The organism is Cupriavidus sp. FW306-1B-F12B (assembly GCF_058781795.1).
On record NZ_JBYSXC010000018.1, the window covers coordinates 55286 to 112096 of the forward strand.

Annotated in this window: 51 protein-coding genes, 1 tRNA gene and 1 pseudogene (2 of these 53 only partly in view); 19 read left to right on the forward strand and 34 right to left on the reverse strand. The window is 65.4% G+C overall.

Features of this window, described 5'->3' with window-relative positions; genetic code table 11:
• Positions 1-508: the 3' portion of a transcriptional repressor LexA gene (gene lexA / locus AC3WLE_RS25990; RefSeq protein ID WP_013957143.1), read on the forward strand. Its footprint begins 146 nt before the window's first position; 508 of the gene's 654 nt are visible here — the last part of the coding sequence; its start codon lies beyond the left edge, outside the window; it ends in the stop codon at positions 506-508.
• 110 nt (positions 509-618) lie between these two features.
• Positions 619-789 (forward strand): hypothetical protein, encoded by a 171-nt coding sequence (locus AC3WLE_RS25995; protein WP_010809510.1) that lies wholly within the window; start codon positions 619-621, stop codon positions 787-789.
• 39 nt (positions 790-828) lie between these two features.
• Here AC3WLE_RS25995 and AC3WLE_RS26000 read toward each other — a convergent pair whose 3' ends face one another.
• The gene (locus AC3WLE_RS26000; protein WP_492319939.1) at positions 829-1176 is read right to left on the reverse strand and encodes a hypothetical protein; all 348 of its coding nucleotides are present in this window, start codon (positions 1174-1176) and stop codon (positions 829-831) included.
• A gap of 613 nt (positions 1177-1789) precedes the next feature.
• Between AC3WLE_RS26000 and AC3WLE_RS26005 the strand changes: the two genes are divergently transcribed.
• From AC3WLE_RS26005 to AC3WLE_RS26015, 3 genes are all read left to right on the forward strand, one after another.
• Positions 1790-2086, forward strand: coding sequence for a hypothetical protein (locus tag AC3WLE_RS26005; RefSeq protein WP_492319938.1), 297 nt, complete (start codon positions 1790-1792; stop codon positions 2084-2086).
• Between the two features lie 283 nt (positions 2087-2369).
• Complete coding sequence (locus AC3WLE_RS26010) at positions 2370-2633, forward strand: DUF2188 domain-containing protein (RefSeq protein WP_492340334.1); 264 nt, start codon at positions 2370-2372, stop codon at positions 2631-2633.
• A 449-nt stretch (positions 2634-3082) separates the two neighbouring features.
• The gene (locus AC3WLE_RS26015) at positions 3083-3304 is read left to right on the forward strand and encodes a DUF2188 domain-containing protein (protein ID WP_492352287.1); all 222 of its coding nucleotides are present in this window, start codon (positions 3083-3085) and stop codon (positions 3302-3304) included.
• Between the two features lie 100 nt (positions 3305-3404).
• Here AC3WLE_RS26015 and AC3WLE_RS26020 read toward each other — a convergent pair.
• The 3 genes from AC3WLE_RS26020 to dusA all read right to left on the reverse strand — a co-directional run bounded on the left by AC3WLE_RS26020 (position 3405) and on the right by dusA (position 5915).
• A tRNA-His gene (locus AC3WLE_RS26020) sits at positions 3405-3480 on the reverse strand.
• Positions 3481-3586: 106 nt separating this feature from the next.
• Positions 3587-3895 (reverse strand): hypothetical protein, encoded by a 309-nt coding sequence (locus AC3WLE_RS26025; RefSeq protein ID WP_492356955.1) that lies wholly within the window; start codon positions 3893-3895, stop codon positions 3587-3589.
• A gap of 982 nt (positions 3896-4877) precedes the next feature.
• Positions 4878-5915, reverse strand: coding sequence for a tRNA dihydrouridine(20/20a) synthase DusA (gene dusA, locus AC3WLE_RS26030; protein ID WP_492319937.1), 1038 nt, complete (start codon positions 5913-5915; stop codon positions 4878-4880).
• 629 nt (positions 5916-6544) lie between these two features.
• Here dusA and AC3WLE_RS26035 point away from each other — a divergent pair.
• Positions 6545-6880 (forward strand): hypothetical protein, encoded by a 336-nt coding sequence (locus AC3WLE_RS26035; protein WP_492319936.1) that lies wholly within the window; start codon positions 6545-6547, stop codon positions 6878-6880.
• Positions 6881-6994: 114 nt separating this feature from the next.
• On the opposite strand, the gene AC3WLE_RS26040 is transcribed toward AC3WLE_RS26035, so the two are convergent.
• The 3 genes from AC3WLE_RS26040 to AC3WLE_RS26050 all read right to left on the reverse strand — a co-directional run bounded on the left by AC3WLE_RS26040 (position 6995) and on the right by AC3WLE_RS26050 (position 10450).
• Positions 6995-7555 carry an NADPH-dependent FMN reductase gene (locus tag AC3WLE_RS26040; protein WP_492319935.1) on the reverse strand — a complete coding sequence of 187 codons (561 nt, stop codon included), beginning with the start codon at positions 7553-7555 and terminating at the stop codon, positions 6995-6997.
• A 130-nt stretch (positions 7556-7685) separates the two neighbouring features.
• On the reverse strand, positions 7686-8774 hold the full coding sequence (locus AC3WLE_RS26045; RefSeq protein WP_492319934.1) for an enoyl-CoA hydratase/isomerase family protein: 1089 nt from the start codon (positions 8772-8774) through the stop codon (positions 7686-7688).
• Between the two features lie 110 nt (positions 8775-8884).
• Entirely contained in the window at positions 8885-10450 is a 1566-nt protein-coding gene (locus AC3WLE_RS26050) for a methyl-accepting chemotaxis protein (RefSeq protein ID WP_492319933.1), read from the reverse strand.
• A gap of 237 nt (positions 10451-10687) precedes the next feature.
• Here AC3WLE_RS26050 and AC3WLE_RS26055 point away from each other — a divergent pair, with 237 nt between their 5' ends.
• On the forward strand, positions 10688-11617 hold the full coding sequence (locus tag AC3WLE_RS26055; RefSeq protein WP_492356954.1) for a sterol desaturase family protein: 930 nt from the start codon (positions 10688-10690) through the stop codon (positions 11615-11617).
• A 365-nt stretch (positions 11618-11982) separates the two neighbouring features.
• Positions 11983-12761, forward strand: a pseudogene (locus AC3WLE_RS26060) (autotransporter outer membrane beta-barrel domain-containing protein).
• Between the two features lie 75 nt (positions 12762-12836).
• Here AC3WLE_RS26060 and typA read toward each other — a convergent pair.
• Complete coding sequence (gene typA, locus AC3WLE_RS26065; protein WP_492319931.1) at positions 12837-14657, reverse strand: translational GTPase TypA; 1821 nt, start codon at positions 14655-14657, stop codon at positions 12837-12839.
• Between the two features lie 188 nt (positions 14658-14845).
• On the opposite strand from typA, the gene AC3WLE_RS26070 reads away from it, so the two are divergent.
• From AC3WLE_RS26070 to AC3WLE_RS26110, 9 genes are all read left to right on the forward strand, one after another.
• Positions 14846-15334 (forward strand): MarR family winged helix-turn-helix transcriptional regulator, encoded by a 489-nt coding sequence (locus tag AC3WLE_RS26070; protein ID WP_492319930.1) that lies wholly within the window; start codon positions 14846-14848, stop codon positions 15332-15334.
• Positions 15335-15436: 102 nt separating this feature from the next.
• Positions 15437-16981: an efflux transporter outer membrane subunit gene (locus tag AC3WLE_RS26075; RefSeq protein WP_492356953.1), complete on the forward strand. Its 1545-nt coding sequence runs from the start codon at positions 15437-15439 to the stop codon at positions 16979-16981.
• A gap of 44 nt (positions 16982-17025) precedes the next feature.
• Positions 17026-18282, forward strand: a complete 1257-nt coding sequence (locus AC3WLE_RS26080) for an HlyD family secretion protein (RefSeq protein WP_492319928.1) — start codon at positions 17026-17028, stop codon at positions 18280-18282.
• A 2-nt stretch (positions 18283-18284) separates the two neighbouring features.
• The gene (locus AC3WLE_RS26085; RefSeq protein ID WP_492319927.1) at positions 18285-19898 is read left to right on the forward strand and encodes a DHA2 family efflux MFS transporter permease subunit; all 1614 of its coding nucleotides are present in this window, start codon (positions 18285-18287) and stop codon (positions 19896-19898) included.
• A gap of 200 nt (positions 19899-20098) precedes the next feature.
• Complete coding sequence (locus tag AC3WLE_RS26090) at positions 20099-20881, forward strand: IclR family transcriptional regulator (protein ID WP_492352282.1); 783 nt, start codon at positions 20099-20101, stop codon at positions 20879-20881.
• Positions 20882-20899: 18 nt separating this feature from the next.
• A complete protein-coding gene (pepE, locus tag AC3WLE_RS26095; RefSeq protein WP_492352281.1) occupies positions 20900-21604 on the forward strand; it encodes a dipeptidase PepE in 705 nt (234 codons plus the stop codon).
• Positions 21605-21665: 61 nt separating this feature from the next.
• Positions 21666-22589 (forward strand): DUF1177 domain-containing protein, encoded by a 924-nt coding sequence (locus tag AC3WLE_RS26100; protein ID WP_492356952.1) that lies wholly within the window; start codon positions 21666-21668, stop codon positions 22587-22589.
• The gene (locus AC3WLE_RS26105; RefSeq protein ID WP_492356951.1) at positions 22586-23284 is read left to right on the forward strand and encodes an AroM family protein; all 699 of its coding nucleotides are present in this window, start codon (positions 22586-22588) and stop codon (positions 23282-23284) included. The genes AC3WLE_RS26100 and AC3WLE_RS26105 overlap by 4 nt, the downstream gene beginning before the upstream one ends.
• Positions 23285-23368: 84 nt before the next feature.
• Entirely contained in the window at positions 23369-24361 is a 993-nt protein-coding gene (locus AC3WLE_RS26110) for a Bug family tripartite tricarboxylate transporter substrate binding protein (RefSeq protein WP_492319922.1), read from the forward strand.
• Between the two features lie 37 nt (positions 24362-24398).
• Here AC3WLE_RS26110 and truB read toward each other — a convergent pair whose 3' ends face one another.
• The 8 genes from truB to AC3WLE_RS26150 all read right to left on the reverse strand — a co-directional run bounded on the left by truB (position 24399) and on the right by AC3WLE_RS26150 (position 35182).
• Positions 24399-25346 carry a tRNA pseudouridine(55) synthase TruB gene (gene truB / locus AC3WLE_RS26115; protein WP_492319921.1) on the reverse strand — a complete coding sequence of 316 codons (948 nt, stop codon included), beginning with the start codon at positions 25344-25346 and terminating at the stop codon, positions 24399-24401.
• A gap of 99 nt (positions 25347-25445) precedes the next feature.
• Complete coding sequence (gene rbfA / locus AC3WLE_RS26120) at positions 25446-25814, reverse strand: 30S ribosome-binding factor RbfA (protein ID WP_010809484.1); 369 nt, start codon at positions 25812-25814, stop codon at positions 25446-25448.
• A gap of 60 nt (positions 25815-25874) precedes the next feature.
• Positions 25875-28763 (reverse strand): translation initiation factor IF-2, encoded by a 2889-nt coding sequence (gene infB / locus AC3WLE_RS26125; protein ID WP_492319920.1) that lies wholly within the window; start codon positions 28761-28763, stop codon positions 25875-25877.
• A gap of 90 nt (positions 28764-28853) precedes the next feature.
• The gene (nusA, locus tag AC3WLE_RS26130) at positions 28854-30329 is read right to left on the reverse strand and encodes a transcription termination factor NusA (RefSeq protein WP_010809482.1); all 1476 of its coding nucleotides are present in this window, start codon (positions 30327-30329) and stop codon (positions 28854-28856) included.
• Positions 30326-30814 (reverse strand): ribosome maturation factor RimP, encoded by a 489-nt coding sequence (gene rimP, locus AC3WLE_RS26135; protein ID WP_492319919.1) that lies wholly within the window; start codon positions 30812-30814, stop codon positions 30326-30328. The genes nusA and rimP overlap by 4 nt, the downstream gene beginning before the upstream one ends.
• Before the next feature lie 300 nt (positions 30815-31114).
• Positions 31115-32995 carry a 23S rRNA pseudouridine(2605) synthase RluB gene (gene rluB / locus AC3WLE_RS26140; protein ID WP_492319918.1) on the reverse strand — a complete coding sequence of 627 codons (1881 nt, stop codon included), beginning with the start codon at positions 32993-32995 and terminating at the stop codon, positions 31115-31117.
• 5 nt (positions 32996-33000) lie between these two features.
• A complete protein-coding gene (gene scpB / locus AC3WLE_RS26145; protein ID WP_492319917.1) occupies positions 33001-33855 on the reverse strand; it encodes an SMC-Scp complex subunit ScpB in 855 nt (284 codons plus the stop codon).
• Between the two features lie 568 nt (positions 33856-34423).
• The gene (locus AC3WLE_RS26150; protein ID WP_492319916.1) at positions 34424-35182 is read right to left on the reverse strand and encodes a sulfite exporter TauE/SafE family protein; all 759 of its coding nucleotides are present in this window, start codon (positions 35180-35182) and stop codon (positions 34424-34426) included.
• Between the two features lie 78 nt (positions 35183-35260).
• Here AC3WLE_RS26150 and fnr point away from each other — a divergent pair, with 78 nt between their 5' ends.
• The gene (fnr, locus tag AC3WLE_RS26155) at positions 35261-35986 is read left to right on the forward strand and encodes a fumarate/nitrate reduction transcriptional regulator Fnr (protein ID WP_010809477.1); all 726 of its coding nucleotides are present in this window, start codon (positions 35261-35263) and stop codon (positions 35984-35986) included.
• Positions 35987-36048: 62 nt separating this feature from the next.
• Here fnr and AC3WLE_RS26160 read toward each other — a convergent pair whose 3' ends face one another.
• The 18 genes from AC3WLE_RS26160 to ugpB form a co-directional block, all read right to left on the reverse strand.
• The gene (locus AC3WLE_RS26160) at positions 36049-36294 is read right to left on the reverse strand and encodes a hypothetical protein (protein WP_492356950.1); all 246 of its coding nucleotides are present in this window, start codon (positions 36292-36294) and stop codon (positions 36049-36051) included.
• Positions 36291-36500 carry a hypothetical protein gene (locus AC3WLE_RS26165; protein WP_492356949.1) on the reverse strand — a complete coding sequence of 70 codons (210 nt, stop codon included), beginning with the start codon at positions 36498-36500 and terminating at the stop codon, positions 36291-36293. The genes AC3WLE_RS26160 and AC3WLE_RS26165 overlap by 4 nt, the downstream gene beginning before the upstream one ends.
• A gap of 29 nt (positions 36501-36529) precedes the next feature.
• Entirely contained in the window at positions 36530-38002 is a 1473-nt protein-coding gene (ccoG, locus tag AC3WLE_RS26170; protein WP_492319914.1) for a cytochrome c oxidase accessory protein CcoG, read from the reverse strand.
• Between the two features lie 49 nt (positions 38003-38051).
• On the reverse strand, positions 38052-38969 hold the full coding sequence (ccoP, locus tag AC3WLE_RS26175; protein WP_492319913.1) for a cytochrome-c oxidase, cbb3-type subunit III: 918 nt from the start codon (positions 38967-38969) through the stop codon (positions 38052-38054).
• 2 nt (positions 38970-38971) lie between these two features.
• The gene (locus AC3WLE_RS26180) at positions 38972-39136 is read right to left on the reverse strand and encodes a cbb3-type cytochrome oxidase subunit 3 (protein WP_010809472.1); all 165 of its coding nucleotides are present in this window, start codon (positions 39134-39136) and stop codon (positions 38972-38974) included.
• 3 nt (positions 39137-39139) lie between these two features.
• Positions 39140-39802, reverse strand: coding sequence for a cytochrome-c oxidase, cbb3-type subunit II (gene ccoO / locus AC3WLE_RS26185; protein ID WP_492319912.1), 663 nt, complete (start codon positions 39800-39802; stop codon positions 39140-39142).
• A gap of 18 nt (positions 39803-39820) precedes the next feature.
• Entirely contained in the window at positions 39821-41269 is a 1449-nt protein-coding gene (gene ccoN, locus AC3WLE_RS26190) for a cytochrome-c oxidase, cbb3-type subunit I (protein WP_492319911.1), read from the reverse strand.
• A gap of 155 nt (positions 41270-41424) precedes the next feature.
• On the reverse strand, positions 41425-41571 hold the full coding sequence (gene ccoS / locus AC3WLE_RS26195; RefSeq protein ID WP_010809469.1) for a cbb3-type cytochrome oxidase assembly protein CcoS: 147 nt from the start codon (positions 41569-41571) through the stop codon (positions 41425-41427).
• 3 nt (positions 41572-41574) lie between these two features.
• The gene (locus AC3WLE_RS26200; protein WP_492356948.1) at positions 41575-44145 is read right to left on the reverse strand and encodes a heavy metal translocating P-type ATPase; all 2571 of its coding nucleotides are present in this window, start codon (positions 44143-44145) and stop codon (positions 41575-41577) included.
• A 105-nt stretch (positions 44146-44250) separates the two neighbouring features.
• A complete protein-coding gene (gene zapE, locus AC3WLE_RS26205) occupies positions 44251-45348 on the reverse strand; it encodes a cell division protein ZapE (protein ID WP_013957184.1) in 1098 nt (365 codons plus the stop codon).
• A gap of 90 nt (positions 45349-45438) precedes the next feature.
• Positions 45439-46863: a dihydrolipoyl dehydrogenase gene (gene lpdA, locus AC3WLE_RS26210; protein ID WP_010809466.1), complete on the reverse strand. Its 1425-nt coding sequence runs from the start codon at positions 46861-46863 to the stop codon at positions 45439-45441.
• Between the two features lie 102 nt (positions 46864-46965).
• Positions 46966-48225 (reverse strand): 2-oxoglutarate dehydrogenase complex dihydrolipoyllysine-residue succinyltransferase, encoded by a 1260-nt coding sequence (gene odhB, locus AC3WLE_RS26215; protein ID WP_013957186.1) that lies wholly within the window; start codon positions 48223-48225, stop codon positions 46966-46968.
• Between the two features lie 89 nt (positions 48226-48314).
• Positions 48315-51167: a 2-oxoglutarate dehydrogenase E1 component gene (locus tag AC3WLE_RS26220; protein ID WP_492319906.1), complete on the reverse strand. Its 2853-nt coding sequence runs from the start codon at positions 51165-51167 to the stop codon at positions 48315-48317.
• A 330-nt stretch (positions 51168-51497) separates the two neighbouring features.
• Positions 51498-52244, reverse strand: coding sequence for a glycerophosphodiester phosphodiesterase (gene ugpQ, locus AC3WLE_RS26225; protein WP_492356947.1), 747 nt, complete (start codon positions 52242-52244; stop codon positions 51498-51500).
• Between the two features lies 1 nt (position 52245).
• Entirely contained in the window at positions 52246-53346 is a 1101-nt protein-coding gene (locus AC3WLE_RS26230) for a sn-glycerol-3-phosphate import ATP-binding protein UgpC (protein WP_010809462.1), read from the reverse strand.
• Positions 53347-53383: 37 nt separating this feature from the next.
• Positions 53384-54232, reverse strand: a complete 849-nt coding sequence (gene ugpE, locus AC3WLE_RS26235; protein WP_492356946.1) for a sn-glycerol-3-phosphate ABC transporter permease UgpE — start codon at positions 54230-54232, stop codon at positions 53384-53386.
• Positions 54233-54244: 12 nt separating this feature from the next.
• Positions 54245-55126, reverse strand: coding sequence for a sn-glycerol-3-phosphate ABC transporter permease UgpA (ugpA, locus tag AC3WLE_RS26240; RefSeq protein ID WP_010809460.1), 882 nt, complete (start codon positions 55124-55126; stop codon positions 54245-54247).
• Between the two features lie 151 nt (positions 55127-55277).
• Positions 55278-56594, reverse strand: coding sequence for a sn-glycerol-3-phosphate ABC transporter substrate-binding protein UgpB (ugpB, locus tag AC3WLE_RS26245; protein WP_492356945.1), 1317 nt, complete (start codon positions 56592-56594; stop codon positions 55278-55280).
• A gap of 190 nt (positions 56595-56784) precedes the next feature.
• On the opposite strand from ugpB, the gene AC3WLE_RS26250 reads away from it, so the two are divergent.
• Positions 56785-56811, forward strand: partial view of an HAD-IIB family hydrolase gene (locus AC3WLE_RS26250; RefSeq protein ID WP_492319903.1) — the beginning only. 765 nt of this gene lie beyond the right edge of the window; only the first 27 of its 792 coding nucleotides appear in the window; it begins with the start codon at positions 56785-56787; its stop codon lies off the right edge, out of view.

The following is a 56811-nucleotide window of genomic DNA, read 5'->3' on the forward strand; positions in this document are numbered from 1 at the left end:
GCTGGCACGCAAGGGCGTGATCGAACTGACCCCGGGCGCTTCACGCGGCATCCGCCTGAAGGTGGCACGCAGCGATTCGGAAATGCCCGACCAGTTTTCGTTGCCGATGGCCGGCGTGATGCAGCTGACGCTGCCGCTGGTGGGCCGCGTTGCCGCCGGCAGCCCGATACTCGCCGCCGAGCATATCGACCGCCAGTACCAGGTCGACGCCTCGGTCTTCGACGAACGCCCCGATTACCTGCTGCGAGTGCGCGGCCTGAGCATGCGCGATGCCGGCATCCTCGACGGCGACCTGCTGGCCGTGCGCCGCGCCAGCGAAGCCGCCAACGGCAAGATCGTGGTGGCGCGCCTGGGTGATGACGTGACCGTCAAGCGCCTGCAGCGTCGCGGTGGCCATATCGAACTGATCGCAGAAAACCCGGACTTCACCAACATCATCGTGGAGCCTGGCGAGGAGTTCTCGCTGGAAGGCATCGCCGTCGGGCTGATCCGATCCTCCGGCTTCTAACCGGGCACCGCAGGCCAACCGCCTGCGCGGGCCCACCCGCTTCCATTGCTTTGCAGACGCCGCCCGGCTTGCCGGGTGTTGACCCCGCTTTGCCTAAAAGAGGTGCCACCATGCCGCAAATCCACCAAGTCGCCGCCCGTCGCCCGGTCAAGCCTGTGCCGTTCCGCCAGAGCAAGGGCGTACGCGTCTACCAGGGTACGCAGCGCCGCACCATGGTCGGCAGCATGGCGGCGATCTGCCGCATGCTTGAACTCGAAACCGCCGAAAAGCTGGCCGCCTGAAATCTGCCGACTGTCTCCGAGCAGCTGCGGGCGCCGCCCTCAGCTACGCGGCGCACACGCCTTGGCTTCGGCTTCCAGCTCCGTCGGCGTCAGCTGCGGGAACCAAGTATCGCTCTTGCGCAGCTCCAGCGCCGTACCATCCTGCTTCGCCGTCAGCGAAATCAGATAGGCGTATTGGTATTCACCGCCAGACGTGGTCTGGCCGATGCGGATCTCGGTCTGGCTCTTCGCCGGATAGTTGACGACCGCGGCGTCATCGCCCAGATTGTTGCGCAGGCATTTCGCAACCTCACCCATCTTGGCGGGCGTGAACAAGCGCATCGGCGCACGCGCGCGAATGTCCTTTTCAGAAGTGCCGGTGGCACACCCTGCCACCATGGCTGCCATCGCTACGCCAACCGCTGCCGCTCGAACAGACATACCACCCCCGGGAAATGCAGAACGGCGCCCTCGCGAGGCGCCGTTCTGGGAAATGCTTTGGGGTGGCTGATGGGACTCGAACCCACGACAACAGGAATCTCAATCTTAGCCACCAAGCTAATAACGACGCGGGGTTCCGGGTAGTTCGTGGGAATACTGGAAGCCCGCATACGGCTCTAGGTCGGGGATTATATATCGAGTATTCCCACGGGCACACGGCTAATTTGTGTCGCATACCCCACCCGACAGAAATTACCTCTGGTTGCTTTCGCAGCGACCCTACGAGTAGCTATACTGTATATCCATACAGTACTCATATATGCCCCGCCATGTCGCCCGAACCTGCAAACTGCCCCATCTGCGGCACTGCCGCCGAGCGCACTCGCGCCCCATCTCATGGCTACCTCTACCGTTGCCCAAGCTGCGGCACCTTCCGCATCACCAGCAGCGCCCTGGTGCGCAAGAAAGACATTCCGAGTTCCGCCCGGGAAAATGTCCGGCTGTTGCGGGCTTACGGCCACCAGCCTCAGATCGAGGTTTCTCGGGACGGCGTGCGCATCGTCCCCGGTCGGAGCTGAGCATGGGCAACAGCAAAAAACGCGCGGCAGGCTGCCATCTTCCGACCGCAACCGCCGAGCCGTTCCCGGCTCCCGGCGCAAACGGCATTCTCAGTCGAGTTCAGGGGCACTACATTGCCGCTGGCCTGCAGACGTTGCCTCGCGCCACGCACGACGGGCCAAGCCATCATGCGGTCCTGGTCGAGGCCGGGCACCTCGGCACCGTGCGACTTTTCATCGAGAAGAAGCTGGCCCGCCACAACCGACACAGCCACTACTACTGGTCGGCCTATCGGGCTGAGCCGGCTGAACGGCAATAGCGCAGCCAGGCAACTACACCCCCGGGAAGCTGGCTGCCGGTAGCGGCACTATATGCAGCATGCCAAAGATGTAGTTGGGCGCGGCCGATCAGGCTTGCTCGTTCATCCGACCGGACTCAGGATGCCTGACGGCCAACCGCTTTCACGCTCGGCGCCCCCTGGCGCCAATCTCAGGGCGTGACTCGAAGCCCGCCTCAGTGCGGGCTCCTCTTGTCAGACGGCGCCTGATACCGGAGGGCGAGTGGCATGCAGAAACTGGATCCAGCGACTTCAGGAGATGGTCATGCCAGGAAGAAACATACATGTCGTACGAGTCGAAGGTCTTCAATGGATAGTTGAAATTGAGGATGGGTCCACCGACCGTCAATTCTTCCCCTCCCGGGAGGCGGCCATTGATGCAGGTACAGCAATGGCTCGGCAGGAGAAGGCCGATTTGATCATCCATGGCCGTGACGGACTGATTCGCAGGCGAAAGTGCTTTGGCGACGCCGCATGCGGGAGGCGTGCCGTTGCCGGCCGGCTACCGCTTGCACCGACGCTGAGCTGAGTGGCAAGACCTGCCCGCGGAAACGGAGTCTCGCAGTCACTGAAATCAATCTCGTCTCGCCCCCCTGCGCCATGGATCATTAGAGCGGCATCGCGGTCCATTGCCAAATGAACGAGACGGATAGATTGCACGTGCGCGACTTGGATCATCGGTTTCTACGGCCCACTGCGATCCATCAGTCACTGGCACTTGGACAGTAGTGCTCGCCAAATCGTCAAGGTGAAGCGGCCGTAGCCACCATGTGATTTACGCCAAGTGCATGCGAAATCTCTCGTTGCAATGAGCCGGCAAAGTCGCGGTCTCGTGGGCTGTAGCTTATCTGACTGCGACAGGCGTGCGTGCCCCGCAGGAAATCCGCGACTCGTCCGCTATCACTTGTCGGACAGCGCCTGATACCGGCGCCTGCGGGTCGCGCGGAGACTGGCTCCATCAACTTCAAGGAGACAGCCATGCCAGGCCAGAACATCCATGTTGTACCTGCTGGTGACCGCTGGGCCGTTGAGGCGGAAGGCGGCCACGGACGGGAGACATTCGACACACAAGCGGAGGCCATCGCCGCCGGCACCAAGCGCGCCCAAGAAAAGAAGGTCGAACTGCTGATTCACGGCCTAGATGGCCAGATCCGGGAGAGAAACTCCTTCGGAAACGACCCGCGCGACATTAAGGGGTGACGCTGTGGCCAGCCGGCAGCCGCCGGCGCCTATGCGGCCGAGCGCGGTGACCGGAAAGCAAAACAGCGCCTGTATAAGGCGCTGTTTTGCAAGGATACTTTGGGGTGGCTGATGGGACTCGAACCCACGACGACAGGAATCACAATCCTGGACTCTACCAACTGAGCTACAGCCACCGTAGAGGTCATCAGCGCGTTTCGTTGCTGATCGACGAAAACCAAGATTATACAAACAGTTTCCCGGGATGGCTAGTATCCCGCACAATTTTTTTGAGAGAAAAACTCAGGTTCTGGACGGACTCCACTTTGCCTCAAGCAGCACTGCCTGCTTGATGGCTTCGACGGCCTCCGCTTCGGTATCGAACTGCCCCAACAGGCGGCGCGACTTGCCATTCAGCACGGCTTCCTGCAACGCCTTGCCAGCGGCTTCCGAAGTGCCGGGATGCCAGCAGTAGCGTGCCGTCCATTTGCCGTCCTGCAGTTGCTCGGCAACCCAGATCACCCTGAAGTCTTCATAGACAACGCCGAACGGCGCTTCGTTTTCCACGTTTTCTTTTTCCACGCTGCTCCCCCTGCCGGCATCGGTCCGCATGCCATGCCTTGTCTCGCCTGGGGCAATGCGAGGGATCGTATCACGGCCGCCGACCAGGGCGCCCGCCCGGCTGGCACCTTCGCGCCTGCCGCTGATTCGCTCGCGGAAATATGCTGTGCACAGCCCCTACCTCTGCAGGGTTCATGCCGCAAATGCGCGAAGCGATACTTGTGCCTGAGGGACATTGACCCCCCTCGACCTTCCCGTCAGGCGGCCCGCCCCATCGGGCCGCCTGCCTCTTTTTGGCCACTCTGCCTTCTCATTGTCGTGGCGCCAGCACCTGGCGAAGGAACCTCACGAGCATCTGAGAGCCCAACCGACGTCATCGACAAAATCGACACGTCTACGAACGGCAGGAAACGGGAATGCAAATCAAGTGTAGATGGCCTGCGCGGATTCTTGCGCTGACGGCATTGGCGGCCTTGCTCGGCGGATGCGCTGGCGGCGGGGTCGACGGCAGGGAATCGAGCATCACGACCTACGGCACGCTGGACGTAGGCATCAGTCATACGCGCTAGCCTGCTGGCGTGACCGATGGAACTCTTTACGAGGGCAACCGTCTAATCCCCTCGTCAGCGCATGCAAAGCGAGCGCGCAAAAAAAAGAGTCCGCAGCGCGGACTCTTAAATTTAGCGATCTCAAATGCCCTGAAGGCGGTTGCACTGTAACTGCCATCCCGGGAATGCACCATTCGGGTAAACGAAGAGCAACAAGCCTGGCGTAGCAACAAGAGAACGCCGACGAAAAAAAAGCCCGCCGAAGCGGGCTAATAATCAGTTGAAGAAAGCCCTGTATTCGAGGGCAGGCACAGTGTATGAAAGTGCCCTGCCTCAGCGAATTAGGGGAATCCCTTTCCTGGCGCCGGTTTCCGGGCGATCAGGCATTGCAAGTGCGGCGCGCGGTACCCCCGCGCAGCCATGCACATTTTCACGATTCGGAGTTAGAGCGCGCCCTCGGCAGAGCGCGCGCAGCCCACGCTCGCTTACGCGGCCAGAGGCTCTTGTGCCTGCGGCTGCAAGTGCGCGCGCGCCTCTTCGAACAGTGCATCCACATCGGCTCGCGTGCGTGTCGCATTCATGCGCTTGGCATCCGACAGCACGCGGCGCCAGCCTCGCCCGCCCGCGATGCCACGATGCAGGCCAAGCATGTGGCGCGTGACCGCGCCCATATAGCCACCCCGCTCCACCAGGTCGCCGATATAGCGCTGCATCGCCAGCTCGACATCGAGCCGCGACGGCGCCGGCGCACTCGCATCGCCATAGAAGCGCGCATCCATTTCGGCCAATACATAGGGCTGATGGTATGCCTCGCGACCGATCATCACGCCATCGACGTGCTCGAGGTGGGCCGCCATCTCGTCATAGCTGACGATGCCACCGTTGATCAGGATCTCCAGCTCAGGAAACTCCTGCTTCAGCTGGTACGCCACCTCATAGCGCAGCGGCGGAATCTCACGGTTTTCTTTCGGGCTCAGGCCCTTCAGGATCGCATTGCGCGCGTGGACGATAAACGTGCCGCAACCCGCCTCGGCCACCCGGCCGACGAAATCACGAACAAAATCGTAGTGCTCAATCTTGTCGATGCCGATGCGATGCTTGACGGTGACCGGGATATCCACCGCATCGCGCATCGCCTTGACGCAGTCGGCCACCAGTTGCGGCTCGGCCATCAGGCACGCGCCGAAGGCCCCGCGCTGCACGCGCTCGGACGGGCAGCCGCAGTTCAGGTTGACTTCCGCATAGCCCCATTGCTGGCCCAGCTTGGCCGCCATCGCAAGATCTGCCGGCTCGCTCCCGCCCAACTGCAGCGCGACCGGGTGTTCGGCCGCATCGAAATCCAGATGGCGCGGGACGTCGCCATGCAGCAGCGCGCCGGTGGTCACCATCTCGGTGTACAGCCAGGTGTGGCGGCTGAGCTGGCGGTGGAACATGCGGCAATGGCGGTCGGTCCAGTCCATCATCGGGGCCACGGACACCCGGCGCGGGCTTGCAGCAGCGATCTTCCCTTGATAATCAGTCATTTCACAACGATCCGCCTGGACCGATATTCCTACTATAGAAAAACTCAAAAACTGCCTCGTCAGCCTGCCGGGAAACGGCAAGTTCGCTGATGAGCGGAAGCGCTTGAGTTTACCATCGAGGGCAGATCGGGATCGATCGAAGCAACGCAGGTGCACTCGCGATGCTGAAACGCCCCCTTGGCATCATTCCGCGTGTACGGCTTAACTGGGGCTAGGTCAGCACGGCCATCCAATGTCACAAGAAATAGAAGACGTGCAGCACAGATAACATGCACATTCGGACTACGCTGATTGATTCCCGAAGCCCTCTGCGTGCAAATGGGAACGTGCGCGCCCGCCCCTGACAGGGGCCCCACACCACCGCGCGGCAGGATGATTTTCAACGCTGGGAAGTTACAAGCATCTTCAACAGAGCTGCCTGCATTCTCAGGCTCATCAACATCAAGGCCGGGCGATGGCCGGCTGTACGACAGCCTGGGGAACCCGGCGCATTGGGTTGCAGCCACGCCCGGGGACAAACGTGTTTGGCCGAGGCAATTTCACGATCCATGGCGGAAGCTACCCTGGCTCTGCAGGTTGCATCGACCTCACCAGTTCAATGAATTCCTTTGCCAAGGAGTTTTTGTACTATGCCAAAGACATGGAACTGGAAGTTCGCTATTAAGGCTGTCGGTTCCAGCATCCTCGGTCTCGTCGCCATGCTGATGCTGGTAGTGATATGGGGAGCCTGGACAGGCCCTGAGAACTATCCGTTCGGCGGCCAAGGACCATCTGCGGCGATGTTGGCATATCAATCACAGGCGAACTACCTGCTGTCGTGCTTCGCACTCCTGCTTGGTTGCTCACTTGCAATTTGGGCGTTGCTGGCAATGAACCGCAGCATTTGGCTGCGCTCGCTGGCCGGGATGCCGGTGCTTCTCCTCTGGGCATGGATGGCACTCGACGGTTCTCGACTCGACCTCTGACCGTTCGCTGACAGGAGCCGGGGCGGATGCGCACGCCTTCGTAACCTGACACGTCCCCCCAACCGCGGTTACAGGCTACCGCGTCGAGGTTCACAGCGCCCCGCCCCGGCAGTATCAGCGCGGCGCAGTCCGCTCGATCCAGCCTGCAAACGTCGTCAGAAATTTGCCGAGAAAGCCCTTGGTCGATTCGTTGGCGATCCCGCCCTGCTCATCAAGCAGCTTGTCGACCCCGCTGATATACGCCTCAGGCTGCTGCAGCATCGGGACATTGAGGAACACCATCGACTGGCGCAGGTGCTGGTTGGCACCGAAGCCACCGATGGCGCCGGGCGAAGCGCTGATGACGGCGCCAGGCTTGCCGTCCCAGACGCTGCTGCCATAGGGCCGCGAGCCCACGTCGATGGCGTTCTTCAGCGGCGCGGGCACGGAGCGGTTGTATTCCGGGGTCACGAACAACACGGCGTCGGCGCGGCGGACGCGGTCGCGGAACGTGGTCCAGGCCTGGGTAGGTTTGTCGTCCAGGTCCTGGTTGTACAGCTGCAGCTCGCCGATCTCGACAATCTCCAGCTTGAGTTGCTGCGGCGCCAGCGCGATCAGCGCCTTGGCCAGTTTGCGGTTGTATGACTCCTTGCGCAGGCTTCCCACCAGTACAACGACATCACGAGGATTACTCATTGCGGCTCCTTTGACTGTGTGGACGGAATGACGCGGACGGCGCACGCGGCCAGGGTTGGCCTGGCCGCGTGCGCCGGTCCAGCCGTCACTCTACCCCGAGTCGGCGCCGCCACGTCCTGCGCAGCGGATGTCAGGCAGTCTTGCCGAGCGACGCCAGCGGATGTTCCTCGGCGCGCCACGGGCTGTCGAAGAACGACAGCACCTTCTCGCGGCTGACATCATCAAGCCGCGCATGCTGCCAGCGCGGCTTGTGGTCCTTGTCGACAGCCAGTGCGCGGATGCCCTCGACACCGTCGCCGTTGCGGAACACGTAATGCATCATGTCCAGTTCCATGCGCAGTTCGTCTTCGAGCGACATGCTGCGCGCACGGCGGATCTGCTCCAGCGTCACGCACAGCATCAGCGGCGAGCGGCTGCGCAGCATGGCGGCGGTCTGCGCGGCCCAGTCGCCCGGGGCGTCGCTGACGGCGGCGAGGATGTCCGGCATGGTGTTGCCAGCGAACAGGCTGTCGATCTGTGCCGACAGCCCGGCCAGCGTGCTGTGCGCCGGCGCGCAGTCATCGCGGTGCGCAGCGGTAAAGCCTTCGATGTGCGCCAGCACGGCGTCGCCGCTGGCAAACTGCTGCGTGCGCAGCGAATCGACCAGCTCGGCCAGCCGGTTGCCCGGCAGATAGGCATCGGCCAGCCCGGCGTAGAGCGCGTCGGCGGCATGGATCACGGTGCCGGTCAGCCCCAGGTACTCGCCGATGCGGCCCGGCGTGCGCGCCAGGAACCAGCCGCCGCCCACATCCGGGAACAGGCCGATATTGGTTTCCGGCATCGCCATCTTGGTGCGATCGGTGACCAGGCGCAGCCGCGCCCCTTGCGAGATGCCCATGCCGCCGCCCATCACCACGCCGTCCATCAGTGCGATATAGGGCTTGGCATAGCGGTGGATCAGGAAGTTCAGCGCGTATTCCTCGACAAAGAACTGGTCGAGCAGCGGGTTGCCTTCGTGCGCAGCCTTGTGGAAATAGCGGATATCGCCCCCGGCGCAGAAGGCCTTGCCGCCGGCACCGGCGACCACCACGGCCGCCACCTCGGGTGCGGCGGCCCAAGTCTGCAGCGCCTGGGTGATGGCGCGGATCATGTCGAGCGACAGGGCGTTGAGCGCCTGCGGGCGGTTCAGCGTCAGGTATCCGATGCCACCGCGGACCTCGGTCGTGACGAATTCAGTCATGTCGTACTCCTCCAATGCAACTCGCGATTTTACGCCAGTCGCATCGGCGAGCGCACCCCTGTGGGCAGCTTGCTGCGCATGTGCAGTCACTGCGCATGCGCCCGGCACCGTCAGGCCAGCCGGAACGTCGCCACCAGCGAGGTCAGGCGCTGCGCCTGGTCTTCGAGCGATGCCGCCGCGGCGGCCGCCTGCTCCACCAGCGCCGCATTCTGCTGCGTCATGCTGTCCATCTGCGATACCGCCACGTTGACCTGCTCGATGCCGTTGGACTGCTCGTCCGAGGCCGCGCTGATATCGCCGATGATGGCGCTGACACGCTGCACCGCGTCGACGATGTCCTGCATCGCCCGGCCGGCGTCATCGACCAGCTCCGAGCCCTCACGCACATTGGCCACCGAGGCGCCGATCAGCGCGCGGATCTCCTTCGATGCGCCGGCGCAGCGCTGCGCCAGGTCGCGCACATCGCCGGCCACCACGGCAAACCCCCGGCCGTGCTCGCCGGCACGCGCGGCTTCCACGGCCGCGTTCAGCGCCAGGATATTGGTCTGGAACGCAACCTTCTCGATCACGTCGATGATGTCGACGATCTTGCCCGAGCTGGCATCGATCGATTGCATGACGTTGACCACGCGCAGCACGGCCTCGCTGCCGCGCTCGGCCAGGGTCGCGGCATCCGTTGCGAGCCCGCGGGCCTCGCGCGCGCTGTCGGCATTCTGGCGCACGGTACTGGTCAGTTCCTCCATGCTGGAGGCGGTCTCTTCCAGCGAGGCCGCCTGCTGCTCGGTACGCTGCGACAGGTCGGCGTTGCCGCTGGCGATCTGCTTGCTGGCCGAGGCAATCGAGTCCGCGCCGCCACGCACGTCGCCCACCATGGCCACCAGGCTGGCCTGCATCCGGCCCAGCATGCCGAGCATGCGCGCGGTCTCGTTGCGCGCCGACTCATCGGCCAGCACCTCGCCGCCGGAAGCGGCGACGCTCAGGTCGCCACCCGCGATCTTCTCGAAACGCCCGATCGCAGTATCCAGCGGCTGCACGATCGAACGGCGCAGGCGCCATGCCACCACGGTGCTGAATGCCAGGCCCACTGCCAGCACGCATGCCGACAGCGCGAACAGGTTGCGATAGCGTTGCTGCGATGCCTCGTAGACCTGCTTGGCGCTGGCCACCTGCAGCTTGTTCAGTTCGGCATTGACGGCGGTGAAGGCGATGTCGAGCTGCGGGATGGTTTCGAGCACGGCCTTCATCACGCCATCGCGGTCGCCGGCATGCAGCGCAGTGATCATCGGCGCGACACCCTGCTTGAAGAGCGCATCGCGCTTGGCGGTGACATCCTCCACCGCCCTGGCTTCGTCAGCCGAGCGCGGCAAGGCGAGATATGCCTGCCAGGCCTTCTCTGAATCGCGCGCAAAGCCTTCCGCGGTCGCGGCGCGCGCCTTGGCATCGGCGGGGTCCGTGGCGAAGGTCGCCTGGTCCAGCAGTACGCGCACCAGCAGCTGGTTCGAACGCGCTTCGGCCAGGTTGACCGCGGCCGACAGCTGCTGCCCATAGATCTGGTGCGTCGCCTCGTTGCTGCGCGACATGCCGAGCCAACCCACTGCGCCGACAATCAACAACAACAAGTTTGTGACGATGGTGAGGAACCACAATCTGGCTCCGATGGTAGTGTTCTTGAACATGAAGGCTCCGGGGGAAGAGGAATCGGGGAAATCGGGAGCGCGAGCCGCGCCGCCGCCCTGTTCAACTACGGCACGCTGGCTGCGTCCTTTACCGGCATTCACCACCTTCACACGCGTGACAGAATTGCGTGGCAGTACAGCAATCCACCATGTGGCGGATGCGCCGCGAAACCCCGCGCGGCGCCGTTTGGAGGAACCCCTCGTGGCAATTCCATGCGGAATATGCAAACTGGCGGCATGAACACTGAATCGCTCGATCCCGGACTGGTGCTGCTGGCCTTTGCGCCAGTGTTCCTGCTGACCATCGGCGCCGAGGCCTGGTACTGGGCCCGCCGCGACCCGACCGTCTACAGTCCGCGCGACACCGTATCCAACGCAGCGCTGGCGCTGATGCACCAGGCCTCGGATGCGTTCTTCCTCTGGCTGATGATCCGCACGGTCTATACCTGGTGCTACCAGCACGGCCTGCGCGCCATGCCCGAGACCCTGTGGTCATTCGCGCTGCTATTGCTGCTGCAGGACTTTCTCTATTACTGGTTCCACCGCGCCAGCCACCGCGTGCGCTGGCTGTGGGCTTCGCACGTGACGCACCATTCGTCGGAAGGCATGAATTTCTCGACGGCGTTCCGGCAGAGCCTGACGTATCCGCTCTCAGGCATGTGGCTGTTCTGGATTCCGCTGGCATGGATCGGCTTCACGCCAGACTGGGTGATCCTGGCGGTCGGCGTGAACCTGGCCTTCCAGTTCTTCGTGCATACGCGGCTGGGGCAACGCTGGCCGCTGATCGAGTCGCTACTGAATACGCCATCGGTCCATCGCGTCCACCATGCGAAGAACCCGCAGTACATCGACCGCAACTACGCCGGTGTGCTGACGACCTGGGATCGCCTGTTCGGCACCTTCGTCCCCGAGCATGAGGCCCCCGTGTACGGCATCACCCGCCAGGTGCGCACCCATAACCCGCTGACGCTGACCTTCCACGAATGGCGCGACATGTTCGCCGATGCCTGGCGCGACCGCGACCTGCGCTACCTGTGGAAGCCGCCCGAGTGGCGCAGCCCGCGCGCACCGGCGCTGGAGGTCGTGCCTGGCACGCAACAGCCATCGCCTCCACAAGTTTCCGAAGGAACCAGACTGTTGAATTCTGCGCAGAAAATACGAAATTGACCGGCCGCCGGCACCGGCATTTACTTCCATCCGGTGCCCGTGCCGATGCAGCGCGTTGCTGCGCATCGTAGCGATCCTCGACAGGGGCAGGCAAAGCACCCGATGTGGAGATCGCGGCAATGGCGTGCGCATGGTCGAGATTCACCGCCGTAACGATGGGCGCGCTCGCGGTGGCTGCCGCCCAGTTGCTGCCCTGCCTACGCGCAGAAGGCCATCTCGGGTGACGGCATCACCCAGATCGACCTGCGGCAGCCGGCATCGTTCAGCACCTATACCGTCACCGGCGGCACGGCGCCCGGCACCACCGGCCTGCGCATTGTCAATGCCGGCGGCGCGGCGCGCTGACCACGGCCAACGGCATAGTGGTGGTCGATACTGTCAACGCCGGCACCACCGCGCCCGCCGCGTTCGCGCTGGACGGCCGCGCCGTGGCCGGCGCTTACGAATACCGCCTGTTCCGCGGCGGCACGGACGGCAGCAATCCGCAGGCCTGGTACCTGCGTTCGGCAAAGCCGCCGCAACCGGCGTCACCGGGTCCCGGCCCCACGCCCTCGCCGCCCGAACCGCCTGCGCCACCTGCGCCGCCGCAGCCCCATACCGCCCTGAAGTCGCCGCCTACCTCGCCAACCAGCGGCTGGTCGGGCAGATGTTCGTGCATAGCCTGCATGACCGCCTCGGCGAGCCGCAATACGCCGAAGGCATGGCTGCCCGCAGCGTCCCTGACAGCGCCCGTGGCAGCATCCGTTCGGGCTGGCTGCGCGCGCTCGGCAATTGGGAAGGCAGCCGCAGCCGCGACGGCAATTTCAAGGTCGGCACTGAAGCATTCCTGCTGCAGGGCGGCGTCGAACTGGCGCGCTGGCGCGTGGCCACGGGCTCCGATCGCTTGCATGTGGGCGCAATGGGCAGCTACGACAACGCCGGCAGTGATGCCCACGCCGACGGCAATCCGGCGCGCGCCAAGGGCAGCGTGCAGGGTTGGAGCATCGGCGCCTACGGCACCTGGTACCAGAACGACGAGCACAAGCTCGGCGTCAATGCCGATATCGGCAAGCGCTGGAGCGGCTGGGCCAATGTGGCCGGCGCGTGGGGGGCGCAGAGTTTCTATCAGTACGCGCTGCGTGCCGGGGTGAAGTACGCATGGTAAGCAGGTGCCCCGTTGTCCCCCCGCCAACAAAAAACCGCGCTCACAGGCGCGGTTTCTTGTTGGCACAGCCAGCGCTTATGCGCCTTCGCGGGAAGCGCGCTTGCGCTCGTGCTCCTTCAGGTGGCGCTTGCGCAGGCGGATGCTCTTGGGCGTGAGTTCGACCAGCTCATCGTCGGCGATGAATTCCACCGCGTATTCGAGCGACATCTGGATCGGCGGCACCAGGCGCACGGCTTCGTCGGTACCCGAAGCACGCACGTTGGTCAGCTGCTTGCCCTTGATCGGGTTGACCACCAGGTCGTTGTCGCGGCTGTGGATGCCGATGATCATGCCTTCGTACAGCGCATCGCCCGGCTTGACGAACATGCGGCCGCGGTCCTGCAGCTTCCACAGCGCGTAGGCCACGGCGTCGCCATCGTCCTGCGAGATCAGCACGCCGTTGTGGCGCTCGCCCAGGCCGCCCTCGCGCACCGGTGCGTAGTCGTCGAAGATATGGCTGATCAGGCCGGTGCCGCGCGTCAGGGTCATGAACTCGCCCTGGAAACCGATCAGGCCACGGGCCGGGATGCGGTATTCCAGGCGGGTACGGCCCTTGCCGTCTGAAGCCATGTCGAGCAGTTCGCCCTTGCGGCGGCCCAGCTCTTCCATCACGCCGCCCTGGTGGCTGTCTTCGACGTCCACGGTCAGCAGTTCGTACGGCTCGCACTTGACGCCGTCGATTTCCTTGAACACCACGCGCGGACGCGACACGGCCAGCTCGTAGCCTTCGCGGCGCATGTTTTCCAGCAGGATGGTCAGGTGCAGTTCGCCGCGGCCAGACACTTCAAAGATGGTGTCGTCGCCGGTATCGGCCACGCGCAGCGCAACGTTGGACTTCAGTTCGCGGTCCAGGCGCTCGCGCAGCTGGCGGCTGGTCACGAACTTGCCTTCACGGCCGGCCAGCGGCGAGGTGTTGACGCAGAAGTTCATGGTCAGCGTCGGCTCATCCACCTTCAGCATCGGCAGTGCGTCCTGGGCGTCGGGCGCGCACACGGTGCAGCCGATCCCCAGTTCTTCGATGCCGTTGATCAGCACGATGTCGCCGGCTTCGGCCTCGGACACGATCTCGCGCTCCAGGCCCTGGAACTTCAGCACCTGGTTGATGCGGCCCTTGATCGGGTTGCCTTCCGGACCGAACTTGACCACCACGTCCTGCAGCGGACGGGCGCGGCCACGCGAAATGCGGCCCACGCCGATCTTGCCGACGTAGCTGGAGTAGTCCAGCGAGATGATCTGCAGCTGCAGGGGGCCGTCCCGATCGTCGTCACGCACCGGCACCTTGTCCAGCACGGTTTCGAACAGCGGCTTCATGTCGCCGTCGCGCACGTCTTCGGTCAGGCCGGCAAAGCCGTTCAGGCCCGAGGCGTAGATCACCGGGAAGTCCAGCTGCTCGTCGGTGGCGCCCAGCTTGTCGAACAGGTCGAAGGTCTGGTTGATGACCCAGTCCGGGCGCGCGCCCGGGCGGTCGATCTTGTTGACCACCACGATCGGCTTCAGGCCCAGCGCCAGCGCCTTGCGCGTGACGAAGCGGGTCTGGGGCATCGGGCCCTCGACTGCGTCGACCAGCAGCAGCACGCCGTCGACCATCGACAGCACGCGCTCAACTTCACCGCCGAAGTCGGCGTGGCCCGGGGTGTCGACGATGTTGATATGGGTGCCGTTGTATTCGACGGCACAGTTCTTCGCGAGAATCGTGATCCCGCGTTCCTTTTCCAGGTCGTTCGAGTCCATCACCCGCTCGGCGACTTGCTGGTTGTCGCGGAAGGTGCCTGCCTGGCGCAGGAGCTGGTCGACCAAGGTGGTCTTGCCATGATCGACGTGGGCGATGATGGCGATATTTCGGATGGCGCGGGTCATTGCTGCGTCTCGCTTTGGAGAATCTGAGGTAACCCAATATTCTAGCATGTTGCAGCGCAAGACGCGTTGATCGGAACCGCCACTTACCGAATGAATATCATTGCGAAAAGTGGAATAACCAATTTCCGTTCTTGCTTATCATTAAACGTGAACATATATTTGCCTCAGCAAAGATTGCAAAGGCAAAGATGTCACGGCTCCCTTCCTCCGATCAACCAGCCGAATCCACGGCCGGCCAGTTCGATCCCACCCAGTACCAGATGTGCGACAGCGTCGGCTACCTGATGCAGCGCGCCAAGAACATGCTGGCGCACGGGGTCGAGCAGGAAGTCAGCAGCCTGGACATCACGCAGGCACAAGCCAGCTGCCTGATGATGCTGGCCACCGGCCGCGCCTCGACCGTCACCGACCTGGGCCGCGAACTGAATACCGACATGGGCTCGGTCACGCGCCTGCTCAGCCGCATGGAAAAACGCGGGCTGATCGAACGCCGGCGCCGCGACGCCGACCGCCGGGTGGTCGACCTGTCGGTCACGCCACAAGGCCAGGAACTGGTGGAACGGCTGCCCGCCATCTTCTGCAAGGTACTTGCCCACCACTTCCGCGGTTTTTCCGAGGATGAGATCCAACTGCTGCGCAGCATGCTGCGACGGATCATCGAAAACAACAGCGGGTAGCGGGCGTACCTGCCGGCTTCCGGCAAGCCAGAACGTCCGGTCAACCGGACCCCGCAACAGCCCGTAGAAGAAACAGCATGGCTCCGGCAACGGAGCGTCATCATGAAACCAGCTCTCTCTCCCCAAGTCTCCCAGCCAGCCCGTACAAGCGCGCTCGTGCGCCGCGCCGGCACACTGGCGCTGACCGCCGTGGCCGCGGCGGTGCTGGCCGGCTGCGCGGCCCTTGGCAATTCGCACAGCACGCAGACCGTGGCCGACCCGGCCACGATGGCCACGTCGCAGACCTTGCCCGACGAGCATGGCCAGTGGCCCTCGCAGGACTGGGTCGCGCAGTTCAAGGACCCCCAGCTGAGCGCCCTGGTCGATGAGGCGATCAAGGACAACCCGAGCCTGCAGGCCGCGTTCGCCCGCGTGGAAGCCTCGCGCGCCATGGCCGATGCCACCCGCAGCGCGCTCTATCCGCACCTGGAGTTCGAAGGCAGCCTGATCCGCCAGCGCTTCTCCGAGAAAGACCTGTTCGAAGGCACCCCGCTGGCGGGATCGTGGCAAAACCAGTCGCGCCTGCAGGTGGGCCTGTCCTATGACTTCGATTTCTGGGGCAAGAACCGCGATGCGCTTGAAGCCGCGCTCTCCGACGACCGCGCCGCCGAAGCGGAAAGCCAGGCCTCGCGCCTGATCCTGGCCACCTCGATCGCCCGCAACTACGCCCGCCTGGCGGCGCTGTATGCCCAGCACGACGTGGCCGAGCGCGCCATCGCCCAGCGCAGCGACCTGACCGAGCTGTCGCGCCAGCGCCTGGCCGCCGGCCTCGACACCCAGGTCGAGACCACGCAGGCCCGCGGCACGGTGGCTGCTTCGCGCACCGACCTGCAGCGCGTGGACGAGGAAATCGCCCTGGCGCGCAACCAGCTTGCAGCGCTGCTGGGCAAGGGCCCGGACCGTGGCCTGCAGATCCAGCGCCCGGTGCTGCTGGCGCAGGCCACGCCGACGCTGCCCGACAACCTGACCATCGGCCTGCTGGGCCGCCGGCCGGACCTGGTGGCGGCACGCTGGCGCGTGGAGGCGGCGTCCAAGGACATCAATGTCGCCAAGAAAGAGTTCCTGCCTGACGTCAGCCTGACCGCCTTTGCCGGCCTGGCCGCGCTGGATCCGTCCAACCTGCTGATGGGCGTCAGCCGCACCTTCGGCATCGGCCCGACCATCCGCCTGCCGATCTTCGAAGGCGGCAAGCTGCGCGCCAACCTGAAGGGCAAGTACGCCGGCTACGACATCGCCGTGGCCAACTACAACCAGGCCCTGGTCGATGCGCTGCGCGAGACCGCCGACACCATGACCAGCATCCGCAGCGTCGACAAGCAGATCCAGACCCAGCGCGAAGCGCTGGACCTGGCCGAGCACGCCTATGCGCTGGCCACCACCCGCTACAAGGCCGGCCTGGGCACGCAGCTGACCGTGCTGAACGCCGAAAGCAATGTGTTGCAGCAGCGCCGCCTGGCGACCGACCTGCAGGCGCGCCGGCTGGACCTGCAGATGGGCCTGATGAAGGCGCTCGGCGGCGGCTACGAGGAGCCTGCGGAAGGCCACGAGAGCGCGGGCCACGGACCGGCGCAGCAACAGCACAACACCCAGGCGGGCGCCCGCGGCTGATCCGCGCACCCAGTGATCGAAGACAAGATTATTCAGAAGACATCATGAGCAACAACCAGCAAGCGGCCGGCACCAACACCCCCCAGCACCCTGCCCAGCAAGCGCCAGCTACCACCAACAACAACGGCAAGCGCAAGCGCATGCTGCTGTCGCTGACCGCGGCAATTGTGGTCGCTGGCATCGGCTATGGCGTTTACTGGGGCATGTACGCCCGCCACTTTGAAAACACCGACGACGCCTATGTCGCCGGCAACGTGGTCCAGGTCACGCCGCTGGTGGGCGGCACCGTGGTGTCGATCTCCGCCGACGACACGCAACTGGTCACCGCCGGCCAGCCGCTGATCCAGCTTGACCGCGCCGATTCGCAGGTGGCGCTGGAACAGGCCGAGGCCCAGCTGGCACAGGCCGTGCGCGAAGTGCGCACGCTGTATGTCAACAACGGCTCGCTCGCCGCCAACGTGGCGCTGCGCGAAGCCGACGTGGCCAAGGCCCGCGACGACCTGCGCCGCCGCCAGGCCATCGCCGGCTCGGGCGCGGTCTCGAATGAAGAGATCTCGCACGCGCAGTCCGCGCTCAAGGGTGCGGAGTCGGCGCTGCTGGCCGCGCGCGAGCAGCTGGCGTCGAACAAGGTGCTGACCGACCAGACCACGGTGGAGAAGCACCCCAACGTGCAGCGCGCCGCCGCCAGCCTGCGCTCGGCCTACCTGTCGTTCGCGCGCTCGGCCATGCCGGCGCCGGTCACCGGCTACGTTGCCAAGCGCTCGGTGCAGGTCGGCCAGCGCGTGGCCGCCGGCGCGCCCCTGATGGCCGTGGTGCCGCTGGATCAGGTCTGGGTCGACGCCAATTTCAAGGAAGTGCAGATCACGCATATGCGCATCGGCCAGCCGGTGACGCTGGAAGCCGACGTGTACGGCTCCAAGGTGGAATACCAGGGCAAGGTCGCCGGCTTCTCGGCCGGCACCGGCTCGGCCTTCTCGCTGCTGCCGGCGCAGAACGCCACCGGCAACTGGATCAAGGTGGTACAGCGCCTGCCGGTGCGCATCGCGCTTGACCCGCAGCAGCTCAAGGACCACCCGCTGCGCGTGGGCCTGTCGATGACCGTCAAGGTCGACGTGCGCCGCGAGGAAGGCGCCGCCATGGCCGCCGCCGCGCCGGCCAAGCCGATGCAGACCGATGTCTACGACAAGGTTGCGCAGGACGCCGACCAGCTGATCGCGCGCATCATCGCCGCCAACAACGGCGGCCGCAGCACCGGCCTACCCTCGGCCAGCGCCGCCAACGCCAAGCCCGCCAACACCTGACCATGGCCATCTCCCCCTCCGCCGCGCAGTCCGGCGGCAGCCAGGCGCCGGCGCGGCCCGTCCGGCCGCTGGCGCAGCCGCAGCCGCAGCCGCTGACCGGCGGCAAGCTGGTGGTCGGCACCATCGCGCTGTCGCTGGCCACGTTCATGAACGTGCTGGACTCGTCGATCGCCAACGTATCGATCCCGGCGATTTCAGGCGACCTGGGCGTGGCGCCCAACCAGGGCACATGGGTCATCACCTCGTTTGCGGTGGCCAATGCGATCTCGGTGCCGCTGACCGGCTGGCTGACCACGCGCTTCGGCGCGGTGCGGCTGTTCATCACCTCGATCCTGCTGTTCGTGCTGGCATCGTGGCTGTGCGGCGTCGCGCCCAACCTCGAGACGCTGCTGGCCGCGCGGGTCCTGCAGGGCGCGGTGGCCGGGCCGATGATCCCGCTGTCGCAGTCGCTGCTGCTGTCGAGCTATCCGCCGCAGAAGAGCACCATGGCGCTGGCACTGTGGGGCATGACCACGCTGGTGGCGCCGATCATGGGCCCGCTGCTGGGCGGCTGGATCTCGGACAACATGACCTGGCCGTGGATCTTCTACATCAACGTGCCGGTGGGCATCGTCACGGCCTATGTCACCTGGGCCATCTACAAGGACCGCGAAACCCCGACCAAGGTGCTGCCGATCGACCGCATCGGCCTGGCGCTGCTGGTGATCTGGGTGGGCTCGATGCAGCTGATGCTCGACAAGGGCAAGGAACTGGACTGGTTCCACTCGACCGAGATCGTGGTGCTGACGCTGGTGGCGATTGTCGGCTTCCTGTTCTTCCTGATCTGGGAGAGCCATGAGAAGCACCCGATCGTCGATATCAGCCTGTTCAAGGGCCGCAACTTCAGCGCCGGCGTGGTGGCCATCTCCGTGGCATATGGGCTGTTCTTCGGCAACCTGGTGATCCTGCCGCTGTGGCTGCAGACGATTGTCGGCTATACGGCCACGGACGCGGGCATCGTGATGGCGCCGGTGGGGATCTTTGCGATCCTGCTGTCGCCGCTGATTGGCAAGAACCTGCCGAAAATGGATGCCCGCTGGGTGGCCACGGCCGCGTTCATCACCTTCGGCATCGTCAGCCTGATGCGCGCCGGCTTCACGACGCAGGTGGACACCCGCACGCTGATGATCCCGACCCTGATCCAGGGCGCGGCCATGGCAATGTTCTTCATCCCGTTGACCTCGATCATCCTGTCGGGCCAGCCGCCGGAAAGGATTCCGGCGGCGTCAGGACTGTCCAACTTCGTCCGGATCACGTTCGGGGCCATCGGCGCGTCGATCTCGACCACGCTCTGGGAAAACCGGACAGCGCTGCACCACGCGCAGCTGGTGGAACAGGTGAACCCGTACAACCCGGCCTACCACGACCAGCTCAACCACCTGATGCAGATGGGCATGAGCCAGGCCCAGGCGATCGGCGTGATCGAGCGCAATATCACCCAGCAGGCGGCCATGCTCGGCGCCAACGATATCTTCTGGATCTCGGGGATGCTGTTCTTCGTGCTGATCGGCTTTGTCTGGCTGACGCGGCCGGCCAAGGGCGGCGGCGGGTCGGCGGATGCGATGGCGGCGCACTGACCCCCACCTCGCCGGTTTTCAAGACTTGGCCCCTGATCGGGGCCATTTTTTTTGCTTCGCCGCCGGATTGCCGCGCCAGGAATGCCCCCCTTGTGTTCCTGTCCTTGTGCCTCTATTATTTGCAAACCGATTTACGGAACCTTGGTTCCAAAAAACGGAACCTGAGCGGGTAAGAGAGATGTGGAGCGTGGAGCGGCGGAGTGAGCATTCTTGAAGGCGTGGAAAGCGTGCTGGACATGTTCGGACATCACCGGCACGAGATCACTTTTAACGATGTCCTGGACGAACTTGGCCTTGCCAAGAGTTCGGCCTCGCGCCTGCTCGCCCAGATGGTGCGCTACCGCCTGCTGGAACTGCAGCCGTCCACGCGGCGCTACCGCCCTGGCGCGCTGCTGATCCGCGCAGCGCAGGCTGCTGCGCAGGCGCATCCGTTCGACGAGCAATGCCGCGAGATCCTGGCCACGTTGTCCGATGCCACCGGCTTCACCGCCTACCTGTCGATGCTGGACGGCACCGACACCGTCGTGCTGCAACGCCTGAACGGCAGCAATCCGGTGCAGGTGCTGTCGCCGCCCGGCGCACGCCGGCCGGCATTCACCACGGCGATGGGCCGGGTACTGCTGTCGCGCCTGCCCGAGCCTGACTTCAACTCGCGCTATGGCGCCACCGGCACCCGCAAGCTGCCGGATGCACCCGCAGGCTGTCCCGCCACGGTTGCCGAGCTGCGCGAACGCGTGGCGACGGCCCGCGCCGAGCGCAGCGCCATCGCCGTGAATGAAGGCATGCCCGGCATCGGCGCCGTGGCCGCGACGCTGGCAGACCCGCTCTCAGGCGACGTGCGCGGACTGTGCCTGTCTTTCACCGCGATGCAGGTCAGCCAGGCCCAGGCCCAGGCGCTGCGCGCGACGCTGGTGCAGGCCGTGGCACCCGTGGGACAGCGCATCGGCGACCCACTGTGGCTCGACGCCGCCCCACTTATCTAGACTTCGCCGCAACGACTTATGGAACTCCTGTTACTCAGCAACTCCAGCAGCGACGCCGGCTACCTGGTACACGCCCAGGCGGCAATCCGGGACCTGGCCACCGGCCGCAAGACTGCCTGCTTCATCCCGTTCGCCGGCGTCACGCGCGACTGGGACACCTACGAGACGCTGGTCCGCGACGCTTTCGCGCCGGTCGGCATCGCGGTGCAATCGCTGCACCGGCTGGCCGAGCCGGCGGCAGCCGTGCGCGCCATCGAAGCGGCTGAACTGATCGTCGTTGGCGGCGGCAACACGTTCCGCTTGCTGCAATGCCTGCGCGAGCGTGGCCTGCTGGCGGCGATCTCGGCGCGGGTGCGATCCGGTGCCGCGCGCTATATCGGCTGGAGCGCCGGCGCCAACCTGGCCTGCCCGACCATCCGCACCACCAACGACATGCCGGTGGCCGACCCGGGCGGCCTGGACGCGCTGGCGCTGGTCCCCTTCCAGATCAACCCGCACTACTTCAACCTGGTCGTGCCCGGCTTCCGCGGCGAAACGCGCGACCAGCGCCTGGCCGAATTCACCGTGCTGCAGCCCGACATGCCGGTGCTGGGCCTGCCCGAGGGCAACTGGGTGCGGGTCTCGGACGATCGCCTCGAAATGGGCGGCGCCCATGCCGCGCGCTGGTTCTGGGGCGCGGACATTGCCGACGTGCAGCCCGGCGCGCTGTCGCTGCCGCGCTGAATTTGCCGGCCTGAGTGCCCAGCGTACAGAACCCCACCCCAGCCCCAGGAAGTCAAGCAAGATGTCTATCAAGCAGGTTATTGAATCGATCGAGCTGCTGTCGGCAGCGAATGTCGACGGCGCAGCCGTCGCCTCACTGCTGCGCTCGCGCGGCCTGGACGATGTCACCGTCACGCGCGTGGAAGAGAACGGCCTCTACACCGATTTCCTCGCCTGCACGGTACCCGGACAGAACCCGGACGCGCCCGCACTTGGCGTGGTGGGCCGGCTGGGCGGCGTCGGCGCACGCCCGGCCGTGACGGGACTGGTGTCCGATGCCGACGGCGCCATCGTGGCCGTCGCCAGCGCGCTGAAGCTGGCCGACATGGCCGCCACCGGCGACGTGCTGGCCGGGCCGGTGCGCATCCACACCCATATCTACCCGCATGCCGCCACGCGGCCGCATCATCCGGTGCCGATGATGAAATCGCCCTTTGCGATGCGCACGATGATGTCGCATGAGGTGCACCCGCGCATGGCGGCGATCCTGTCGGTCGACACCACGCGCGGCAACCGCTTCGTCAACCGCCGCGGCGTGGCGCTGACGCCGGTGGCCAAGGAAGGCTGGCTGCTGCGCCTGCCGGAGCGGATGCTGGACCTGATGGGATGGGTCAGCGGCGAACTGCCGATGGTGTTGCCATTGACCACCCAGGACATCACGCCGTATGAGAACGGCCTGTGGCATGTCAACTCGATCATGCAGCCGGCCATCGTGACCCCTGCCCCGGTGGTGGGCGTGGCGCTGACCGCGCAGACCACTGTGCCAGGCTGCGCAACCGGCGTCACCAACGCCTTCGACATCGACGTGGCGACGCGCTTCTGCATCGAGGTGGCGAAGCAGTTCGGCCAGGGCCAGTGCGACTTCTATGACGCGGCCGAGTGGGCCGAGCTGCAGCGCCGCTATGGCTCGCTGGCCCATCTGCAGACCGTGGGAACCGAGGCATGAACACGCCTGCCGCACGCCAGCCACGCGTGGCCTTCGTCACCATCGGGCAGGCGCCCAGGACAGATGTGGTCCCGCAGATGATTGCCGACCTGGGCCTGCCGGCCACGGTGGAAGAATTCGGCATCCTGGACGCGCTGGGCCCGCAAGACATTGCCGCGCTGGCGCCCGCGCCCGGCGAGTACCGCTTTGCCAGCCGGATGCGTGACGGCACGCAGGCGGTGATGGGCAAGCCGGTGGCCGAGGCCATGCTGGCCCGGCTGATGACCTCGCTGGACGACGGCCGCTTCGACGCCCTAGTGCCACTGTGCACCGGCACCGCCCTGCCGCCGATGCGGACCCTGGTCATCGAACCGCAGCAGATAGTGGACCACCTGACCGTGGCGCTGGCGCAGGGCTCCAAGCGGCTCGGCATCGTGTTGCCGCTGGAAGCCCAGGTAAGCAGCTTCCACCTGATCCAGCCGGCGCCCTGCGAACTGCGCGTCACCCATGCCTCGCCTTATACCGACGCCAGCACCGATCGCTTCGCGCAGGCGGGCGAGACGCTGCGCGGCTGCGACCTGGTGGTGATGCACTGCATGGGCTACACCGAAGCCATGCGGGCCGAGGTGGCGCGCCATGCCGGCGCGCCGGTGCTGCTCTCCAACCGCATGGTGGCAAGGCTGCTGGGACAGGTACTGGCTGGTGCCGCGGCCTGAATCCAGGCACGAAGCGAATCCATTTTCGGGTAAGGGCAAGCCCGCTGACAGATTGCCCATGACACTGCTGGAGTGGAAGTAACAATGAAACAGGTGGCGAAGTGGATGGGGCCGCTGGCACGCGGCATGATGTGGGTGAGCCTGGGCGCGGCGGTGATCCCGGGCGCGCAGGCGCAGGAGTGGAAGCCGGCCAAGCCGGTGCGCCTGCTGGTGGGCTTTGCGCCCGGCGGCTCGGCTGATCTGCTGGCGCGCCTGGTGCAGGCGCCGCTGTCGGAAAGCCTGGGGGTTCCGGTGGTGGTGGAGAACGTGCCGGGTGCGGGTGGCAATATCGCCGCCGACAAGCTGGCCAAGGCCCCGGCCGACGGCTACACCATCGGCATGGGCGCCGCCGGCGCGATGGCGGTGACCCACGTGCTCAACCCCAAGGGCACGCCATACAAGGCGGATGATTTCACGCCCATCGCCATGCTGGCCACCCAGCCGAATGTTGTGATCGTCAATCCGGCCCTGCCGGTCAAGACCATGGCCGACTTCGTCGCCTACGTTAAAAAGACGCCGCAGGTCACCTACGGCACCGCCGGCGTCGGCACGTCGAATCACCTGATTGCCGAAACCATGCTGCACCGTCTTGGCATCGACATGGTCCATGCGCCGTACAAGGGTGCCACCCCGGTGATCACCGACCTGATGGGCGGGCATATCGCCATGACGGTCGACAACATCACCACCGCGGCGACGCTGGCCAAGACCGGCAAGGTCAAGGCGCTGGCAGTCACCGGCAGCAAGCGCTCGCCCCTGTTGCCGGAGGTGCCGACGCTTGCCGAGAGCGGCCTGAAGGACTTCAACATGCCGACCTGGCAAGGCATCTTCGGGCCGAGGGACCTGCCGAAGGCAATCGTGGTCCGCTACAACCAGGCGCTGGTCAAGGCCTTGGCGAACCCGGAAGTCAGGAAGAAGATGGCTGAATTCGGCTCCGAGCCCGTGGGCGATACACCGGAGCATTTCGCCGGGTTCCTCGCCCAGGATCGCAAGATGTGGGCCGATGTCATCAAGACGGCCAAGATCACGCTCGAGTAATTGCTGACGGGGCGGCCACTTGCGCCCCTCGCGCAATTTACAGCTTGACCAGCCGCTCCGGCCGCAACGCGCCTTCGCGCATGCGTGCCACGCCCAGCAGCCGGGCTGGTTCGCCGGCATAGACGCGCGCCAGCGCATCCTCGGCCAGCCCGGTGGCGGCCGGCAGGTCGCGCTGGGCGATGCGCTGGCCCTGCAGGAAGCGCGCTGCGGCGGCGTCATCCAGATGCACCGGTGCACACTTCTGCAGCAAGGCGTCCACAGGTGCGAGCATGGCCGGGCGCTGTGCATCGTCGTGCTGTTCGATCTGCTCCAGCGTCACCGCGCCGTCCAACGTCAGGTCGCCCACGGCGATCCGGCGCAGTCCGGTCAGGTGCGCGCCGCAGCCCAGCGCTTCGCCGATGTCCTCGGCCAGCGTGCGGATATAGGTGCCCTTGCTGCACGTCACCCGCATCGTGAACGACAGGGCATCGGGCAAGGCACAATCCAGCAGCGCAATCGAACGGATGGTGACGCGGCGCGCCGCGCGCTCCACGGTCTGGCCGGCGCGCGCGTATTCATACAGCGGGCGGCCGTCCTTCTTCAGCGCCGAATGCATCGGCGGCACCTGTTCGATCTCGCCGAGGAAGCTTGCCAGCGCCTGCTCCACCGCGGCGCGGTCGCAGGTGACCTCGCGCACGTCGAGCAACTCGCCTTCGGCGTCGCCCGTGCTCGAGCGCGCGCCCAGCCGCACCACGGCGTCATAGGTCTTGTCCGCTTCCAGCAGGTCTTGCGAAAACTTGGTGGCTTCGCCGAAGCACAGCGGCAGCAGCCCCGTGGCAAGCGGATCCAGCGTGCCGGTATGGCCGGCCTTGGCCGCGCGCAAGAGGCGCTTGGCGCGCACCAGCGCGTCGTTGGACGACAGGCCCAGCGGCTTGTCGAGCAGCAACACACCATGGACCTCGCGGCGCGGCAGGCGCGGCGGACGGTTGGCGTTGGAATCGGTCATCTGGAGAAAGCGGGAGGCGGGACGGCGATGCGGCGCGGATGGCGGCAACGTGAACGTAGTGGCCGCGAAACCCATGCCAGGGCGGCATGGGCGCCGGCTTCAGTCGTCTTTCGAACGCGTGGCGTTCGCTTCGTTGATCAGCTTGGACATCTCGATCGCATGTTCGACCGAGGTATCGTGGAAGAAGCGCAGCGTCGGCACGGTATGGATGTGCAGGCGCTTGTACAGCAGCGAGTGCAGGTAGCCGGCCTTTTCGTTCAGGATGGCTTCCGCCTCGGCGGCTTCGGCGCCCAGCACGGTGAAGTACACCTTGGCGTGCGCATAGTCGGGCGTCAGCGCGACCGACTGCAGCGTGACCAGGCCGAGGCGCGGGTCGCGCAGTTCGCGCTGGATCATCTCGGCCAGGTCCTTCTGGATCTGGTCGGAGATGCGGAGATTGCGGGAGGAGATGCTGCCTTTCTTGGCCATTCAATACAGTCTGGTCGAGATGACAACGGCAGGCCGAAGCCTGCCGTTGCTTGCGACGCCTTACAGCGTACGCGCCACCTCTGTGATTTCGTACACCTCGAGCTGGTCGCCTTCCTGAACATCATTGAAGTTCTTGATCGACAGACCGCACTCGAAGCCTTGCTTGACTTCCTTGACGTCGTCCTTGAAGCGCTTGAGCGAATCCAGCTCGCCGTCGTGGATGACCACGTTGTTGCGCAGCACGCGCACCAGCGAGTTGCGCTTGACCAGGCCGTCGGTGACCATACAGCCGGCCACCGCACCGATCTTCGGCACGCGGAACACCTGGCGCACCTCGACCTGGCCGATGGTGGTCTCGCGCTTCTCCGGCGCCAGCATGCCCGACATCGCCGCCTTGATCTCGTCTACCGCATCGTAAATGATGTTGTAGTAGCGGATATCGATGCCGTTGTGCTCGGCCAGCTTGCGCGCACCAGCGTCGGCACGCACGTTGAAGCCGATGATGACCGCCTTCGAAGCCGTCGCCAGGTTGACGTCGGATTCGGAGATGCCACCCACGCCGCCATGCACGATCTGCACGCGCACTTCGGCGGTCGACAGCTTCTGCAGCGACTGCACCAGCGCTTCCTGCGAACCCTGCACGTCGGCCTTGACGATCAACGGCAGCGTCTGCACTTCGCCTTCGGCCATCTGCTCGAGCATGTTCTCCAGCTTGGCGGCCTGTTGCTTGGCCAGCTTCACGTCGCGGAACTTGCCCTGGCGGAACAGCGCGATTTCACGTGCCTTGCGCTCGTCCGGCAGCACCAGCACTTCTTCACCGGCGGCAGGCACTTCCGACAGACCCTGGATTTCCACCGGGATCGACGGGCCTGCTTCCTTGGTCGGCTTGCCGTTCTCGTCCAGCATGGCACGCACGCGGCCGTAGGCGCTGCCAGCCAGGACCACATCGCCACGCTTGAGCGTGCCGCTGCTGACCAGGATGGTTGCGATCGGGCCCTTGCCCTTGTCCAGCTGGGCTTCCACCACCAGGCCCTTGGCCGGGGCATCCACCGGAGCGGTCAGTTCCAGCACTTCGGCTTGCAGGAGCACTTGCTCGAGCAGCTCTTCCACACCGGTACCCATCTTGGCGGAAACCGGCACGAACGGCGAATCGCCGCCGTATTCTTCCGGCACCACCTGCTCCGCCACCAGTTCCTGCTTGACGCGGTCCGGGTTGGCATCGGGCTTGTCGATCTTGTTGATCGCCACCACGATCGGCACACCGGCAGCCTTGGCATGCGCAATGGCTTCCTTGGTCTGCGGCATCACGCCGTCGTCGGCGGCCACCACCAGGATCACGATGTCGGTCGCCTTGGCACCGCGGGCACGCATGGCCGTGAAGGCCTCGTGACCCGGGGTATCCAGGAACGTGATCACGCCGCGGTCGGTTTCCACATGGTAGGCACCGATGTGCTGCGTAATCCCGCCAGCTTCGCCCGCAGCCACCTTGGTGCGGCGGATGTAGTCCAGCAGCGAGGTCTTGCCGTGGTCGACGTGACCCATCACGGTCACCACCGGCGGACGCGGCAGCAGTTCGGCATCGGTGTGTTCCTCACCGCCCACCACCAGCAGCGCTTCCGGATCGTCCAGCTTGGCGGCATACGCCTTGTGGCCCATTTCTTCCACCACGATCATGGCGGTTTCCTGGTCCAGCACCTGGTTGATGGTCACCATCTGGCCGAGCTTCATCATCTGCTTGATGACCTCGGATGCCTTGACGGCCATCTTGTGCGCCAGGTCGGCCACCGAGACGGTTTCCGGCACGTGCACTTCACGCACCACCGGCTCGGTCGGCGCCTGGAAGCTGCTGCGGCTGTCGTCATGCTGTTGCTGCCTGCCGCCGCGGCCACGCGGGCCACCGCGCCAGCCGCCCACGCCACCCGAGGTATCGCCGCGGGTCTTCAGGCCGCTGCCCTTCTTGCGGCTGCTGTCGTCCTGCCAGCCCGCCTTCACGACCTTGCCCTTCTTGTCGGCAGTTGCCGTGGTCGTGGTCGTGGTGGCCGGCTTCTTGTCGTCCTTCTTCGCTTCCGTGGTCGCACCGGCCGGCTTCACCGGCTTGTGCAGCGTACCGGTCTGCTCGGCCTTCTTCTCTTCGGCCTTGCGCTCGGACGGCGCCTTCAGCACGCGGGGCGGCGCGTTCAGCATCTGCTGGATCGCACGGGCCTCGGCTTCGGCAGCCTCGCGGCGCTTGCGCGCAGCGACTTCCTGCTCGGCGCGGGCCTTGTCGGCGGCAGCCTTGGCCTCGTCGGCAGCCTTCTGCGCCTCGGCGCGTTCGGCGGTGACGCGTGCCTTCTCGTCCTCTGCCTTCTTGCGCGAGGAATCCTCGTTGGCCTCGGTCACGGCGCGCGACGCGGCAGCCTCTTCCTCCGCCTTGCGGGCGGCGAGTTCGGCCTGGCGGCGCTGTTCAGCCTCCAGCGCTTCCTGGCGGGCGCGGCGCTCGGCTTCCTCGCGCTCGGCTGCCTCGCGGGCGGCCTTGGCTTCAGCTTCCTGGCGCGCCAGCAGTTCGGCCTGCTGGCGTTCTTCCTCGTCGCGGCGAGCTTCCTCGACAGCATCGACGACAGGCGCCTGGGCTTCGACCGCGTCGGCCTGGGCATCGGGCGCAGCTTCGTCGCGCTTGATCAGCACGCGCTTCTTGCGCACTTCCACCTGGACCGTGCGGGTCTTGCCAGTGCCATCCGACTGGCGGATCTCGGAGGTTTCGCGCTTGGTCAGTGTGATCTTCTTGCGGGAGCTGTCGTCGGCCTGGCCGTGCGAGCGCTTCAGATAGTCCAGCAGCCTGGTCTTATCCGATTCCGTGATGATGTCTTCTGGCGTCGCTTTGCCCACCCCAGCCGCCTGCAATTGTTCCAGCAGGGCAGCTGCGCTGCGACTCAGTTCTGCGGCCAGTTGGGCAACTGTTGTGCTTGCCATTCAAACCCTTTCAATGCTTGGTTTCTACGTCGGGACAGATTGTTGCGGAAAGCGCGCCCGGGCTGGCGTTGGCCGGCCCGGCCGTGTCCCTCAGTTGAACCAATGTTCCCGTGCTTTCATGATCAGCGACTTGGCTTCTTCCTCGCTGACACCGGTCATCTCGACCAGCTCGTCCACGGCCAGTTCGGCCAGGTCGTCACGCGTATGGATATCGCCTTCGGCCAGCTTGCCGATCAGTTCCGGGTTGAGGCCGTCGAGCGAGCGCAGGTCCTGCGACACCTCTTCCACCTTTTCTTCCCGGGCCAGTTCCATCGTCAGGAGCGCATCACGCGCGCGATTGCGCAGCTCGTTGACGGTGTCTTCGTCAAAGGCCTCGATCTCCATCATTTCACTGATGGGGACATAAGCCACTTCTTCCAGCGTGGAGAAGCCTTCCTCGATCAGGATGTCGGCAACTTCCTCATCCACGTCCAGCTTGGACATGAACAGCTTGCGCACGACATCGCTCTCTTCGGCCTGCTTCTGCGCCGACTCTTCCTGCGTCATGATGTTGATCTGCCAGCCGGTCAGCTCGGTCGCCAGGCGCACGTTCTGACCACTGCGGCCGATCGAGACGGCGAGGTTTTCCTCGTCGACCACCACGTCCATGCTGTGCTTTTCTTCATCCACCACGATCGACTGCACCTGTGCCGGTGCCAGCGCGCCGATCACGAACTGCGCCGGGTCTTCCGACCACAGCACGATGTCCACGGCCTCGCCGCCGATCTCGTTGCGCACCGCGGTGACGCGGGTACCGCGCACGCCGACGCAGGTGCCGATCGGGTCGATGCGCTTGTCATGCGCGACCACGGCGATCTTGGCGCGCACGCCCGGATCACGGGCAGCCGCCTTGATCTCCAGCAGGCCTTGTTCCATTTCCGGCACTTCGTTCTCGAAGAGCTTGATCAGGAACTCGGGCGCGGTACGCGACAGTTCAATCTGCGGGCCGCGCGCGGCGCGGTCCACATTCAGGATATACGCACGCACGCGGTCACCGGTGCGCAGGTTTTCCTTGGGGATGATCTGGTCGCGGGCCAGCAGCGCTTCCACGCGGCCGGATTCGACGATCAGGCCCTTCTTGTCGGCGCGCTTGACCGTGCCGGTCATGATCTTCTCGCCGCGATCCAGGTAGTCGTTCAGGATCTGCTCGCGCTCGGCGTCGCGGATGCGCTGCAGGATCACCTGCTTGGCAGCCTGCGCACCGATGCGGCCGAACTCGACCGACTCGATCTGCTGCTCGATAAAGTCACCCAGCTCGATGCTGGGGTTTTCATCGCGGGCTTCGAACAGCAGGATCTGCTTGTCCGGCTCTTGCAGGCCCAGCTCGTCGGGAACGACCAGCCAGCGGCGGAAGGTTTCATGCTCGCCCGACTCGCGATCGATCGCGACACGGATATCCACGTCTTCCTCGAAACGCTTCTTGGTGGCCGAGGCGAGCGCCGCCTCCAGGGCACCGAATACCACATCCTTGTCGACGTTCTTCTCACGCGCAAGCGCATCGACGAGCAACAGAACTTCGCGGCTCATTGCTTGTTCCCTTTTCTTTGATTTCCTTTGAAGTCGATCACCGGCACCAGGCGTGCCTTGTCGACATCGGATACGGCAAATTCCAGCAGCGCCGGGCCATCTTTGCCTTCGAACTCCAGGCCAATCATCTCCTCGCCCGCCGCGCCGGTGGGCTCGCGCAGGATGCCTGTGAAGTTCTTCTGTCCGTTGACGGGCAGGCGCAGCGTCACGCGCACCTCCTCGCCGGCAAAGCGGACATAGTCGGCCAGCTTCTTCAGCGGCCGGTCCAGTCCGGGCGACGAGACCTCGAGGCGTTCATAGTCGACGTTCTCGACCGTGAACACGTGGGTGAGCTGGCGGCTCACCTTTTCACAATCCTCGATGGCAATGCCGGTTTCAGGCTGATCGATATAGACACGCAGCAATCCGGCCGGGGCACGCTCGAGCTCGACCAGCTCATATCCCATGCCGCTTAGGGTGGTTTCGATCAAATCTGCCAGATGCACTGTTATCCCGAGTAATGGCCATCAACACCGTGGCAGGCAAACCCGCCGGTGCCGTCCGGGACGACCCTGCTGCAGCCCTGCCTGTCCGCCATCCCCCGCTCCAGCGGAGAGAACCGAAAAACGGGCGAACCAAAAAAAAATGGGCGCAATGCCCATCATTCGCCCATCCTCGACGAGGATCGCTTTTTGAATAGACTTGAATTATACGCGGATTATGTCGAAAAGGCAAAAGCCAGACATTTCCGTGCACCGAATCCGGCGCCGGCAGGCGTTCAGCCCGCCATGCGCCGCAATCAGCGCTTATCGGTTGCCGCCGCGGTTGCCACCACGGTTGCCGCCGCCACTGCCACTACCGCCGCGCGGGGAACGGTTGCCGCCCGGTTTCGACGCCTTCGGCATCACATTGCCGTTGGCTTCGCCGCCGCCGCGACGCGGCTTGCCCTGACCCTGGCCGCCCAGGCCACCCTGACCGCGCATGCCACCCATGCCGCCCATGCCGGCGCCACCACGCCCCTGGCGTGCGCCAGTGCCGCGCCCGCCGCCCAGGTTGGCCGCGTGCGAGGTCAGCAAGGTGGGCCCGTGGGTGATATAGCCCATCGAGGTCTTCATCGGGTCCGGCTGGCTGCTGCGGCCGCCGCTACCGCCCCGGGCGCCGCCCTGGTCGAAGCGCGGCAGGCCGTCCATGCCCGTGGGCATCGGCATGCCGGCAATCGCGGCTTCGGTGCGCTGCTTGCGCCCGCCTACCTTGGTGGCGCCCTTGGGAGCCTGCTCGCCCTTGCCGGGCACCTTCAGGCCGACACCGGCCATCAGCGCCTTGACGTCATTCGGCTCGACTTCCTGCCAGCGGCCGCGCTTGAGGCCACGCGGCAGCAGGAACTGGCCGTAGCGGGTGCGGATCAGGCGCGACACGGTCAGCCCGACCGCCTCGAACATGCGGCGCACTTCACGGTTGCGGCCTTCGGTCAGGGCCACGTGATACCACTGGTTGACGCCTTCGCCGCCGCCGTCGGCAATACGCAGGAAGTTGGCCTCGCCGTCATCGAGCTTGATGCCATGCAGCAGGCGCTGGCGGTCGGCCTCGGCCAGCTCGCCCAGCGTGCGCACCGCGTACTCGCGCTCCACGCCATAGCGCGGATGCATGAAACGGTTGGCAATGTCACCCGAGGTGGTGAAGATCAGCAGGCCTTCGGTATTGAAGTCCAGGCGGCCCACTGCGACCCACTTGCCGGCCTTGATGCGCGGCAGGCTGTCGAACACGGTCGGACGGCCTTCCGGATCGGACTGGCTGACGATCTCGCCGGCGGGCTTGTGGTACAGCAGCACGCGCGGCGGCTTGGTCGACACCTTGCGGTGGATCAGCTTGCCGTTCACGCGGACCTGGTCCGCCGGCAGGATGCGCTGGCCGATATGGGCCGGCAGGCCGTTGACCGAAACGCGGCCCTGCAGGATCAGTTCTTCCATCTCGCGGCGCGAGCCCAGCCCGCCCTCGGCCAGCACCTTGTGCAGCTTGGGCGCGTCGTCGTCGGCCGACAGCTCGCGCACCGGCTTGGCCTTGGTGCGCGGAATGACGGTGTCTTCGTTGTCGTACTGCTCGGAGATCACGAAGCGGAACAGGTCTTCGCTGCTCGCCGCGGTCTTGTCCCCGCCGCCCTGGCCCTTGCGGGGCGCCTGCGGCTTGCCGCCATCCTTGCGGCGGCCCTGCTGCCGCGCGCCGGTGCCCTGCGCCTCGCCCGGCGCTGCCGCCTTGCCCGAGCGCTGGACCGGCTTGCGCTTGCGGCCGGGCTGCTCGGGCTTGTCGGTGCCTTCGGCCCTGGCCGCGCGGTCCACCTTGTCTGCCTTGCTGGTGCCCTGGCCGCCCTGGCTACCCTGGCCGCCCTCGCCCTGCCCCGTCTTGCGCTTGCCGCGGCCACGCTGGCCAGCGCGCGCACCGCCCGCCGCCTGTGCGGCGCCCGCTTCACCGGCATCGGCCTGGCCGCCGGCGCCTTCGGCGCCCTCGCCGCGGTCCTGTGCCTGGCGGCGCGATGCGACCAGGTTCCTCAGCCCGCGGCGCAGCCCCTTGCGGCGGGGCGCGGCTTCGCTGCCCGATCCGGGTTCTGCGGCGCCGGTGTCGGCGGGTGCGCCCGCATTGCGGGTGTCTTGCTCAACGGAATCAGACAAGATATTCACTATCGGATGTTGCATGTTGTTCAGTTCGGCACGCGCTCGTCGTGCTCGCTCGGGTGCGGCGGGGTGCCGTTGTCCGGCAAATCGCCCCGCGCCCCGTCCGGATTGGGTGCGGCTGGTTCGGTGGAAGCGGCCTCGGCGGCATCGTCGGCTGCAGCTTGCAGCGGTTGCGCGTCAAAGCCATTGGCGCCTTGGTCGACCGGGCCGGTCGTCTCGGCTTCGTTTGCGACGGATGCTTCAGCCACATCCGCTGCGTGCGCGGCGGGGTCGGCAAAAGCCTCTTCGTCGGCGCTGGCCGCCTTGTTTGCAGCCAGGTCTTCAAAATTGATGGCCTGCTGTTCCAGCAGGGTTGCCTGCGCCTGCGCCTGGGCATCTTCCAGCGGCGGCAGCTCATCCAGCGTACGCAGGCCAAGATCGTCCAGGAACGCCTTGGTGGTCGCATACAGCGCCGGCCTGCCCGGCACGTCGCGGTGTCCGATCACCTCGATCCAGCTGCGGTCCTCAAGCTTCTTGATGACTTCCGTGCTGACCGTCACGCCGCGGATTTCCTCGATATCGCCGCGGGTCACCGGCTGCCGGTAGGCAATGATCGCCAGTGTTTCCATCACCGCGCGCGAATATTTTGGCGGCTTTTCAGGATTCAGCCGATCCAGGTATTCACGCATTTCCGGCCGGCTCTGGAAGCGCCAGCCGCTGGCCAGCGCCACCAGTTCCACGCCGCGCGGCCGCCAGTCCTGGCGCAGTTCATCAAGCAGCACGCGGATGGTGTCTGCGCCGACGTCGTCGTCAAACAGCCGCCGCAGATCATTGACGCGCAGCGGTTCCTGCGCGCAGATCAGCGCCGTCTCGAGGACGATCTTCGCCTCTTGGGTATTCATGTTGATGGTGTGCAGCCTGTCTTTGCACCTGCTCCCGGACGGATCCGGGGCACCGGAGATTTTGGATACAGCGGTGCGAAAGCCACCGCCATCTCATTGCGCAGCTAGCCGGATACCTGCTGCATCCAAGCCGTGCACTTCCCTATCTTTGCATCGAGTTGCCGGGCGTTCCGGCAGGAGATCGTTCGCATGCCGTTATGGGCCAGCCAGCGAACCTCTTGCGTAGCGCGTCCGCACATATCGGACGTCGCTGTCAGCGAACTGAAGGCCTCGGACGCAAGAAAAACGGGTATCGGGAGCAAGGCCGGCATCGCCAACACCGCAGTGCCAGCCGGACTTTTGAACCAGATCTTTTGAACCGGATGGACTTTGGGGACGGGACGGGCATCGAAAACCTTCCGCTTCCCCTGCCCTGAACTCGCCTTCTGGTATGAAGGCCGCCTGGCGCTGCTCGCCCGCTGCTTACCGCGGCTCACAAGACGCCGCGCGATACCGCAATGTTGGCGATTGTATGGCATTCCCGCCCCCGCCTGCAACCATCATCCGTTGCCCGCGCGGCGCCGGCGCCTCAGAACACCAGGCAGAATCCATGCTCGGCCAGCGAATGTGGCAACAGCACCGCTCGCGCAATGCCAAGGCCGCCGAACGCCATCACCGCCAGGCCGGCACCCAGGCGCACGCCGGGACGTCGCGACAGCGTACGCAAATAGCCCGACAGGCCGGAGAGCACCAGCAGGTTAGGCAGTGTGCCGAGCCCGAACACGCCCATCACGAGTGCGCCGGACGCCGCATTTCCCGCCAGCAGCGCCAGCGTGAGCGCCCCATAGACCATGCCGCACGGCACCAGTCCCCACGCCAGGCCCACGCCATATCGCCGCGCCAGGCCGCCGCGTGCGCGCACAAACGACGGCATGCCGCGTGCCACGCCAGCCAGCCGGCGCGCCACCGTTGCGCCGGCACGCGCCGCCAGCCGCTCCAGCCAGTCGACGGTAAAAGTGTTGCCGCGCAGCAACCGCCAGCCCGACCATAGCAGCATGACGCTGCCTGCGCCGAACAGCCAGCGCTGCACCGGCAGATAGTCCTGCTTCCACGCCGAAGCACCGACCGCGCCCAGCGCGGCCCCAAGCAGCATATAGGTCGAGATCCGGCCCAGGTGCATTATCAGCAACTCGCCCAGCCAGGCGGCACGGCTGGGCACAAGACTGATCGTGGCCGCCGCCCCGCGGCGTTGCTCCACGGCCAGCGCCACGCCGCCGCACATGGCAGCGCAGTGGACCCCGCCCAGCAAAGCCAGCAGAAAAACGCTGATCAGTACGCCAAATGTCAATTCTCACTCCCTACCACATCACATCGCACGGTAAAATGTCCTTATCGCGCCCTCGCTGCCATTTCTAGCAGGTTCCAATTGCTCACCTCCATTCCCATTACCGAGATGTCACCCCGCTGCTCCACCTGTGCGATGGGGCAGCTGTGCCTTCCGGTCGGCATGTCGCAGCAAGACCTTGCCAAGATGGACACGCTGGTTCAGGAACGCATCCGTGTGCACAAGGGTGAAACCCTGTATCGCATGGGCGATCCGCTCACCGCGGTCTATGCCGTGCGCTTTGGCACGCTCAAGACCCACGTCACCACTGAAGACGGCCGCTCGCAGATTACCGGCTTCCACCTGCCCGGCGAAATTGTCGGTCTCGACGGGCTGGGCGAGATGCAGCATGCCTCCGATGCCGCCGCGCTGGAGGACACCGAAGTCTGCGTGGTCCGCATGAGCGAGTTGCAATCGCTGTCGGCAGACCTGCCGTCGCTGCAGCAGCAGTTCCTGCGCCTGATGGGCAAGGAAATCACGCATGACCAACTGATGCTGGTCACGCTGGGCTCGATGCGCGCCGAGGAACGCCTTGCCGCCTTCCTGATCAACCTCTCTGAGCGCCTGTCGGCGCGCGGCTATTCGGCGTCCGAGTTCGTGATGCGCATGAGCCGCGAAGAGATCGGCAGCTACCTGGGCCTGAAGCTCGAAACCGTCAGCCGCCTGTTCTCTCGCTTTGCCGAAGCCGGCCTGATCCAGATTCGCCAGCGCCACGTCAAGCTCGTGGACATCGACGGCATCAAGCAACTCTACAGCCGCTCCTGCTAAGCGGCCAAGGCGCTGTCATGGCCGCATCCGGCCATGACAGCGCAGGCCTCACGGCAGCCCGCTTACTCCAGTTCGTCGGTATCGCTGAGCCGCGTCGGCATGGTGTAGAGCGTCAGTCCGCTGGACAACGCGCAGAACACCCAGGCCATCAGGAAGCCGATGGTGTAGACCGATTCGCGGGACGCTTCGATCGGCTGGCCGAAGAAGCTCAGGTCACCGGGATCCACCACCGAAAACACCGTCGCGGTCGCAAACCCAGCCATCAGGAACGCCGGCCAGAGTACCCACATCAGCCAGCGCAACCTCATGGCTGCCTCACAGCGGCAGCCTTGGGCGGCGCGGCGTCGACCTTCTCGACCACCAGGCCATGGCGCGTTGCACCCTGCACCGGCATGTCCGGATGCGCGGATGCCAGCCAGATTGTCACGCCGCACGCCACCATCGCCACCAGCGGGCCGCTCATCAACAGCCACGGCCACGGCTCCTTCCACCACGGATTGCCTTGCTGACTCATCTTGTCCCCCTTCATCTTGACGACTAGCTTCACAAATCGCGCGGCACGATGAAACTGGTGGATTGCCGGATTTCGGCATGCCCCCGCTCCGTGCCTTCGCTCGTCACTGTCACGTTGATCTTGTGCGTGCCCTGCGCCGCGGCCTCGATCGGCACGCGGATCCGGATCGGCAGCAACCGGTTGGACGTCGGCGCCAGCGATTCGGCCTGCTTGTCGTATTCCACCGTCAGGTTCTTCAATTCGTCGCTGTCGGCGCGCACGCTGATCTGCATCGGCGCTTCGGTGGTGTTGATCAGCTGCAGGCGATAGACATTCTCGATCCAGCGGCCTTCCACTTCACGGCCGAGCGCACCACGGTCGCGGATGATGTCGACCTTCAGCGGCGTGCGCAGCGCGATCGAAGCCATGAACCCGGCCAGCAGTGCCACCCAGATCACGGAATAGATAACGACGCGCGGGCGCAGCAGGCGCTTGCGCGATGCCGCCGCGGACAAGCCCTTGCGCATCGCGTTTTCCGAGGTGTACCGGATCAGGCCGCGCGGATATGCCATCTTGTCCATGACCTGGTCGCAGGCGTCGATGCAGGCGCCGCAGCCGATGCACTCGTACTGCAGGCCGTCGCGGATATCGATGCCCGTCGGGCACACCTGCACGCAGATGCTGCAGTTGACGCAGTCGCCAAGCCCCGCCTTGTGGTGGTCGGTCTTGCGCGACCGGCTGCCGCGCGGCTCGCCGCGGCCGACGTCGTAGGTCACGACATAGGTATCGCGATCCACCATCACGCTCTGGAAGCGCGCATACGGGCACATGTACTTGCACACCTGCTCGCGCATGAAGCCCGCATTGCCCCAGGTGGCGAACGCGTAGAACAGCATCCAGAACGACTGCCACGGCCCCAGCGACAGGCTGAGCACCTCGCCGCCCAGTTCGCGGATCGGTGCGAAATAGCCGATGAAGGTAAAGCCGGTCCAGAGCGCAATCAGCACCCACAGGAAGTGCTTGGTCGCCTTGAGACGGAACTTGCGCAGGCTCCACGGATCGCCGTCGAGCCGGATGCGGGCGATGCGGTCGCCTTCGACCCGCCGCTCGATCCACATGAAGATCTCGGTGTAGACCGTCTGCGGACAGGCATAGCCGCAGAACAGCCGCCCCGCGATCGCCGTGAACAGGAACAGCGCCAGCGCCGAGATGACCAGCAGCACCGCCAGGTAGATGACGTCCTGCGGCCACAGCACCAGCCCGAAGATGTAGAACTTGCGCTCGCCAAGGTCAAACAGCACGGCCTGGCGGTCATTCCATTGGAGCCAGGGCGTGCCGTAGTAGATCAGCTGGGTCAGGATCACCAGCCAGACCCGCCAGCTGGAGAAGGCGCCCGTCACCGAGCGCGGGTAGATCTTGCGGCGGACCTCGTAGAGCGTTTCGTCAGAGGTCTCGCCCGGCGCAGCGGCCGACCGTTGCAGGTCGGCCGCCCGGGCCATTTCTTCGGTCCCGGGTGCGTTCATGGGCATGCTCTCCCGCGAGCTGCCAGCGCCCGCTCACATGAGTCGTCGGTCATTGCCCGGCTCCGCCCCCAGTGTTGGACAAACCCCAGACATAGGCCGTCAGCATCCGGATGCGTTCAGGCGTCAGGATCTCCTCATGCGCGGGCATGTGGTTGTTGTGGCCCTTCAGGATGGCGTCGACGATGCTGCCTTCCGAGCTGCCATACAGCCAGACGTTGTCCGCCAGGTTGGGCGCGCCGAGCGCCTGGTTGCCCTTGCCGCCGGCGCCGTGGCATGCCACGCAGGTCGTCTTGAAGGCGCCCTCGCCACGCGACGCACGGATCGGGTCCGACGACAGGCCCGACAGCGAGCGCACGTATTGCGCCACGTCGCCCGCCTGCTTGGCGTCGATGGCCGCGGCAAACGGCGGCATCACGCCATTGCGGCCCTTGGTGATGGTCTGCTGGATGATGTCGGGTTCGCCACCATAGAGCCAGTCGCTGTCCGTCAGGTTCGGGAAGCCGCGGCTGCCGCGCGCGTCCGAGCCGTGGCATTGTGCGCAGTAGTTCAGGAACAGGCGCTGGCCGATCTCGCGCGCCTGCGGATCCGCCGCTACCTGCTTGACGTCCATCTTCAGGTACTTGGCGTAGATCTCGTTCTGCATTTTCTCCTGCGCCGCGCGGTGCGCGGCAAGTTCGCCCTGCGTGGAGAACTTCAGCACGCCGGCATACGAACCCAGTCCCGGGTACAGCACCAGGTAGGCCAGGCTGAAGATGCAGGCCAGCAGGAACATCCACATCCACCAGCGCGGCAACGGGTTGTTCAGCTCGCGCAGGTCACCGTCCCAGACATGGCCGGTGTCTTCAGTGCCGCCGGCGGTCTTGGCGACCTTGCGTTGCGAGAACAGCAGCCACACGCACCAGACGATGCCGATGAGCGCGATAGCGGCAATGTAATAACTCCAGAATTCGGAAATGAAATCGCTCATGGCTAGGTGTTCCGGCTCGATGTTGTCGTGGTTTCGTCAGGCAGCGCGAACGGCAGCATGGCGGATTCCCGGTTGGCGGCCTGCCGGCCGGCGGACCAGGCCCACCAGCAGATCCCCAGGAAGACGACCATCGACACGACGGTCGCAATGGCAGTGATCATGGCCATGGCTTACTCCTTGGGTGCCGCGGCCGCGGCGGAATCCACGCGGACGTTGCGGCGGTTGGTGCCCAGGCCTTGCAGGTAGGCAACCAGCGCATCTTCTTCGGTCTTGCCCTTGAGCTCGTCCGGTGCCTTGGCGATCTCGGCATCCGTGTACGGCACGCCCAGGCGCACCAGCGCGCGCATGCGGGCCTGGATGTCGTTGGTGGGCAGCTCGGCCCTTTCCAGCCACGGGTACGATGGCATCACCGATTCCGGCACCACGTCGCGCGGATTGCGCAGGTGGATGCGCTGCCAGTCATCCGAGTAGCGCCCGCCCACGCGCGCCAGGTCGGGACCGGTGCGCTTGGAGCCCCACAGGAACGGGTGGTCGTAGACCGACTCGCCCGCCGTGGAAAAGTGGCCGTAGCGCTCGGTCTCGGCCTGCAGCGTGCGGACCTGCTGCGAGTGGCAGCCGACGCAGCCTTCACGGATATAGATATCGCGGCCCATCAGCCGCAGCGGCGAATACGGGGTGATGCCCGGATCCGGCTCGGTGGTGGAGTGCTGGAAGAACAGCGGCACGATCTGGACCAGACCCGCAATGCTGACCACGAGGATCGTGCAGATGATCAGCCAGCCGATGTTCTTCTCCAGCGTTTCGTGGGAAAAGAAGCGTTGTTTGTCGGACATCTTTCTATCCTGGATTGATCAGTGGGCAGAGGCAGTGATGCTGGCCGGAATCGGCGCATCCACTGCGGGCTTGCCGACGATGGTCTTGAGCACGTTGTAGGCCATCAGCAGCATGCCGGACAGGAAGCACAGGCCACCCAGCAAGCGAATCAGGTAGAACGGGTACTTGGCCTTGACCGCTTCGACGAAGGCATAGGTCAGCGTGCCGTCAGGCTGCGTGGCGCGCCACATCAGGCCTTCCATCACCCCGGCGATCCACATCGAGGCGATATACAGCACCACGCCGATGGTCGCGATCCAGAAGTGCCATTCGATCATCCTGACGCTGTACATCTGCTTCTCGCCGAACAGACGCGGGATCAGGTAGTAGAGCGAGCCGATCGAGATCATCGCGACCCAGCCCAGCGCGCCCGAGTGCACGTGACCGATGGTCCAGTCCGTGTAGTGCGAGAGCGCGTTGACGGTCTTGATCGACATCATCGAGCCTTCGAACGTGGCCATGCCGTAGAACGACAGCGCCACCACCAGGAACTTCAGGATGGGGTCGGTGCGCAGCTTGTGCCAGGCCCCCGACAAGGTCATGATGCCGTTGATCATGCCGCCCCACGACGGCGCCAGCAGGATCAGCGAGAACACCATGCCCAGCGACTGTGCCCAGTCCGGCAGCGCGGTGTACTGCAGGTGGTGCGGGCCGGCCCACATGTAGGTGAAGTTCAGCGCCCAGAAGTGGACGATGGACAGGCGGTAGGAGTAGATCGGGCGCTCGGCCTGCTTGGGAATGAAGTAGTACATCATCCCCAGGAAGCTGGTGGTCAGGAAGAAGCCCACGGCATTATGGCCGTACCACCATTGGATCATCGCGTCCTGCACGCCGGCATAGGCCGAGTAGGACTTCCACAGCGACACCGGTATCTCGATGTTGTTGACGATGTGCAGCAGCGCGATGGTCAGGATGTAGGCGCCGAAGAACCAGTTGGCGACGTAGATATGCCGGGTCTTGCGCTTGACGATGGTGCCGAAGAACACGATCGCGTAGGCCACCCAGACCGCGGTGATCAGCAGGTCGATCGGCCATTCCAGTTCCGCGTATTCCTTGGAGCTGGTGATCCCCAGCGGCAGCGTGATGGCGGCGGCGACGATGACCAGCTGCCAGCCCCAGAACGTGAACGCGGCCAGCGGGCCGCAAAACAGGCGGGCCTGGCAGGTGCGCTGAACCACGTAGTACGAGGTCGCGAACAGCGCGCTGCCGCCGAAGGCGAAGATCACCGCATTGGTATGCAGCGGCCGCAGCCGGCCAAACGACAGCCAGGGTGTGTTGAAATTGAGTTCGGGCCAGATCAGCTGTGCTGCCAGCAGCACGCCGACGGCCATGCCGACGATCCCCCAGACTACCGTCATGACAGCGAACTGTCTTACGACGCCGTAATTGAAGGTGTCGACGCGTGAAGACGCGGCAGTGACATCCATTCAGACCCCCAAAGCTTAGAGAAAAGAAAAAACCTACTGACAGTGTGACTTTAGAAAAACCATGCTGCGTGTGCGTTGATCTTTATCAAGTCGCTCAGGGCATGCATGGAACCTGCGTGCTGGACCCCGGTCGGAGGGCGCGCCGCGCGGCAGGTTCATGGCTTGTCGTTGTCCAGCAGGATCGATTCGGCGGGCCGGTCCAGGTCGTCGTACTGCCCGGCATGGAGGGCCCACCACAGCGCGCCCGCGATGACCACGACAAGCACCAGGCTCATCGGCACCAGCAGGTAAAGCGTTTCCATCAGTCAGACTCCCTTGTGGCGCGGCTTGCCGGCGCGCAGCAGGCGCCAGGCATTGGCCACCACCAGCAACGACGACAGCGACATGCCGATGCCGGCCATCCAGGCCGTGACCAGCCCCGTCGCTGCGAGCGGGATGGCCACCACGTTGTAGAAGAAGGCCCAGCCCAGGTTCTGGCGCACCACCCGGCGCGTCCGGCGCGACACCGCCAATGCGGTGGCGATCTCGGCCACGCCGCCGTGCGTCAGCACCGCGTCCGCACCGGCCTGGGCCAGCGGCGCGCCGCTGCCGATGGCGATCGACACCTGGGCCTGCGCCAGCACCGGCGCATCGTTGATGCCATCGCCCACGGCCAGCACCACCGCCCCGCCCTGCTGGAGCCGCGCGACGTAGTTGCGCTTGCCTTCCGGGGTGACCGCGCCGGCCACGCAGGCTATGCCGAAGTGCGATGCCCACCAGTGGACCGCTTCGGCGTGATCGCCCGATACCAGGTGGCAGCGCACGCCCAGTTCGCGCAGCCGCGTGAGCAACTGCGGCGTCTGCGTCCGCTCCACATCGGCCAGGACGAAGCGCGCCAGCGGACCCGCTGGCGCGCCCAGCCACACCACGGTGGCGCCAGGATGGTCCGCGTCGCTGCGCCAGGTGTCCGGTGCCTGGCCGCTGTCGGGCGCCAGCGCCGCGACAAAGTCGGCGCGGCCGAGCCGCAGGCGTTGGCCATCGACGATCGCCTCCAGGCCCTGGCCCGGGACGTTGCGCATGTCGGACACCTGGAGCGGCATGCCGGCGTTACCCTGCGCCGCGGCCACCAGCGCACGCGCGATCGGATGTTCGCCACCGCGCTCCATCGCGGCGGCCAGCGCCAGGCATCGGGTCCGATCGGCGTCAGCCAGCGGCTCGACCGCGGCCACGGCAAAGCGCCCTTCGGTCAGCGTGCCGGTCTTGTCGAGGACCACGTCGGTGACGCGCGCCAGCGTCTCCAGCGCGTGGCCGCGTGTCAGCAGCACGCCGCGGCGCGACAGCGCCGCACCGGCCGCGGCCAGTGCGGCCGGCGTTGCCAGTGACAAGGCGCACGGGCAACTGACCACCAGCACCGCAATCGTCACCAGCAAGGCGCGCGACGGATCGATCCAGAGGCCCCATACCAGCCCGGTCAGCGCCGCCAGCCCCAGCAGCGTCGCCACGAACCAGCCCGCGACGCGGTCGGCCAGCGTGGCCAGGCGCGGCTTTTCAGCCAGCGCGCGGTCCAGCACCGCGACGATCTCGGCCAGGCGGGTGCCGGCGCCGACGCGTGTGATCCGCAGTTCGAGCGGGCTTGCCGTATTGAAGCTGCCGGCCAGCACGGTCTCGCCGGCGGCGCGGCGCACCGGGCGGCTCTCGCCGGTCAGCATGGATTCGTCGAGCTCGCTCGCGCCCGCCACCACGGCGCCATCGGCGGGAACGATCTCGCCGGCCTTGACGCGGATCAGATCGCCCGCACGCAGGCGCGCGACCGGCACACGCTCGCCGGCCGCACCCGTCGCGACCAGCCGTTCGCAGGTGGCCGGCAGCTGGCGCGCCAGCATCTCGGCGCCGCTGCGCGAGGCCTGGCGCACGCGCAGTTCCAGGTAGCGGGCCAGCAGCAGGAAGGCGACGAACATCGTCACCGAATCGAAATACACCTCGCCCACTCCGCGCACCGTGGCCAGCGCGCTGGCGGCAAAGCCGGCGCCGATGCCGATCGCCACCGGCACGTCCATGCCCATGTGGCGCTGGCGCAGGCTGCGCCAGGCACCGGCAAAGATCGGCGAGGCGGCATAGAACACCACCGGCAGCGTCAGGGCGAAACTGGCCCAGCGCATCAGCTGGAGCTGGCCAGGGTCGATGGTGGCCTCGTGCGTGTAGATCGGCCACGCATACATCATGACCTGCATCATGCCGAGCATGGCCACCGCCATGCGCATCAGCAGCCCGCGGCGCGCGCGGCGGTCCTGCTGGTCGGTGCGCGAGACTTCGAACGGCCAGGCCATGTAGCCGATGCCGGCCAGCGCGGCCAGCAGCCCCGCCACCGTCTGGGCGCCGTCGCGCCAGCGCACCACCACGCGCCGCGTGGCGACATTAGCGACCGCGGACTCAACGCCCGGCTGGCGGCTCAGGTGCTGTTCGATCAGCCACGCGCAGGCGGCACAGCGGATGCTCTCGGGCGCCAGCGTGATCTCGGCGCGGCCGCTGTCCAGCGGGCGGACAAACTGGGCGCGCAGCTCAGGGGTGTCGTAGGCGGCCCAGATCGGTTCGGCCTCGCGCCGGGCGTCGTCGTCGATGGGACGGGCGAAGCGGGCTTCATCCCCGTACAGGTGGGCAAAGCCGGCCGCATGGAGGGTCTGCGCCAATGCCTGGCAACCGCCGCAGCAGAACACCCGGCGGCTGCCGTCCAGCTCGGCGGCAAGCGGCTCGGTGTCCGTGACGGGCAGGCCGCAATGGAAGCAGGCCAGCCGCGCACCGGCGCCGGACGCAGCCGGGCCCACGGCATCACGGAGCGCGGACGGCGGGTACGGTGCCAGCAAGCTGGCTGAAGGACTGGTGACTGGGGGCGACGACATGGGAACCTTTTTCTACCCGATGGAGGGTATATGCGGGTCCCCGAATCGACCTTGATATAGGTCAATGCGGCCCGGCAATCGTCGCGCCGGGCCGGAAAACAACGCTCAGGTGAGCGTGGTATCCATGGTGCGGCGCTCGGATTCCAGGTATTCGCGCGATTGCATCTCGATGATGCGCGATACGGTCCGATGGAACTCATTGGCCATCTGGCCCTCGGTGTAGAGTTCGTCCGCGGGCACTTCCGCCGACATCAGCAGCTTGACCTTGTGGTCGTAGAAGACATCGATCAGCCAGGTGAAGCGGCGTGCCTCGGACGACATGCGTGGCGTCATGCGCGGCACGTCGGACAGGATCACGGTGTGGAACTGGGACGCCAGCTCCAGGTAGTCGTTCTGTGAGCGCGGGCCGCCGCACAGCGTGGCAAAGTCGAACCACACCACGCCGTTGGCCTTGCGCAGCGCACGCAACTCGCGATGCTCGATATGCAGCAGCGGCGACTCGTCGGCCACGCCGGCGATCGAGGTGAAGGCGTCGCGCAGCGCGGAACTGGCCTTGGCGCCGAGCGGCGTGTGGTACGCCTGCACCTGCTCCAGCGCGCGCTTGCGATAGTCGATGCCCGCGTCGACGTTGAGCACATCGAGCTTCTGCTGCAGCAGCGCGATGGCCGGCAGCACGCGGTCGCGGTGCAGGCCATCCGGATACAGCAGGTCCGGGCGGTAGTTGGAGGTCATAACGAACTGCACGCCGTTCTCGAACATCTGCTGCAGCAGCCGATGCAGGATCATCGCGTCGGCGACGTCGCTGACGTGGAATTCATCGAAGCAGATCAGCCGGAAGCGGCGCGCGATGCGTTTGGCCAGCTCATCCAGCGGATCGGGACGCCCGCGCAGCTCTTCGAGCTGGCGATGGACCTCGCGCATGAACTCATGGAAATGCAGCCGCGTCTTGCGCACCACCGGCACGCAGGTATAGAAGCTGTCCATCAGGAAGGACTTGCCGCGCCCCACCCCACCCCACAGGTAGACGCCCTTGGGCACGTCGGGACGGACCAGCAGCTTCTTCAGCGCATTATTGCGGCGGCTCTTGTAGGCCACCCATTCGTCGTAGCACTGCTGCAGCCGGGCCACGGCGCGCAATTGCGCTTCGTCGGACTGGTAGCCGCGCTCCTTCAGTTCCTTCTCGTAGTACTCGGTGACGTTCATGCTGACGGGTTCCTGCGGCACGGGCCGCAAGTGAAAACGGCGCGCCGCGGATGCGGCGCGCCGGTACTCAGGCAATGCGAAGCATGCGCCTTACATATTAAGCTGACGCTTGTCGACGGCCAGCGCGGCTTCGCGCATGACTTCCGACATCGACGGGTGCGGATGGCAGACGCGGCCGATATCCTCGCTGGCGGCCTTGAACTCCATCGCCACCACGGCTTCGGCGATCAGGTCAGAGGCGTTGGCGGCAACGATGTGCACGCCCAGGATTTCATCGGTCTTGGCGTCGGCCAGCATCTTGACGAAGCCGTCGGCGTGGCCCATGCCCAGTGCACGGCCGTTGGCCATGAACGGGAACTGGCCGGCCTTGTACTCGCGGCCTTCGGCCTTGAGCTGGGCTTCGGTCTTGCCTACCCATGCAATTTCAGGGAAGGTGTAGATCACCCACGGAACGCAGTTGTAGTCGATGTGCGGCTTCTGGCCGGCGATGCGCTCGGCCACGGCCACGCCTTCGTCCTCGGCCTTGTGCGCCAGCATCGGGCCGCGCACCACGTCGCCGATGGCCCACAGGCCCGGCACCTTGGTGGCGCAGTGGTCGTCCACCTCGATGAAGCCGCGCTGGTCCGCGGCCAGGCCGACGGCGTCGAGGCCCAGGTTGTCGGTATTGGGCACGCGGCCCACCGACACGATCAGGCGATCGACCTCCAGGGTCTGCGCCTTGCCGTCCTTGTCGGTGTACTTGACGGTCACGCCGTTCTTGCCGGTCGTCACTTCGTTGACGTTCACGCCGAGGCTGAACTTCAGGCCCTGCTTGGTCAGCTGCTTCTGCGCTTCCTTGGCCACGCCTTCGTCGGCGGCGCCCAGGAATGCGGGCAGCGCTTCCAGCACGGTCACATCGGAGCCCAGGCGGCGCCACACCGAGCCCAGTTCCAGGCCGATCACGCCGGCGCCGATCACGCCCAGCTTCTTCGGCACTGCGGGGAACTTGAGCGCGCCCTCGTTATCGCTGACCAGGTCGTTGTCGACCTTGATGCCCGGCAGGTGGCGAGCCTTCGAACCGGTGGCGATGATGACCTGCTTGGCGGTCACGACTTCACCGGCAACGTCGACCTGGAAGCCCTCGGCGCTCTTGCCGACGAACTTGCCGTAGCCCTTGAGCAGCGTCACCTTGTTCTTGCGGAACAGGAACTCGATGCCCTTGGTCATCTTGCCGACGATGTCGTCCTTGCGCTTGAGCATCTTGGCCACGTCGACCTTGACGTCGCCCACGGTGATGCCGTGGTCGCCCAGGTGGTGCTGGACGTTCTCGAACTCTTCCGAGGAAGCCAGCAGCGCCTTGGAGGGGATGCAGCCCACGTTCAGGCAGGTGCCGCCCAGGCGGGCTTCGCCCTTGGGATCGTCATACGGATTGCCTTCGCAGCAGGCCACGTTCAGGCCCAGCTGGCCGGCACGGATGGCGGCGATGTAGCCGCCGGGGCCGGCGCCGATCACCAGCACGTCGAATTGTTTGCTCATGGAAATTCCTTTGTGGGCGCCGGCGACAGCTTGTGCCGGCGCGCCTTCATCACGGGGGAAGCGCGTCCCGCGCACGGCAGACGTGCGCGGGGGGACCGTTGATTACAGGTCCAGCAGCAGGCGGGCCGGATCTTCCAGCGCGTCCTTCATGGCCACCAGGCCCAGCACGGCTTCACGGCCGTCGATGATGCGGTGGTCATAAGACATCGCCAGGTAGTTCATCGGGCGGATCACGATCTGGCCGTCTTCCACCACCGGCCGGTCCTTGGTGGCGTGCACGCCCAGGATGGCCGATTGCGGCGGGTTGATGATCGGGGTCGACAGCATCGAGCCGAACACGCCGCCGTTGGAGATCGAGAAGGTACCGCCGGTCAGTTCTTCCAGCGACAGCTTGCCGTCACGGGCCTTGACGCCGAACTCGGCAATCTTCTTCTCGATGTCGGCCAGGCTCATCTGGTCGGCATTGCGCAGGATGGGCACCACCAGGCCGCGCGGCGAGCCCACGGCGATGCCGATGTCGAAGTAGCCGTGGTAGACGATGTCGTTGCCGTCGATCGAGGCATTGATCAGCGGGAACTTCTTCAGCGCGTGCACCGCGGCCTTGACGAAGAAGGACATGAATCCCAGCTTGACGCCGTGTTCCTTCTCGAAGCGGTCCTTGTACTTGTTGCGCAGGTCCATCACCGGCTTCATGTTCACTTCATTGAAGGTGGTGAGGATGGCGTTGGTCGATTGCGATTGCAGCAGGCGCTCGGCGATACGGGCGCGCAGGCGGCTCATCGGCACGCGCTCTTCCGGGCGGTCGCCCAGCGCGGCGAAGTCGACCGGGGCCGAAACCTGCTGCAGCGCCGGCTTGGCGGCAGCCGGAGCCGGAGCAGCCTTGGCGGCCGGGGCGGCCGGAGCAGCAGCAGCGGCCAGCGCGTCACCCTTGGTGATGCGGCCGTCCTTGCCGGTGCCTGCAACCTGGCCAGCCGACAGGCCGGCTTCTGCCATCAGCTTGGCAGCCGACGGCATCGCCACACCACCTGCGGCGGCCGGAGCGGCGGCAGCAGCGGCCGGTGCCGGGGCAGCGGCGGCAGGTGCCGGAGCGGCAGCAGCCGGTGCGGCGGCGCCAGCGGTGGCTTCGGTGTCGATCTTGGCGATGATCTCATCGGCCACGACGGTGTCGCCGTCGTTCTTGACGATAATCGACAGGACACCAGCCGACGGGGCCGGCACTTCCAGCACGACCTTGTCGGTTTCGATCTCGATCAGGATTTCGTCCTGTGCAACAGCCTCGCCCGGCTTCTTCTTCCAGTTGAGCATGGTCGCTTCGGCGACCGATTCGGAGAGCTGCGGAACCTTGACGTCAACGATAGCCATGGTTGTGAATTCCTCGTGTTATGCGTGTTGTCTTTATGCTGGCTATGCCACGGCGGCCGTCTGCGCGCGCCGCCGTGGCTGCCGCTTGATTACTTGGTCAGAACAAAGCCCTTGAGCTTGGCGAAGGCAGCATCCAGCAGCGCCTTCTGTTGCTCGTTGTGCTTTGCGTAGTAGCCCACTGCCGGCGAAGCCGAAGCGGGACGACCGGCATAACCGAGCTTCTGGCCATCCGTCATGTTTTCCATGATGTAGTGCTGCACGAAGAACCAGGCACCCTGGTTCTGCGGCTCGTCCTGGCACCACACGATTTCGGTGGCGTTCGGATACTTCTTGAGTTCTGCTGCCACGGCCTTGTGCGGGAACGGATACAGCTGTTCCAGGCGGATCACCGCCGTATCGTTGGCCTCGCGCTCCTTGCGCGTGTTGACCAGGTCGTAGTAGACCTTGCCCGAGCACATGATGACGCGCTTGACCTTGCTGGCGTTGAGCTCTTCGTGGTCAGGGATGACCGTCTCGAAGTGGCCCTTGGCCAGGTCCGACAGCGGCGACACGGCGTCCTTGTTACGCAGCAGCGACTTCGGCGTCATGATCACCAGCGGCTTGCGGAACAGACGGATCATCTGGCGGCGCAGCAGGTGGAAGATCTGGGCCGGCGTGGTCGGCTGGCAGACCTGCATGTTGTGGTCCGCGCAAAGCTGCAGGAAGCGCTCGATACGGGCCGAGCTGTGTTCCGGGCCCTGGCCTTCGTAGCCGTGCGGCAGCATCAGCGTCAGGCCGGAGGCACGGCCCCACTTCACTTCACCCGACGAGATGAACTGGTCGATCACCACCTGGGCGCCGTTGACGAAGTCGCCGAACTGGGCTTCCCAGATCACCAGCGCGTTCGGTTCGGCGGCCGAGTAGCCGTATTCGAAGCCGAGCACGGCTTCTTCGGACAGCACCGAGTCGATCACCGTGAACGGTGCCTGGTTTTCCGACACGTTCTGCAGCGGCACGTAGCTGCCGGCATCCCAGCGCTCGCGCGCCTGGTCGTGCAGCACGGCGTGGCGGTGGGTGAAGGTGCCGCGGCCGGCGTCCTGGCCGGTGATACGTACCGGGTAGCCCGACGACACCAGCGAGGCGAAGGCCAGGTGCTCACCCATGCCCCAGTCCAGCGGCTGGTCGCCGCGGCCCATGTTGGCGCGGTCCTTGACGACCTTCTCCACCAGCGGGTGCAGCTTCAGGGTCTCAGGCGTGGTGGTGATGCGTTCGGCCAGGCGCTTGAGCTCGGTCACCGGCACGGCGGTGTCGGCGGCGTCGGTCCACTTGCGGTTCAGGAACGGCATCCAGTCCACGGCGAACTTGTTCTTGAAGTTCGACAGGACGGGGTCGGCGGTGTGCTTGCCGGCGTCCATCGCAGCGCGGTATTCCTTGACCTTCTCGTCGCCGAACTCGGCCGGGACCAGGTTCTGCGCGGCCAGCTTGTCGGCGTACAGCTTGCGCGTGCCGGGGTGCTGGGCGATCTTCTTGTACATCAGCGGCTGCGTGACCGCCGGGGTGTCCTGCTCGTTGTGGCCCAGCTTGCGGAAGCAGATGATGTCGACCACGACATCCTTCTTGAACTCCATGCGGAAGTCCACGGCCAGCTGCATGGCGTACACCACGGCTTCGGGATCGTCGCCGTTCACGTGCAGCACCGGGGCCTCGATCATCTTGACCACGTCCGTGCAGTACAGCGTCGAACGCGCGTCGCGCGGGTCGGAGGTGGTGAAGCCGATCTGGTTGTTGATGACGATGTGCATCGAGCCGCCCGTGCCGTAGCCGCGGGTCTGCGCGAGGTTCAGCGTCTCCATCACCACGCCCTGGCCGGCAAAGGCCGCGTCGCCGTGCACCTGCACCGGCAGCACTTCCTTGTGGCCGACTTCGCCGCGGCGTTCCTGGCGGGCCTTGGCCGAGCCTTCGACCACCGGGTTGACGATTTCCAGGTGCGACGGGTTGAACGCCAGCGACAGGTGGACCGGGCCGCCTTCGGTCGAGACATCGCTCGAGAAGCCCTTGTGGTACTTGACGTCACCGGCCGGCAGGTCGTCGACGTGCTTGCCTTCGAATTCGGCGAACAGGTCGGCCGGCATCTTGCCCAGCGTGTTGACCAGCACGTTCAGACGGCCGCGGTGGGCCATGCCGATCACGATTTCCTGCACGCCCTTGCTGCCGGCGTGCTGGATCAGCTCGTCCATGGCGGCGATGAAGCTTTCGCCGCCTTCCAGCGAGAAGCGCTTCTGGCCGACGTACTTGGTGTGGAGGAAGCGCTCCAGGCCTTCAGCCGCGGTCAGGCGGTCCAGGATGTGCTTCTTCTTTTCCAGCGTGAACACGGGCTTGGAACGCGTGGTTTCCAGGCGCTCCTGCCACCAGCGCTTCTGCGCCTGGTCGCTCACGTACATGAATTCGAAACCGATGGTGCCGCAGTAGGTTTCGCGCAGGTTGTTGAGCAGCTCGCGCAGGCTCATCGACTCCTTGCCAAAGTAGGTATTGCTGGCATTGAAGACGATGTCGAGGTCTGCTTCGGAGAAGCCGTAGAACGCCGGGTCCAGGTCCGGCAGGGGCGGACGCTCCTGGCGCTTGAGCGGGTCCAGGTCGGCCCAGTGCGAACCGATGTTGCGGTAGGCGGCGATCAGCTGGGTGGCAGCGACGCGCTTGCGGCCCATGTCGGAATCGGCCGAGGCAACGATGGTCTTGATGGGGCCTTGCTTGGCGCGCTCGGCGAACGAGGCAACGATGGGGGCGTGGGGGATATCCCGGCCGTTCGAGCCGTCGACCGCAGGAACGTTCTGCATGGCGTCGAAATACGCGCGCCAATTGTCGGGAACCGAGGCGGGGTTCTGGAGGTAGGCCTCGTACAGTTCTTCGACATACGGGGCGTTACCGCCGAAGAGGTACGAGTTGCTCTGATACTGCTGCATCATGGGACGCTCACTATTCTCCGGGAATGCCGGAGTTCAGCGGGTTATTCAACCTTCCGCGACACGGCTTGACCGGTTAGCGGATCGCAAACAACTCTTGGGAGCCCAACTGAGGCGCCTACACAAACGGCACCGCTTGGGTGCCGCGTGTGATGGCTTCCTCACAAGGCCCGAAAGGGCAAGTTGTGCGGGGAAGGACCTAAAGTCTTCACGGCGGTAAGAATAGCATGAATTGCCTTTGATCAATGTGGACTTTTCGCGATACGAAACACCCACCCACGACAATTCGGTTCGCAATCAGCGAATTAGCAACACCCGCACAACAATTTTGAATCAAGGCGCGATCTGGTCGACGGCGTCTGTGATCAGCCCGTCCAGGCCCCAGGCCAGCAACTGCGCCGCCCGCGCCGGATCGTTCACGGTATAGCAGAGGACCCGGAAACCGGCCGCGTGCGCGGCGGCGATCACGCCGGCATCCAGTTCGCGGTGGTTGGCATCCAGCGCCACGCAGCCCAGCCGGCGCAGCCGCTCCAGCCAGTCCGCGGGCAGCTGGTCGAGCAGCAGCGCGCGCGGCAGGTCTGGCGCGACGCGCGCCGCGGCGGCCAGCGCCTCCTCAGAAAACGATGACAGCAGCGGCGGCACCGCGGCACCCGCCCACAGCGACTGCGCGTCCAGCGCCACCGCCGCACCGGTGCGCGCCTCGGTGCCGGGCACTGGCTTGATCTCGATATTGACCATCAAGCCGTTGGCCCGGGTATAGCGTGCGATGGCCGCCAGCGTCGGCACGGGCTCGCCGGCGAAGGCGGGGCTGTGCCACGTGCCGGCGTCCAGCTGCGCGAGTTCGCCCAGTGTCAGCGCATCCACCCTGCCCTGGCCGCTGGTGGTGCGGTCCAGCGTGGCGTCGTGCATCAGCACCGGCTTGCCGTCGGCCGACAGCTTTACGTCGAACTCGAACATCCGGTAGCCAAAGCCGGCGCCGTGGCGAAGCGCTGCCAGCGTGTTCTCCGGCGCCAGCTTGCCGGCGCCGCGGTGCGCGATATGGCTCGGGTACCGCCAGGCAGTGTCGGTTACGCTGGTCATGTCAGGCCTCGATGCGCTTGCCCGTATCGGGCGCAAAGAAATGCAGGTGCTCCGCCGACGACGTCACCGGCAGGCGGTCGCCGGCGCGCACGTGCGCATGGCTGTCCAGCCGCACCACCACCGCCTGTCCGCCGAGCGAGCCATAGGCGAAGGAATCCGCGCCGAGGGCCTCGACCACGCGCACATCGACTTCGGCGATGGCCTCATGCGCGGCGCACGGCTCGATATGCTCCGGGCGCAGCCCCAGCAGTGCCTGCTCCGGCAGGTGCAGCCCCATCGGCAGGTGCCCCAGCGTGGCGTTGGCAGCCTCGCCCTCCTTCGCCACCACGCGCATCTGCGCGCCCGTGTCGCCGCCGGCGTTGCGCGCCACCGGGATCAGGTTCATCGGCGGCGAGCCGATAAAGCCGGCCACGAAGGTGCTGGCCGGACGCGAATAGACTTCCAGCGGCGTGCCGATTTGCTCGACGCGTCCGGCGTTGAGCACCATCATGCGGTCGGCCAGCGTCATCGCCTCGACCTGGTCGTGCGTGACGTACAGGCTGGTGGTACCCAGGCGCCGGTGCAGCTCCTTCAGTTCCAGCCGCATCTGCACGCGCAGCTTGGCGTCCAGGTTGGACAGCGGCTCGTCGAACAGGAACACCGCCGGCTCGCGCACGATGGCGCGGCCCATGGCCACGCGCTGGCGCTGCCCGCCCGACAACTGGCGCGGCTTGCGGTCCAGCAGCGGCGCCAGCTCCAGGATGCCGGCGGCATGGTTCACCCGCTGCGCGATCTCGGCCTTGGCCATGCCGCGGATCTTCAGGCCGTAGGCCATGTTGTCGTACACGCTCATATGCGGATAGAGCGCGTAGTTCTGGAACACCATGGCGATGTCCCGCTCGGCCGGCTCCAGGTTATTGACGACCTTGTCGCCGATATGGATTTCTCCGCCGGTAATGGTTTCCAGCCCCGCCACCATGCGCAGCAGCGTGGACTTGCCGCAGCCCGAGGGGCCGACGATGACGATGAATTCGCCGTCGGCGATCTCCATGTCGATGCCGTGCACCACCTGGACGCTGCCGGCGTAGGTTTTCTGAACGTTGCGTAGCGACAGTTTTGCCATTGCTGTTGTCCTGCGCGTGGCTCGTGGCCACCGCGCCTTATTTTTCCGTTTCGACCAGGCCCTTGACGAACCACTTCTGCATCAGCACCACCACCACCGCCGGCGGGATCATCGCCAGCATCACGGTGGCCATCACCAGGTTCCAGTCGGTGGCCGCGTCACCCGAGCGCGAGATCATCTGCGTCACGCCCACCACCACCGGCGTCATCGACTTCTGCGTGGTGATCAGCAGCGGCCACAGGTACTGGTTCCAGCCGTAGATGAACTGGATCACGAAAAGCGCGGCGATGCTGGTGCGCGACAGCGGCAGCACCACGTCCCAGAAGAATCGCAGCGGCCCGGCGCCGTCGATGCGCGCGGCCTCGGCCAGCTCGTCCGGAATGGTCAGGAAGAACTGGCGGAACAGGAAGGTGGCGGTGGCCGACGCGATGATCGGGACCGTCAGGCCAAAGTAGCTGTCGAGCATGCCGAGGTCCGACACCACCTTGTAGGTCGGCAGAATGCGCACTTCGACCGGCAGCATCAGCGTGATGAAGATCAGCCAGAAGAAGGTCTTGCGCAGCTGGAACTTGAAATAGACGATGGCAAAGGCCGAGATGATCGAGATCGCGATCTTGCCCAGCGCAATGCCCAGCGCCATGATCAGGCTGTTCTTCATCATGGTCGAGACCGGCGATGCGGCCTCGCCCACGCCCTGGAACAGCACGGTGCGATAGTTCTCGATCAGGTGGCTGCCTGGGATCAGCGTCATCGGCGCGTCCAGCACCTCTTCGGCGGTCAGCGTGGACGCGACGAAGGTCAGGTACACCGGGAACACCACGATCACGATGCCCAGGATCAGCACCGCGTGGCTCAGGAAATCAAGGAAGGGGCGACGTTCTACCATGTGCTGTCTCCGTCAGTACTGGACCTTGCGTTCAACATAGCGGAACTGCACCACGGTCAGCGCGATCACGATCACCATCAGCACCACCGACTGCGCGGCCGAGCCCCCGATGTCCATGCCGCGGAAGCCATCATGGAAGACCTTGTAGACCAGCGTGTTGGTCGAATTGAACGGGCCGCCGTGGGTGACCGCGTCGATGATCGCGAAGGTATCGAAGAACGCGTAGACCACGTTGATCACCATCAGGAAGAAGGTGGTCGGCGACAGTAGCGGGAACATGATCGACCAGAAGCGGCGCCATGGGCCGGCGCCGTCGATCGCGGCGGCCTCGATCAGCGAGCGCGGGATGCTCTGCAGACCCGCCAGGAAGAACAGGAAGTTGTAGCTGATCTGCTTCCAGGCGGCGGCCAGCACCACCAGCAGCAATGCCTGGTCGCCATTGAGCAGGAAGTTCCATTCCACGCCGAGCTTGCGCAGCGCATAGGACACCACGCCCAGCGTCGGGTTGAACATGAACATCCACAGCACGCCGGCCACGGCCGGCGCCACCGCATACGGCCAGATCAGCAGCGTCTTGTAGCCGACGGCGCCGCGGATGATGCGGTCGGCAAAATAGGCCAGCAGCAGCGCGGTAGTCAGGCCCACCACGGTCACGCCCACGGCAAAGATGGCGGTGGTCTGGAACGACTCCACGTACAGCGGGTCGTTCCACAGCATGCGGAAGTTGTCCAGGCCGACAAACTCCAGGTTGATGCCGAAGGCATCCTGCTGCAGCATCGACTGGTACAGCGCCTGCCCGGCGGGCAGGAAAAAGAAGATCAGCGTGATCGCGATCTGCGGCAAGACCAGCAGATACGGCAGCCACGGCGAACGGAAAACGACGCGTTTTTCCATGAACGGATTCCGGCGAATGCCGCGGGTCGCGGCATCGGACTAGGTACGGATGCGGACAGTCCCGATCGGTCCGAAGGGGCCGTCCACAATGCAAGCGGGCGGAGGTTTCGCCACCGCCCGCTTGTCACATCAGCTTGCTGGCTATGCCGGCTTACTCGCGGGCAGTCTTCTGGAAGCGCTCCAGCAGATCATTGCCGCGGGCCACGGCCGAGTCCAGCGCCGCCTTGGGCTCCTTCTTGCCGGCCCAGACGGCTTCCAGTTCCTCGTCCACCACGGTGCGGATCTGCACCATGTTGCCCAGGCGCACGCCGCGCGACTTGTCGGTGGTCTTGACCACCATCTGCTGCACCGACACATCGGCACCCGGGTTCTTGTCGTAGTAGCCCGATTTCTTCGTCATCTCGTAGGCGGCCATCGTCACCGGCAGGTAGCCGGTGGCCTGGTGCCAGTCAGACTGGATCTCGGGGCGCGACAGGAAATTGAAGAACTTGGCCACGCCCTTGTACTCGTCGGGCTTCTTGCCGCCCATCACCCACAGCGAAGCGCCGCCGATGATGGTGTTCTGCGGGGCGCCCTGCACCTCCGGGTAGTACGGCAGCTGTGCCACCGCGAACGCGAACTTGGCGTTCTTGCGGATATTGGCCAGCGATGCCGACGAGCCGGTGAACATCGCGCACTCGCCGTTGTAGAACTTGGCCTGCGACTCGGCCTTGCGCCCGCCGTAGCTGAAATAGCCCTTCTTCACCATGTCCTGCAGGTTGGTGATGTGCTTGACGTGCAGCGGGCTGTTGAAGACCAGGCGCGTGTCGGTGCCGCCGAAGCCGTTGTTCTTGGTCGCATACAGCGTGTTGTGCCAGGCCGAGAAGCTCTCCAGGTGGACCCAGCCCTGCCAGTCGGTGGTGTAGGCGCAGTTGGTGCCCGAGGCCTTGAGCTTGGCCGAGTACTGCATCACCTCGGGCCAGGTCTTGGGCGGTTTTTCCGGATCCAGGCCGGCCTTCTTGAAGGCGTCCTTGTTGTAGTAGAACACCGTGGTCGAGCTGTTGAACGGGAACGACAGCATCTCGCCCTTGGACGAGGTGTAGTAGCCCGCCACCGCCGGGATATAGGCCTTCTGGTCGAACTTCTCGCCGGCGTCCTTCATCACCGCCGACACCGGCTTGATCGCGCCCTTGGCGCTCATCATGGTGGCGGTGCCCACTTCAAACACCTGCAGGATGGCGGGCGAGCCGCCGGCGCGGAAGGCCGCAATGCCCGCGGCCATGGTTTCGTCGTAGTTGCCCTTGTTGACCGGCACCACCTTGTATTCGGACTGGCTGGCGTTGAACTTGTTGGCGATCTCGTTCACCTTGTCGTTCAGGGCCCCCTGCATGGCGTGCCACCACTGGATTTCAACGGCGGCGTGGGCGCTGCCGGCCCCGGTCAGGGCTGCCAGCGCTGCGAGTTTGAGCACGGTACGGGAAAAGGACATCGGTGGCTCTCCTTTGGTCTGTCTGTTCCGGCGAAAATCCGACAGTATGTGATTTTTTTGTGACAGCGGCATGTTACGCCTGTCGCACCTGCGCTAGCAAATCAGCAGATTCACCAGTATGGCCAGTACGATGCCTTTTGCAGTGCAATAAGGGAAATTGCCGCCAGATCCGCGGTTACAATGGCCCGCCATGCAATCCCTGAATAAGCTCTCTAAT

Bases quoted from the DNA above. Each gene is read 5' to 3' on its own strand.
- AC3WLE_RS26230 (WP_010809462.1), bottom strand. From the start codon at position 53,346: ATGGCAAAACTGTCGCTACGCAACGTTCAGAAAACCTACGCCGGCAGC.
- AC3WLE_RS26010 (WP_492340334.1), top strand. From the start codon at position 2,370: ATGCCAGGAAGAAACATACATGTCGTACGAGTCGAAGGTCTTCAATGG.
- AC3WLE_RS26220 (WP_492319906.1), bottom strand. From the start codon at position 51,167: ATGATGCAGCAGTATCAGAGCAACTCGTACCTCTTCGGCGGTAACGCC.
- ugpQ (WP_492356947.1), bottom strand. From the start codon at position 52,244: ATGACCAGCGTAACCGACACTGCCTGGCGGTACCCGAGCCATATCGCG.
- AC3WLE_RS26200 (WP_492356948.1), bottom strand. From the start codon at position 44,145: ATGTCGTCGCCCCCAGTCACCAGTCCTTCAGCCAGCTTGCTGGCACCG.
- ccoS (WP_010809469.1), bottom strand. From the start codon at position 41,571: ATGGAAACGCTTTACCTGCTGGTGCCGATGAGCCTGGTGCTTGTCGTG.
- rluB (WP_492319918.1), bottom strand. From the start codon at position 32,995: ATGCAACATCCGATAGTGAATATCTTGTCTGATTCCGTTGAGCAAGAC.
- zapE (WP_013957184.1), bottom strand. From the start codon at position 45,348: ATGAACGTCACCGAGTACTACGAGAAGGAACTGAAGGAGCGCGGCTAC.
- AC3WLE_RS26080 (WP_492319928.1), top strand. From the start codon at position 17,026: ATGAGCAACAACCAGCAAGCGGCCGGCACCAACACCCCCCAGCACCCT.
- AC3WLE_RS26040 (WP_492319935.1), bottom strand. From the start codon at position 7,555: ATGAGTAATCCTCGTGATGTCGTTGTACTGGTGGGAAGCCTGCGCAAG.
- AC3WLE_RS26035 (WP_492319936.1), top strand. From the start codon at position 6,545: ATGCCAAAGACATGGAACTGGAAGTTCGCTATTAAGGCTGTCGGTTCC.
- scpB (WP_492319917.1), bottom strand. From the start codon at position 33,855: ATGAATACCCAAGAGGCGAAGATCGTCCTCGAGACGGCGCTGATCTGC.
- odhB (WP_013957186.1), bottom strand. From the start codon at position 48,225: ATGGCTATCGTTGACGTCAAGGTTCCGCAGCTCTCCGAATCGGTCGCC.
- typA (WP_492319931.1), bottom strand. From the start codon at position 14,657: ATGACCCGCGCCATCCGAAATATCGCCATCATCGCCCACGTCGATCAT.
- AC3WLE_RS26180 (WP_010809472.1), bottom strand. From the start codon at position 39,136: ATGGCCATGATCACTGCCATTGCGACCGTCGTGTCGATGGTCGTCTTC.
- ugpE (WP_492356946.1), bottom strand. From the start codon at position 54,232: ATGGTAGAACGTCGCCCCTTCCTTGATTTCCTGAGCCACGCGGTGCTG.
- AC3WLE_RS26005 (WP_492319938.1), top strand. From the start codon at position 1,790: ATGGGCAACAGCAAAAAACGCGCGGCAGGCTGCCATCTTCCGACCGCA.
- truB (WP_492319921.1), bottom strand. From the start codon at position 25,346: ATGACCGATTCCAACGCCAACCGTCCGCCGCGCCTGCCGCGCCGCGAG.
- AC3WLE_RS26160 (WP_492356950.1), bottom strand. From the start codon at position 36,294: ATGAGGTTGCGCTGGCTGATGTGGGTACTCTGGCCGGCGTTCCTGATG.
- nusA (WP_010809482.1), bottom strand. From the start codon at position 30,329: ATGAGCCGCGAAGTTCTGTTGCTCGTCGATGCGCTTGCGCGTGAGAAG.
- AC3WLE_RS25995 (WP_010809510.1), top strand. From the start codon at position 619: ATGCCGCAAATCCACCAAGTCGCCGCCCGTCGCCCGGTCAAGCCTGTG.
- AC3WLE_RS26105 (WP_492356951.1), top strand. From the start codon at position 22,586: ATGAACACGCCTGCCGCACGCCAGCCACGCGTGGCCTTCGTCACCATC.
- AC3WLE_RS26165 (WP_492356949.1), bottom strand. From the start codon at position 36,500: ATGAGTCAGCAAGGCAATCCGTGGTGGAAGGAGCCGTGGCCGTGGCTG.
- AC3WLE_RS26070 (WP_492319930.1), top strand. From the start codon at position 14,846: ATGTCACGGCTCCCTTCCTCCGATCAACCAGCCGAATCCACGGCCGGC.
- ccoG (WP_492319914.1), bottom strand. From the start codon at position 38,002: ATGAACGCACCCGGGACCGAAGAAATGGCCCGGGCGGCCGACCTGCAA.
- pepE (WP_492352281.1), top strand. From the start codon at position 20,900: ATGGAACTCCTGTTACTCAGCAACTCCAGCAGCGACGCCGGCTACCTG.
- ccoN (WP_492319911.1), bottom strand. From the start codon at position 41,269: ATGGATGTCACTGCCGCGTCTTCACGCGTCGACACCTTCAATTACGGC.
- rbfA (WP_010809484.1), bottom strand. From the start codon at position 25,814: ATGGCCAAGAAAGGCAGCATCTCCTCCCGCAATCTCCGCATCTCCGAC.
- dusA (WP_492319937.1), bottom strand. From the start codon at position 5,915: ATGACTGATTATCAAGGGAAGATCGCTGCTGCAAGCCCGCGCCGGGTG.
- ugpB (WP_492356945.1), bottom strand. From the start codon at position 56,594: ATGTCCTTTTCCCGTACCGTGCTCAAACTCGCAGCGCTGGCAGCCCTG.
- AC3WLE_RS26075 (WP_492356953.1), top strand. From the start codon at position 15,437: ATGAAACCAGCTCTCTCTCCCCAAGTCTCCCAGCCAGCCCGTACAAGC.
- infB (WP_492319920.1), bottom strand. From the start codon at position 28,763: ATGGCAAGCACAACAGTTGCCCAACTGGCCGCAGAACTGAGTCGCAGC.
- AC3WLE_RS26055 (WP_492356954.1), top strand. From the start codon at position 10,688: ATGAACACTGAATCGCTCGATCCCGGACTGGTGCTGCTGGCCTTTGCG.
- AC3WLE_RS26110 (WP_492319922.1), top strand. From the start codon at position 23,369: ATGAAACAGGTGGCGAAGTGGATGGGGCCGCTGGCACGCGGCATGATG.
- AC3WLE_RS26000 (WP_492319939.1), bottom strand. From the start codon at position 1,176: ATGGCAGCCATGGTGGCAGGGTGTGCCACCGGCACTTCTGAAAAGGAC.
- AC3WLE_RS26045 (WP_492319934.1), bottom strand. From the start codon at position 8,774: ATGACTGAATTCGTCACGACCGAGGTCCGCGGTGGCATCGGATACCTG.
- AC3WLE_RS26025 (WP_492356955.1), bottom strand. From the start codon at position 3,895: ATGCGGACCGATGCCGGCAGGGGGAGCAGCGTGGAAAAAGAAAACGTG.
- ugpA (WP_010809460.1), bottom strand. From the start codon at position 55,126: ATGGAAAAACGCGTCGTTTTCCGTTCGCCGTGGCTGCCGTATCTGCTG.
- AC3WLE_RS26100 (WP_492356952.1), top strand. From the start codon at position 21,666: ATGTCTATCAAGCAGGTTATTGAATCGATCGAGCTGCTGTCGGCAGCG.
- ccoO (WP_492319912.1), bottom strand. From the start codon at position 39,802: ATGTCCGACAAACAACGCTTCTTTTCCCACGAAACGCTGGAGAAGAAC.
- AC3WLE_RS26015 (WP_492352287.1), top strand. From the start codon at position 3,083: ATGCCAGGCCAGAACATCCATGTTGTACCTGCTGGTGACCGCTGGGCC.
- AC3WLE_RS26085 (WP_492319927.1), top strand. From the start codon at position 18,285: ATGGCCATCTCCCCCTCCGCCGCGCAGTCCGGCGGCAGCCAGGCGCCG.
- lpdA (WP_010809466.1), bottom strand. From the start codon at position 46,863: ATGAGCAAACAATTCGACGTGCTGGTGATCGGCGCCGGCCCCGGCGGC.
- ccoP (WP_492319913.1), bottom strand. From the start codon at position 38,969: ATGAGCGATTTCATTTCCGAATTCTGGAGTTATTACATTGCCGCTATC.
- AC3WLE_RS26050 (WP_492319933.1), bottom strand. From the start codon at position 10,450: ATGTTCAAGAACACTACCATCGGAGCCAGATTGTGGTTCCTCACCATC.